This window comes from Bradyrhizobium sp. HKCCYLS2038 (assembly GCF_051167655.1).
GTDB lineage: Bacteria > Pseudomonadota > Alphaproteobacteria > Rhizobiales > Xanthobacteraceae > Bradyrhizobium.
This window is the reverse complement of sequence record NZ_JBNPTM010000007.1, coordinates 1-56,710: the sequence shown is the minus strand read 5'-3', so window position 1 is coordinate 56,710 and position 56,710 is coordinate 1. Positions and strand designations below refer to the sequence as shown.

At 65.8% G+C, this 56,710-nt stretch carries 50 protein-coding genes, 1 tRNA gene and 2 pseudogenes (1 of these 53 cut by a window edge); 31 read left to right on the top strand and 22 right to left on the bottom strand.

The window, feature by feature from the left end; all coding sequences use genetic code 11:
* Positions 1-962, top strand: the 3' portion of a protein-coding gene (locus tag ACQR1I_RS27860; protein WP_434868521.1) for a glycosyltransferase family 39 protein. It extends 547 nt beyond the left edge of the window; 962 of the gene's 1,509 nt are visible here — the last part of the coding sequence; its start codon lies beyond the left edge, outside the window; the stop codon is at positions 960-962.
* 261 nt (positions 963-1,223) lie between these two features.
* Here the strand turns inward: ACQR1I_RS27860 and ACQR1I_RS27855 are convergent, their stop codons facing one another.
* Entirely contained in the window at positions 1,224-2,039 is an 816-nt protein-coding gene (locus tag ACQR1I_RS27855; RefSeq protein WP_434868788.1) for a uracil-DNA glycosylase, read from the bottom strand.
* Between the two features lie 304 nt (positions 2,040-2,343).
* Between ACQR1I_RS27855 and ACQR1I_RS27850 the strand changes: the two genes are divergently transcribed.
* The 3 genes from ACQR1I_RS27850 (at position 2,344) to ACQR1I_RS27840 (ending at position 7,080) form a co-directional block, all read left to right on the top strand.
* A complete protein-coding gene (locus tag ACQR1I_RS27850) occupies positions 2,344-4,002 on the top strand; it encodes an electron transfer flavoprotein-ubiquinone oxidoreductase (protein ID WP_434868520.1) in 1,659 nt (552 codons plus the stop codon).
* Between the two features lie 240 nt (positions 4,003-4,242).
* Positions 4,243-6,036, top strand: coding sequence for a tetratricopeptide repeat protein (locus ACQR1I_RS27845; RefSeq protein ID WP_434868787.1), 1,794 nt, complete (start codon positions 4,243-4,245; stop codon positions 6,034-6,036).
* 141 nt (positions 6,037-6,177) lie between these two features.
* Positions 6,178-7,080, top strand: a complete 903-nt coding sequence (locus ACQR1I_RS27840) for a 4-(cytidine 5'-diphospho)-2-C-methyl-D-erythritol kinase (protein WP_434868519.1) — start codon at positions 6,178-6,180, stop codon at positions 7,078-7,080.
* Between the two features lie 257 nt (positions 7,081-7,337).
* On the opposite strand, the gene ACQR1I_RS27835 is transcribed toward ACQR1I_RS27840, so the two are convergent.
* Complete coding sequence (locus tag ACQR1I_RS27835; RefSeq protein ID WP_434868518.1) at positions 7,338-8,348, bottom strand: polyprenyl synthetase family protein; 1,011 nt, start codon at positions 8,346-8,348, stop codon at positions 7,338-7,340.
* A gap of 136 nt (positions 8,349-8,484) precedes the next feature.
* Here ACQR1I_RS27835 and ACQR1I_RS27830 point away from each other — a divergent pair, with 136 nt between their 5' ends.
* The 8 genes from ACQR1I_RS27830 (at position 8,485) to ACQR1I_RS27795 (ending at position 15,063) form a co-directional block, all read left to right on the top strand.
* Complete coding sequence (locus ACQR1I_RS27830; protein WP_431334024.1) at positions 8,485-8,712, top strand: DUF2007 domain-containing protein; 228 nt, start codon at positions 8,485-8,487, stop codon at positions 8,710-8,712.
* The gene (locus ACQR1I_RS27825; RefSeq protein WP_434868517.1) at positions 8,705-9,469 is read left to right on the top strand and encodes a tRNA1(Val) (adenine(37)-N6)-methyltransferase; all 765 of its coding nucleotides are present in this window, start codon (positions 8,705-8,707) and stop codon (positions 9,467-9,469) included. The genes ACQR1I_RS27830 and ACQR1I_RS27825 overlap by 8 nt, the downstream gene beginning before the upstream one ends.
* Before the next feature lie 242 nt (positions 9,470-9,711).
* Entirely contained in the window at positions 9,712-10,626 is a 915-nt protein-coding gene (locus tag ACQR1I_RS27820) for a S49 family peptidase (protein WP_434868516.1), read from the top strand.
* A gap of 107 nt (positions 10,627-10,733) precedes the next feature.
* Complete coding sequence (locus ACQR1I_RS27815) at positions 10,734-10,925, top strand: hypothetical protein (protein WP_434868515.1); 192 nt, start codon at positions 10,734-10,736, stop codon at positions 10,923-10,925.
* Positions 10,926-11,052: 127 nt separating this feature from the next.
* On the top strand, positions 11,053-11,985 hold the full coding sequence (locus tag ACQR1I_RS27810) for a glycine--tRNA ligase subunit alpha (protein WP_434868514.1): 933 nt from the start codon (positions 11,053-11,055) through the stop codon (positions 11,983-11,985).
* Positions 11,982-12,227, top strand: a complete 246-nt coding sequence (locus ACQR1I_RS27805; RefSeq protein ID WP_434868513.1) for a CDGSH iron-sulfur domain-containing protein — start codon at positions 11,982-11,984, stop codon at positions 12,225-12,227. Before ACQR1I_RS27810 ends, ACQR1I_RS27805 begins: the two co-directional genes overlap by 4 nt.
* A 128-nt stretch (positions 12,228-12,355) precedes the next feature.
* Complete coding sequence (glyS, locus tag ACQR1I_RS27800; RefSeq protein WP_434868512.1) at positions 12,356-14,467, top strand: glycine--tRNA ligase subunit beta; 2,112 nt, start codon at positions 12,356-12,358, stop codon at positions 14,465-14,467.
* A 2-nt stretch (positions 14,468-14,469) separates the two neighbouring features.
* On the top strand, positions 14,470-15,063 hold the full coding sequence (locus ACQR1I_RS27795) for a class I SAM-dependent methyltransferase (RefSeq protein ID WP_434868511.1): 594 nt from the start codon (positions 14,470-14,472) through the stop codon (positions 15,061-15,063).
* A 244-nt stretch (positions 15,064-15,307) separates the two neighbouring features.
* On the opposite strand, the gene ACQR1I_RS27790 is transcribed toward ACQR1I_RS27795, so the two are convergent.
* On the bottom strand, positions 15,308-15,655 hold the full coding sequence (locus ACQR1I_RS27790) for a DUF1236 domain-containing protein (protein WP_434868510.1): 348 nt from the start codon (positions 15,653-15,655) through the stop codon (positions 15,308-15,310).
* 239 nt (positions 15,656-15,894) lie between these two features.
* Here ACQR1I_RS27790 and ACQR1I_RS27785 point away from each other — a divergent pair, with 239 nt between their 5' ends.
* The 3 genes from ACQR1I_RS27785 (at position 15,895) to ACQR1I_RS27775 (ending at position 21,065) form a co-directional block, all read left to right on the top strand.
* Positions 15,895-16,050 (top strand): DUF3096 domain-containing protein, encoded by a 156-nt coding sequence (locus tag ACQR1I_RS27785; protein ID WP_434868509.1) that lies wholly within the window; start codon positions 15,895-15,897, stop codon positions 16,048-16,050.
* A gap of 112 nt (positions 16,051-16,162) precedes the next feature.
* Entirely contained in the window at positions 16,163-19,123 is a 2,961-nt protein-coding gene (gene ppdK, locus ACQR1I_RS27780) for a pyruvate, phosphate dikinase (protein WP_434868508.1), read from the top strand.
* Between the two features lie 460 nt (positions 19,124-19,583).
* Positions 19,584-21,065 (top strand): cell wall hydrolase, encoded by a 1,482-nt coding sequence (locus ACQR1I_RS27775; RefSeq protein WP_434868507.1) that lies wholly within the window; start codon positions 19,584-19,586, stop codon positions 21,063-21,065.
* An 88-nt stretch (positions 21,066-21,153) separates the two neighbouring features.
* Here the strand turns inward: ACQR1I_RS27775 and ACQR1I_RS27770 are convergent, their stop codons facing one another.
* The 3 genes from ACQR1I_RS27770 to ACQR1I_RS27760 form a co-directional block, all read right to left on the bottom strand.
* The gene (locus tag ACQR1I_RS27770; RefSeq protein WP_434868786.1) at positions 21,154-23,487 is read right to left on the bottom strand and encodes an ABC transporter substrate-binding protein; all 2,334 of its coding nucleotides are present in this window, start codon (positions 23,485-23,487) and stop codon (positions 21,154-21,156) included.
* A gap of 81 nt (positions 23,488-23,568) precedes the next feature.
* Positions 23,569-24,363 (bottom strand): hypothetical protein, encoded by a 795-nt coding sequence (locus ACQR1I_RS27765; protein ID WP_434868506.1) that lies wholly within the window; start codon positions 24,361-24,363, stop codon positions 23,569-23,571.
* A gap of 551 nt (positions 24,364-24,914) precedes the next feature.
* A complete protein-coding gene (locus tag ACQR1I_RS27760; protein ID WP_434868505.1) occupies positions 24,915-26,513 on the bottom strand; it encodes an L-aspartate oxidase in 1,599 nt (532 codons plus the stop codon).
* A 359-nt stretch (positions 26,514-26,872) separates the two neighbouring features.
* On the opposite strand from ACQR1I_RS27760, the gene ACQR1I_RS27755 reads away from it, so the two are divergent.
* From ACQR1I_RS27755 to ACQR1I_RS27730, 6 genes and pseudogenes are all read left to right on the top strand, one after another.
* The gene (locus ACQR1I_RS27755) at positions 26,873-28,120 is read left to right on the top strand and encodes an MFS transporter (protein ID WP_434868504.1); all 1,248 of its coding nucleotides are present in this window, start codon (positions 26,873-26,875) and stop codon (positions 28,118-28,120) included.
* A 64-nt stretch (positions 28,121-28,184) separates the two neighbouring features.
* Entirely contained in the window at positions 28,185-29,171 is a 987-nt protein-coding gene (acuI, locus tag ACQR1I_RS27750) for an acrylyl-CoA reductase (NADPH) (protein WP_434868785.1), read from the top strand.
* 113 nt (positions 29,172-29,284) lie between these two features.
* The gene (locus ACQR1I_RS27745) at positions 29,285-29,899 is read left to right on the top strand and encodes a hypothetical protein (RefSeq protein WP_434868503.1); all 615 of its coding nucleotides are present in this window, start codon (positions 29,285-29,287) and stop codon (positions 29,897-29,899) included.
* A 179-nt stretch (positions 29,900-30,078) separates the two neighbouring features.
* Positions 30,079-30,312, top strand: coding sequence for a DUF6894 family protein (locus tag ACQR1I_RS27740; protein WP_434868502.1), 234 nt, complete (start codon positions 30,079-30,081; stop codon positions 30,310-30,312).
* Between the two features lie 403 nt (positions 30,313-30,715).
* A pseudogene (locus ACQR1I_RS27735) lies at positions 30,716-32,404 on the top strand (methyl-accepting chemotaxis protein).
* A gap of 191 nt (positions 32,405-32,595) precedes the next feature.
* A complete protein-coding gene (locus ACQR1I_RS27730; RefSeq protein ID WP_434868500.1) occupies positions 32,596-34,281 on the top strand; it encodes a methyl-accepting chemotaxis protein in 1,686 nt (561 codons plus the stop codon).
* A 3-nt stretch (positions 34,282-34,284) separates the two neighbouring features.
* Here the strand turns inward: ACQR1I_RS27730 and ACQR1I_RS27725 are convergent, their stop codons facing one another.
* From ACQR1I_RS27725 to ACQR1I_RS27695, 7 genes are all read right to left on the bottom strand, one after another.
* The gene (locus tag ACQR1I_RS27725) at positions 34,285-36,966 is read right to left on the bottom strand and encodes a DUF2339 domain-containing protein (protein WP_434868499.1); all 2,682 of its coding nucleotides are present in this window, start codon (positions 36,964-36,966) and stop codon (positions 34,285-34,287) included.
* Between the two features lie 233 nt (positions 36,967-37,199).
* Positions 37,200-37,706: a tyrosine phosphatase family protein gene (locus ACQR1I_RS27720; protein ID WP_434868498.1), complete on the bottom strand. Its 507-nt coding sequence runs from the start codon at positions 37,704-37,706 to the stop codon at positions 37,200-37,202.
* Positions 37,707-37,824: 118 nt separating this feature from the next.
* Positions 37,825-38,049: a hypothetical protein gene (locus ACQR1I_RS27715; protein ID WP_434868497.1), complete on the bottom strand. Its 225-nt coding sequence runs from the start codon at positions 38,047-38,049 to the stop codon at positions 37,825-37,827.
* Positions 38,046-38,285, bottom strand: coding sequence for a hypothetical protein (locus ACQR1I_RS27710; RefSeq protein WP_434868496.1), 240 nt, complete (start codon positions 38,283-38,285; stop codon positions 38,046-38,048). Before ACQR1I_RS27710 ends, ACQR1I_RS27715 begins: the two co-directional genes overlap by 4 nt.
* 1 nt (position 38,286) lies before the next feature.
* Positions 38,287-38,904, bottom strand: coding sequence for a YfbR-like 5'-deoxynucleotidase (locus ACQR1I_RS27705; protein ID WP_434868495.1), 618 nt, complete (start codon positions 38,902-38,904; stop codon positions 38,287-38,289).
* Complete coding sequence (locus ACQR1I_RS27700) at positions 38,901-39,530, bottom strand: DNA-3-methyladenine glycosylase I (protein WP_434868494.1); 630 nt, start codon at positions 39,528-39,530, stop codon at positions 38,901-38,903. The genes ACQR1I_RS27705 and ACQR1I_RS27700 overlap by 4 nt, the downstream gene beginning before the upstream one ends.
* A gap of 9 nt (positions 39,531-39,539) precedes the next feature.
* The gene (locus tag ACQR1I_RS27695; RefSeq protein ID WP_434868493.1) at positions 39,540-40,424 is read right to left on the bottom strand and encodes a YgfZ/GcvT domain-containing protein; all 885 of its coding nucleotides are present in this window, start codon (positions 40,422-40,424) and stop codon (positions 39,540-39,542) included.
* A 198-nt stretch (positions 40,425-40,622) separates the two neighbouring features.
* Between ACQR1I_RS27695 and ACQR1I_RS27690 the strand changes: the two genes are divergently transcribed.
* Positions 40,623-41,957 (top strand): dihydroorotase, encoded by a 1,335-nt coding sequence (locus ACQR1I_RS27690; protein WP_434868784.1) that lies wholly within the window; start codon positions 40,623-40,625, stop codon positions 41,955-41,957.
* Positions 41,958-42,236: 279 nt separating this feature from the next.
* Here ACQR1I_RS27690 and ACQR1I_RS27685 read toward each other — a convergent pair whose 3' ends face one another.
* Positions 42,237-42,755, bottom strand: coding sequence for a protein phosphatase CheZ (locus tag ACQR1I_RS27685; protein WP_434868492.1), 519 nt, complete (start codon positions 42,753-42,755; stop codon positions 42,237-42,239).
* A gap of 595 nt (positions 42,756-43,350) precedes the next feature.
* On the opposite strand from ACQR1I_RS27685, the gene ACQR1I_RS27680 reads away from it, so the two are divergent.
* From ACQR1I_RS27680 to ACQR1I_RS27650, 7 genes and pseudogenes are all read left to right on the top strand, one after another.
* Positions 43,351-43,794 carry a CBS domain-containing protein gene (locus ACQR1I_RS27680; protein WP_434868491.1) on the top strand — a complete coding sequence of 148 codons (444 nt, stop codon included), beginning with the start codon at positions 43,351-43,353 and terminating at the stop codon, positions 43,792-43,794.
* A 201-nt stretch (positions 43,795-43,995) separates the two neighbouring features.
* Positions 43,996-44,463, top strand: coding sequence for an AAA family ATPase (locus ACQR1I_RS27675; RefSeq protein WP_434868490.1), 468 nt, complete (start codon positions 43,996-43,998; stop codon positions 44,461-44,463).
* A 227-nt stretch (positions 44,464-44,690) separates the two neighbouring features.
* On the top strand, positions 44,691-45,437 hold the full coding sequence (locus ACQR1I_RS27670; protein ID WP_434868489.1) for an outer membrane protein: 747 nt from the start codon (positions 44,691-44,693) through the stop codon (positions 45,435-45,437).
* Positions 45,438-45,728: 291 nt separating this feature from the next.
* Positions 45,729-46,631 (top strand): DUF1127 domain-containing protein, encoded by a 903-nt coding sequence (locus ACQR1I_RS27665; RefSeq protein WP_434868488.1) that lies wholly within the window; start codon positions 45,729-45,731, stop codon positions 46,629-46,631.
* A gap of 281 nt (positions 46,632-46,912) precedes the next feature.
* Positions 46,913-47,218 (top strand): annotated as a pseudogene (locus ACQR1I_RS27660) (winged helix-turn-helix domain-containing protein); the annotation flags it as partial.
* A gap of 1,019 nt (positions 47,219-48,237) precedes the next feature.
* On the top strand, positions 48,238-48,468 hold the full coding sequence (locus tag ACQR1I_RS27655; RefSeq protein WP_434868487.1) for a DUF1127 domain-containing protein: 231 nt from the start codon (positions 48,238-48,240) through the stop codon (positions 48,466-48,468).
* A gap of 389 nt (positions 48,469-48,857) precedes the next feature.
* Positions 48,858-49,154, top strand: a complete 297-nt coding sequence (locus ACQR1I_RS27650) for a ClpX C4-type zinc finger protein (protein ID WP_434868486.1) — start codon at positions 48,858-48,860, stop codon at positions 49,152-49,154.
* A gap of 827 nt (positions 49,155-49,981) precedes the next feature.
* Here ACQR1I_RS27650 and ACQR1I_RS27645 read toward each other — a convergent pair.
* The 4 genes from ACQR1I_RS27645 to ACQR1I_RS27630 form a co-directional block, all read right to left on the bottom strand.
* Positions 49,982-50,248, bottom strand: a complete 267-nt coding sequence (locus ACQR1I_RS27645; RefSeq protein WP_434868485.1) for a hypothetical protein — start codon at positions 50,246-50,248, stop codon at positions 49,982-49,984.
* Between the two features lie 151 nt (positions 50,249-50,399).
* Complete coding sequence (locus tag ACQR1I_RS27640; RefSeq protein ID WP_434868484.1) at positions 50,400-50,795, bottom strand: TIGR02301 family protein; 396 nt, start codon at positions 50,793-50,795, stop codon at positions 50,400-50,402.
* A gap of 46 nt (positions 50,796-50,841) precedes the next feature.
* A complete protein-coding gene (locus tag ACQR1I_RS27635) occupies positions 50,842-51,261 on the bottom strand; it encodes an NUDIX hydrolase (protein ID WP_434868483.1) in 420 nt (139 codons plus the stop codon).
* A gap of 68 nt (positions 51,262-51,329) precedes the next feature.
* Positions 51,330-51,881 (bottom strand): hypothetical protein, encoded by a 552-nt coding sequence (locus ACQR1I_RS27630; RefSeq protein ID WP_434868482.1) that lies wholly within the window; start codon positions 51,879-51,881, stop codon positions 51,330-51,332.
* A gap of 62 nt (positions 51,882-51,943) precedes the next feature.
* On the opposite strand from ACQR1I_RS27630, the gene ACQR1I_RS27625 reads away from it, so the two are divergent.
* The gene (locus tag ACQR1I_RS27625; RefSeq protein WP_434868481.1) at positions 51,944-52,714 is read left to right on the top strand and encodes an SOS response-associated peptidase; all 771 of its coding nucleotides are present in this window, start codon (positions 51,944-51,946) and stop codon (positions 52,712-52,714) included.
* A gap of 159 nt (positions 52,715-52,873) precedes the next feature.
* Here ACQR1I_RS27625 and ACQR1I_RS27620 read toward each other — a convergent pair whose 3' ends face one another.
* The 4 genes from ACQR1I_RS27620 to ACQR1I_RS27605 are packed head-to-tail and all read right to left on the bottom strand — an operon-like array spanning position 52,874 to position 56,374.
* On the bottom strand, positions 52,874-53,455 hold the full coding sequence (locus tag ACQR1I_RS27620) for an NUDIX domain-containing protein (RefSeq protein WP_434868480.1): 582 nt from the start codon (positions 53,453-53,455) through the stop codon (positions 52,874-52,876).
* Between the two features lie 9 nt (positions 53,456-53,464).
* The gene (locus tag ACQR1I_RS27615) at positions 53,465-53,920 is read right to left on the bottom strand and encodes a GNAT family acetyltransferase (RefSeq protein ID WP_434868479.1); all 456 of its coding nucleotides are present in this window, start codon (positions 53,918-53,920) and stop codon (positions 53,465-53,467) included.
* 6 nt (positions 53,921-53,926) lie between these two features.
* The gene (locus tag ACQR1I_RS27610) at positions 53,927-55,354 is read right to left on the bottom strand and encodes an FAD-binding oxidoreductase (protein ID WP_434868478.1); all 1,428 of its coding nucleotides are present in this window, start codon (positions 55,352-55,354) and stop codon (positions 53,927-53,929) included.
* 18 nt (positions 55,355-55,372) lie between these two features.
* Positions 55,373-56,374, bottom strand: coding sequence for an L-threonylcarbamoyladenylate synthase (locus tag ACQR1I_RS27605; protein ID WP_434868477.1), 1,002 nt, complete (start codon positions 56,372-56,374; stop codon positions 55,373-55,375).
* Positions 56,375-56,604: 230 nt separating this feature from the next.
* Between ACQR1I_RS27605 and ACQR1I_RS27600 the strand changes: the two genes are divergently transcribed.
* Positions 56,605-56,681, top strand: a tRNA-Pro gene (locus ACQR1I_RS27600).
* Positions 56,682-56,710: the final 29 nt, after the last annotated feature.

Genomic DNA, 56,710 nt, shown 5'->3' with positions numbered 1-56,710 from the left:
TCCTGATCGTCGGATTCACCGTTTCGACCGCACAGGGCCGCCGCGTGCTGCGGTCGTTCGATCCGCTGTTCGCGTTGCTCGTCGTGCTGGCGCTGGCGCTGCCCTATCTGATCTTCGTGATGCGGTCCGACAGCGTCGGGCTGCCGGCGCTGCCGCTGCTGGCCGAGCTGTCGGCGCGCGCCTGGCAATGGCTCGCGCTGGCGGGCGGCTTGTTGCTGGCGGTCGCCGCCGTGCTGCTGCTCGTCGTGCTCGACGCGAGCTGGGCCGGGCGCAGCGACACCGACGCGCCGATCATCTATCGCCGGCCCGTCGCGCCGCTCGCCCGCGACTTCGTCTATTGCTTCGCGATCGCACCAGCGCTGGCCGGCAGCCTGATCGCGGCCCTGTTCGGCCTCCCCACGGTGTATGGCGGCGCCGCAGTCACCTTGAGCATGGTCGGCCTCGCCATGGTGGTCGCCTCCGGCGACCTGATCTATCTGCGGCGCCAGCGCCTGCTGCGGCTGGTCTGGGCTGCCGCGGTGGCTGCTCCGGCCGTTCTGGTGGCCGGCAGCGCGGTGGTGCTGCCCCTGATCGGAGATGGTGAGCTCGCGACGTCGATGCCGGCCCGCGACATCTCCCGCTTCTTCGTCGAGAGCTTTGAGCGCCGCACCAGCCAGCGGCTTCAGGCGGTGGCCGGCGACCCACAGCTCGCCAGCCTGGTCTCGCTCGGCCGCCGCCGCGCGCACCTGTTCCTCGACGCCACGCCGCAGCGGACGCCGTGGGTCACGGCCGCGAAATTCGCCGAGACCGGCGGCGTCGTGGTGTGGCGCGCCTCCGATACGGTCGGCACGCCGCCGCCGGACCTCGCCCAGCGCTTTCCGGGCCTGGTGCCCGAGGTGCCGCGCAGCTTCGACTGGCTGATCAACGGCCGCCAGCCGGTGCTGCGCATCGGCTGGGCGATCGTCCGGCCGAAGGGGCAGTAGGCTTTCCACAAGCGACGTCCGGTGAGACGACCTGGCGCTCATCGCGCTCCTCGTCATGGCGAAGAGCATTGGCGACGACGCAATCCCCAGTCCCGCGTGGCCCCTGGATCGCGTCGCTGCGCTCGCGATGACGGCGTTGGTGAGGGGGCGGTGCCGGCCCCAACCGTCATTGCGAGCGAAGCGAAGCAATCCAGAGTCCCGCCCGCGACTCTGGATTGCTTCGTCGCTCCGCTCCTCGCAATGACGCCGAGAGAGTTTGGCTCAGACCGCCAGCACCGTCGCGATGGCGCGCAGGTCCTGCCAGGACAGCCGCTTGTAGGACGGTGAGCGCAGCAGATAGGCCGGGTGGAAGGTGGCGATGGCGCGGATGGTGCGCTTGCCGGTGTCGTAGTCGCGCCATTTGCCGCGCGTGCGCATGATGCCCTCGGTGGTGCCGAGCAGGGCCTGCGTCGACGGGTTGCCGAGCGTCACCAGCACGTCGGGATCGACCAGCTCGATCTGGCGGCGGATGAACGGCAGGCAGATCTGCGTCTCCTGCGGGGTCGGCGTGCGGTTGCCGGGCGGCCGCCACGGAATCACGTTGGCGATATACACCTTGCTGCGATCGAGCCCGATGGCGCCGATCATGCGATCGAGCAGCTTGCCCGAGCGGCCGACGAACGGCAGTCCCTCGATGTCCTCGTCACGCCCCGGCGCCTCGCCGACCAGCATGATGCGGGCTTCGGGATTGCCATCGGCGAACACCAGCCGCGATGCCGTCTGCTTCAGCGCGCAGCCGTCAAACGCCTCCAGCAACGCGCGCAGCGCCTCCAGCGACGCCGCCGTCCGGGCGGCCTCGCGCGCCGAGGCGATGGCGGCCTCCGGCGGAGGCGGCGCATCGCCGCGCGGCGCGATGATCGCAGGCGCCGCCGGCCGGCTCGGCTGCGGTGGCGCGGCCTGCCGCGCGGCGGGCGCAGCAGGCACAGGCTCGGGCTCGACCAGCCGGTTGATCGGCTCGTCGCCGAGCGCGCAGTCGACCCCGGCCTCCAGATAGAAGGCGAGCAATTGCCGGACGTTGGGGAGGGGTTCGGGATTCATCATGATCGATCGATGGCACAGTCTACGCCGCCCCGATGCATGGCGGAATGCATTTCCGTGGTTGTCCTGCCCGGAAAAATCGGAAACAAGAGCTTGGAATAGCCCAAAAATGGGACGGAACGCCCTAGTGTTCCCTCGGCCGCCTTCGCTCCCCTCCAGGATCAGCCTCCAGCGAAACGCGAACGCCTTGAGGAACCCTAGATAAGTCATTGTTGCCATTGCAGCTTGCGGGTTTGGCCTTTGCTTGCGCCGGGGGGCTGCAAGGGCCACATCCACTGCACCGGCCGGCCTGAGATCGAGAGAGATGAGCACCGAAGAATTACCTCCGCGCGAATCCATGGAGTTCGACGTCGTCATCGTCGGCGCCGGCCCCGCGGGCCTGACCGCCGCGATCCGGCTGAAGCAGCTCAATGCCGACCTCAACATCGTCGTCGTCGAGAAAGGCTCCGAGGTCGGCGCGCACATCCTGTCCGGTGCGGTGATCGATCCCGTTGCGCTCGACAAGCTGCTGCCGGACTGGCGCTCGGACGACGACTGCCCGCTCAAGACCCAGGTCAAGGACGACAAGTTCTTCTGGATGACCGAGAGCGGCGCGATCAAGCTGCCGGGCTTCGCGATGCCGCCCTTCATGGACAACCATCATTGCTTCGTCGGCTCGCTCGGCAACGTCTGCCGCTGGCTGTCGCGCAAGGCGGAGGCGCTCGGCGTCGAGATCTATCCGGGCTTCGCGGCGACCGAAGTGCTGTATGACGAGCAGGGCGCGGTGCGCGGCATCGCCACCGGCGATATGGGCATCGGCAAGGACGGCAAGCCCAAAGCGTCGTTCACCCGCGGCATGGAGCTGCTCGGCAAGTACACGCTGTTCGCGGAGGGCGCGCGCGGCAGTCTGTCCAAGCAGCTGATCGCGAAGTTCGCGCTCGACGCCAAGAGCGAGCCGGCGAAGTTCGGCATCGGCCTCAAGGAGGTCTGGCAGATCGATCCCGCCAAGCACCAGAAGGGCCTGATCCAGCACTCGTTCGGCTGGCCGCTCGACATGAAGACCGGCGGCGGCTCGTTCCTGTATCACTACGACGACAATCTCGTCGCGGTCGGCTTCGTCGTGCATCTGAACTACGACGATCCGTATCTGTCGCCGTTCGAGGAATTCCAGCGCTTCAAGACGCACCCGTCGATCCGCGGCGTGCTCGAAGGCGGCAAGCGCCTGGCCTACGGCGCGCGCGCCATCACCGAAGGCGGCTATCAGTCGGTGCCGCGGCTGTCGTTCGCCGGCGGCGCGCTGATCGGCTGCGCCGCGGGCTTCGTCAACGTGCCGCGCATCAAGGGCGTGCACAATGCGATGGGCAGCGCGATGCTCGTGGCCGAGCATCTCAATGCGGCGCTCGCCGCCGGCCGCGCCAATGACGAACTGGTAGAGTACGAGAACGCCTGGCGGTCGTCGCCGGTGGGCGAGGACCTGTTCAAGGTGCGCAACGTCAAGCCGCTGTGGTCGAAGTTCGGCACCGTGCTCGGCGTCATGCTTGGCGGCTTCGACATGTGGTGCAACACGCTCGGCTTCTCGCTGTTCGGCACCCAGTCGCATAGCAAGCCGGATCGCGCGACGCTCGATGCCGCCAAGGCGCACCAGCCGAAGCCGGCGATGAAGCCCGACGGCAAGCTGACCTTCGACCGGCTGTCGTCGGTATTCCTCTCCAACACCAATCACGAGGAAGACCAGCCGGTGCATCTGAAGGTCGCCGACATGGCCCTGCAGAAGAGCTCCGAGCACGATGTCTACGCCGGACCGTCGAACCGCTATTGCCCGGCGGGTGTCTACGAGTGGGTCGAGGACGGCTCGAGCCCGCGCTTCGTGATCAACGCGCAGAACTGCGTCCACTGCAAGACCTGCGACGTCAAGGACCCCAACGGCAACATCACCTGGGTTCCTCCGGAAGGCGGCGGCGGTCCCAACTACGAGGCCATGTAGCCTCTTAACCTCACGCACGTTTGCGTGAGTCGGCCGCGCCTCCGGGGGCGGCCGGCCACGATACGGCCATACTGGCGCGGTTTGACGCAGGTGACCTTGCCAAAGAGGCTTCCGGCTGACCCGAATATCCTGCAAATCCTTGCGGTTGGCCGCCAAACGCGGCATTGTCGGCGCCTTGAAGAGCCGACCGGGTTCGTGTCCGCGTACGACCGTCCTTTCCAACAATCAGAGCGCACCGTGATGTTTTCAATTCGCTGCAATCGCTGGACTGCCGTTGCCGTTGCTGCCGTGCTGCTCCCGGGTGTCGCCCTGGCACAGACGCCGGATCATCCGGCTGACACGGCGAAGTTTCCGACCAATGTCGATTTGAAATCGCTGACCACGTCCGGCAGCTATCTGGCGGCCCGCCATGCCAGCGTCGAGCGCGACGCCGCCTCGGCCGCCGCGTTCTATCGCTCGGCGCTGCGCAGCGATCCCAAGAACAACGAGCTGCTCGACCGCGCCTTCATCTCCTCGGTCGCCGACGGCGACATCGACGAGGCGGTGAAGCTCGCCGAACGGATCCTGACCGTCGACAAGTCCAACCGCATCGCCCGTCTGGTGATGGGCGTGCAGGACATCAAGCAGAAGAAGTACGCGGCCGCTCAGAACAACATCAACCAGTCGGTGCGCGGCCCGATCACCGATCTCGTCGCCACCCTGCTGTCGGCCTGGGCCACCGCGGGCGCGGGCGACGCCAAGGGCGCGGTCGCCAACATCGACAAGCTGACCGGGCCGGAATGGTATCCGCTGTTCAAGGACCTGCATGCCGGCATGATCCTCGAGCTCGCCGGCAAGGAGAAGGACGCCGGCACGCGCTTCGAGCGCGCCTACAAGCTCGACGATTCGATGCTGCGCATCACCGAGGCCTATGCGCACTGGCTGTCGCGCAACAAGGATGCGGCCGCGGCGACCGCGATCTATGAGGCCTTCGACAAGAAGCTCGCCCGTCACCCGCTGGTGCAGGAAGGCCTGCGCGACTCCAAGGCCGGCAAGAAGATGCCGCCGCTGGTGGACTCGCCGCAGGCCGGCGCCGCCGAGGCGCTGTACGGCATCGGCGCGACCCTGAGCCGCCGCGGCGGCGAGGACCTCGCGCTGGTCTACCTGCAGCTCGCGCTGCACCTGCAGCCGAACCATCCGCTGGCGCTGCTGTCGCTCGCCGATCTCTACGAGACCGTGAAGAAGCCGCAGATGGCGATCAAGGTCTATGAGCGAGTGCCGGCGAGCTCGCCGCTGAAGCGCAACGCGCAGATCCAGCTCGCGACCGATCTCGACTCGGCCGACCGCAGCGACGAGGCGATCAAGATCCTCAAGGACGTCATCGCCCAGGATCCGAAGGATCTCGAGGCCATCATGGCGCTCGGCAACGTCGAGCGCGGCCGCAAGAAGTTCGCCGATTGCGCAAAGACCTATTCGCTCGGCGTCGATTCGCTGCCCGCCAACAACGACAAGGGCAACAGCGTCTATTACTACTATCGCGGCATCTGCCTGGAGCGTTCCAAGCAGTGGCCGAAGGCCGAGGCCGACATGCGCAAGGCGCTCGAGCTGCAGCCCGACCAGCCGCACGTGCTGAACTATCTCGGCTATTCCTGGATCGACCAGGGCACCAATCTCGACGAAGGCATGAAGATGATCAAGCGCGCCGTCGAGCAGCGCCCCGACGACGGCTACATCGTCGACTCGCTCGGCTGGGCCTATTTCCGCATCGGCAATTACGAGGAGGCGGTGAAGAACCTCGAGCGCGCGATCGACCTCAAGCCCGAGGATCCGACCATCAACGACCATCTCGGCGACGCCTATTGGAAGATCGGCCGCAAGCTGGAAGCCAAGTTCCAGTGGGCGCACGCCCGCGACCTCAAGCCCGAGCCCGAAGAGCTGCCGAAGATCGAGGCCAAGATCCAGAACGGCCTGACCGACGAGCCGGGGCCGGCGGCGGCGAGTGCCGACACCAAGGACGCGCCCGCCGCCAAGAAGGACGACGGCAAGGGCGGCTAGTTCGTCCGGATCACTTCGTCCGGATCACGATGTAAGAGCCGTCACGGGCTCCTCGGTTTGCCGGGGAGCCCGGATGATTTTGAGAGGGCGTGGCGCCGAACCTGCCGCGCCTGACATGACGATGTTGGGGGCATTGCGCCGATGATGGCGTCCACGGTCACCGGCGCGCTGCGGGAGCAGGGCCGCGCCAAGGTCAATCTCACTTTGCGGGTCGTCGGCCGCCGCGTCGACGGCTATCATGACCTCGAAAGCGTGGTCGCGTTCGCCGACTGCGCCGATCAGCTCACGCTGGTGCCGGGCGAGGGGCTGACGCTGACCACGACCGGTCCGCTGGCGGAGGCCTGCGGCGAGACCTCGGACAATCTGGTGCTCAAGGCGGCGCGGCTGCTGGCGGACGCCGTCCCCGGCCTCAAGCTCGGCGCCTTCACCCTGGAAAAGGTGCTGCCTGTCGCAGCCGGTATCGGCGGCGGCTCGGCCGATGCCGCAGCGGCGCTGCGGCTGCTGGCCCGACTGAACGGCTTGGCGCTCGACGATCCCAGGCTTGCGGCCGTGGCCCTGAAGACCGGCGCCGACGTTCCGGTCTGCGTGCCCTCGCGCGCTTGCACCATGGCGGGTGTCGGCGAAAATCTGCAGCCGCTCGCGCTTCTCGTCCTGCCCTGCGTGATGATCAATCCGCGCGTGCCGGTGGCGACCAAGGACGTCTTCCACGCGCTCGGTCTCAAGCCGGGCGACCTGTTGGTCGGTGTTGGCGATGTGCTGACGGCGCCGTCCTGGCCCGGCGCCGGCGCCTCCGTCCGCGATTGGGTCGCCGCACTTGGCCAAGTGAACAACGACCTCGAGCCGCCCGCGTTGAAGGTGCAGCCGATCATCGGCACCGTGCTCGACGCACTGCGCGCGAGCGCAGGCGTACTGCTGGCGCGCATGTCCGGCTCGGGCGCAACGTGTTTTGCGATCTACGGCAGCGAGGCGGATGCAAAGGCTGCCGGCGCTGCCATCGCAGCCGCACACCCCGAATGGTGGGTGCATGCGGGGACGCTGAGTTAGTAGTAATTAGTAAATGCGAGCAGTTGCCCGATACAGTGCCTCTCCCCTTTTGGGAGAGGGCATCGCCGGCTTATCCGCGTACTCGCTTGGGTGAGGGGTATCTCTCCGCAGACACCGCGCTTGCGGAGGCATACCCCTCACCCAAGCGAGCTTGCTGATCTGTCCTGCATGCGCTCTCCCACAAGGGGCGAGGGCGCATTAATGCGCATCGCTTGCGCGGGACATGAGTCTCCCGGCGGAGTGCACAGTCCAACCAACTAATGCGACCGTGCCAGGCAGAACGCGACGACCTGCTCCAGCGCGGCCTTCATCGGCGAGGCCGGGAACAGCGCCAGCGCGTCCACGGCCATGGCGCCGTAATGATGTGCGCGGCTGATCGTGTCTTCCAATGCTCGGTGCTTGTTCATCAGGCCGATCGCGTGGTCGAGATCGCTGTCGCTGATCTCGCCGCGCTCCAGCGACTTGATCCAGAACGCGCGCTCGCTGTCGCTGCCGCGGCGGAAGGCGAGCACGACCGGCAGGGTGATCTTGCCCTCGCGGAAATCGTCGCCGACGTTCTTGCCGAGCTTGGCGGCCTTGCCGCCATAGTCGAGCACGTCGTCGACGAGCTGGAATGCGATGCCGAGATTCATGCCGAACGAGCGTGAGGCGGTCTGTTCGGCCTTCGGGCGCTCGGCGAGCACCGGGCCGACCTCGCAGGCGGCCGCGAACAGCTCGGCGGTCTTGCCGCGGATCACGGCGAGATATTCGTCCTCGGTGGTCGCGGTGTTCTTGGCGGCGGCGAGCTGCATCACCTCGCCCTCGGCGATGGTGGCGGCGGCCGCCGAGAGAATGTCGAGCGCGCGCAGCGAGCCGACCTCGACCATCATGCGGAACGCCTGTCCGAGCAGGAAGTCGCCGACCAGCACGCTGGCCTCGTTGCCCCACAGCATGCGCGCCGACAATTTGCCGCGGCGCATTTCGCTCTCGTCGACGACGTCGTCGTGCAGCAAGGTCGCGGTGTGCATGAACTCGACCGCGGCGGCGAGCTTGACGTGGCCGTCGCCGGCATAGTCGGTGAGATGCGCCATCGCCAGCGTCAGCATCGGCCGCAGCCGCTTGCCGCCGGAGGAGATCAGATGATTGGCGACCTCCGGAATCATCGTCACGTCCGAGCCGGTCCGCGACAGGATCGTGGCGTTGACCCGTTCCATGTCGGCGCTAACCAGGCCGACCAGCCCATCGATCGACGCACCCGATGGGCTTTCGAAAGGTACGATAACCGCCACGCTGGTCTCCAATTTTGCTATCCTGGGATCGACAATAGAAACTGCGGCCGCGGGCGGCAAGGGCGGACACGGAACCTTGACCCAGGGGTTCTCTTCCAGAGCCTTGCTCGAACGCGCGCGCACGGAGACATAACGATTGAAGGAATTGGTTCGGACCAACGATATCGTGCTGGTTTCGGCAGTGGGAGCGCTGCTCGACGGCGCTGACATCCACCACCTCGTGCTCGACCAGAACATGAGCATCATCGAGGGCTCGCTCGGCATCCTGCCGCGCCGGATCCTGGTGCATGAGGACGACAATCTGCAGGCGCGCCGGCTGCTCACCGACGCCGGGCTGGCGCACGAGCTGCGTCCCGATGAGTGACACAGCTACGATCTCCGAAGACGCCGTGCTCGGCGGCCGGTTGCGGCTGCGACAGCCGACCTCGGGCCATCGTGCCGGCCATGATGCGATCCTGCTGGCGGCGGCAACGGCCGCACGGCCGGGCGATCGCGTCGTCGATTTAGGGGCCGGCGTCGGAACGGCCGGCCTGGCGCTGGCCCGGCGCGTCGGTGGTCTCGGCCTGACGCTGGTCGAGCGTGCGTCCGATCTGGCGCAGCTCGCACGCGACAATGCGGATGCCAATGGATTGCCCGCCGCGGTCGCGGTGCTCGACGTCGCTGCTGATGCCGCTGCGTTCGCCGCGGCGGGGCTCGGCCCTGACAGCGTCGACGTGGTGCTGATGAATCCGCCGTTCCACGACGCCGCGCGTCACCGCGCCTCGCCGGACGCCGCGCGCGCCAACGCGCATCTGGCGACGGCGACCACGCTGGAGTCCTGGACGCATGCCGCGCGGCGGATGCTGAAATCCGGTGGTGTGCTGACGCTGATCTGGCGGGCGGATGGGTTAGGGGAGGTGCTGACGGCGCTGGGGCGCGGCTTCGGCAGTCTGGCGCTGCAGCCGGTTCACGGCCAGTCGGGCAAGCCGGCGATCCGTATCCTGGTCCGGGCCGTTAAGGGAGGGCGGGCGCCGACCCAGATTCTCGCGGGGGTGGTGCTCAACGACGCGGCAGGTGTGCCCAATGAAGACGTTGCGCGTGTGCTGGCAGGGCAGGGGGCGCTTGCTTTGGGCACCCCCTGAACGGTCAATCGAGGTCGGGCGTTACTGTGTCTGCGTCTCGGAGCGGCGGTCAGTTACCGGCATGAAACGGATCGCCGTCAAGAGAGTACCGATCAGCAGCATCAACAGGTAGACCTTCATGCATTCCTCCGCCGCACTCTGCAACTTCGCTCGCCGTGCAATTGCCCAAGCCATTGCAAGGCTCGTTCCAGCCCTTTGAATGGCAGTGGCGGGATAAAAAGTGGTTAATCCGAGGTAACAGGATGATGGACAATTTGACACAACCGAGCGATGTGGCGGGCCCCTTCGATCGCCTGAAGGCGCTGCTTCCAGCGCGGCTGCGCGGCGCGCCGGTGGTGCCCGTCGTCCGCCTCTCCGGCGTGATCGGAGCGGTGACGCCGCTGCGTCCCGGCTTGACGCTCGCCGGCGTCGCCAAGATGCTCGAGCGGGCGTTTTCGATGCGCAACGCCAAGGCGGTGGCGCTGGTGATCAATTCGCCCGGTGGCTCGCCGGTGCAGTCGCGCCAGATCTATCTGCGCATCCGCCAACTCGCGGCGGAGAAGAAGCTCCCGGTGCTGGTGTTCGTCGAGGACGTCGCGGCGTCCGGCGGCTATATGATCGCCTGCGCGGGAGACGAGATCTTCTGCGATCCGTCCTCGATCGTCGGCTCGATCGGCGTGGTCGGCGGCTCGTTCGGGCTGCAGGACCTGATCAAGAAGATCGGTGTCGAGCGAAGGCTTTACACGGCGGGCGCGCACAAGGCGATGCTCGATCCCTTCCTCCCCGAAAACCCCGATGACGTGGCGCGGCTGAAGAAGATCCAGCGCGAGATCCACACGCTGTTCATCTCGCTGGTGAAGGAGAGCCGCAGCGGCCGGCTGAAGGGCGCGGACGACGTGCTGTTCACCGGCGAGTACTGGGCCGGCGACACCGCCGTGACGCTCGGCCTTGCCGACGCCATCGGCGACATGCGCGCCGTGCTGCGCGCCCGGTTCGGCGACAAGGTCACGATGCCCGTGGTGGCGCCGGCCGCCGGCCTGCTGTCGGGCCTGCTCGGACGCAAGGCCGGGGCCGGGAGCCTCGCTTCCGAAGGTCTGGGTCTCGGTTGGTCGGGGCTGGCCGAGGAATTGATCTCGGCGGCCGAAACCCGGGCGATCTGGGCCCGATTCGGCTTCTAGCGCCGCTTCCCGCGCCAATTTGCCCCCCGCAATCCGGATTGCGGGGGGAACCGGGATGGGAGAGAATACGAATCGGGGTGGCTCTCCTCATGAACAAGGATCGACCAATGCCGCCGTTCGTCGCTTTCGCGGGTATGCTGGGCGGGCTTGCCGCGGTTCGCTGGGTCTACAAGACCGCGCAGAGGATCAATCACGAGCTCGAGGAGGCGCGGCTGTCGCGCGTCGCCGAGGCCGCCCAGACCGCTGAGATCAAGACCCTGCGCCGTGATCCCGTCACGGGCGCCTACCGGCCGGGCTGACCGCGTCCCGCCGTCCAACGGCGGTCATCGCCGCCGTTGGACTTGGTCCCTATTGCCTTGATTCCTGGTGCCCTCGCCGATACGGTCCGCGCGCTTTTCAGACCCGCGTGAAAGACCGAACCCGACGATGGACTCGCTGCCTCAGCACATGCGCCCCGAACGCTCGTTCCAGGGCTTCATCCTGGCCCTGCAACGGTTCTGGGCCGAGCAGGGCTGCGTGATCCTGCAGCCCTACGACATGGAGATGGGCGCCGGCACCTTCCACCCGGCCACGACCCTGCGCGCGCTCGGGCCGAAGCCGTGGAATGCGGCTTACGTGCAGCCGTCGCGGCGGCCGAAGGATGGCCGCTATGGCGAGAACCCGAACCGGATGCAGCACTACTATCAGTTCCAGGTGATCATGAAGCCGTCGCCGCCGAACCTTCAGGAGCTGTACCTGAAGTCGCTGGCCGCGATCGGCATCGACGCCGCCGCGCACGACATCCGCTTCGTCGAGGACGATTGGGAGAGCCCGACGCTCGGGGCCTGGGGCCTTGGCTGGGAGTGCTGGTGCGACGGCATGGAGGTGTCGCAGTTCACCTACTTCCAGCAGGTCGCGGGCTTCGAATGCGCGCCGGTCGCGGGCGAGCTCACCTACGGTCTCGAGCGCCTGGCGATGTACGTCCAGGGCGTCGACCGCGTCTACGACCTCAACTTCAACGGCCGCGACGGTGACGCCAAGGTCACCTATGGCGACGTCTTCCTGCAGGCCGAGCAGGAATATTCGCGGCACAATTTCGAGCATGCCGACACCGACATGCTGTTCGAGCAGTTCAAAATGGCCGAAGGCGCGTGCCGGAAGTATCTCGACGCCGGCTGGCGTGATGGCAATCGCAAAGAGCACCAGATGGCGCTGCCGGCCTACGACCAGTGCATCAAGGCCAGCCACGTCTTCAACCTGCTCGACGCCCGCGGCGTCATCTCCGTCACCGAGCGTCAGAGCTACATTTTGCGTGTGCGTGAACTGGCCAAGGCCTGCGGCGAGGCCTGGCTGCATACCGAAGCCGGAGGGGCATCATGAGCGAACCAGCAATCGGCGGTCGGACGCCGCTTCCTGTCGAGGTCGAGGCGGGCAAGGACTATTGGTGGTGCACCTGCGGCCAATCCGCCAAGCAGCCGTTCTGCGACGGCAGCCATGCGGGCTCGAGCTTCGCGCCGATGCAGTACACGGCCCCCGAAACCAAGAAGGCGTTCTTCTGCACCTGCAAACGCACCGCCAATGCGCCGCTGTGCGACGGAGCGCATTCGAAGCTGCCGGCGTGATGCCGCCGCGGGATCTCATCCGGAGATCCCTGCGCAGCTCACCCACACGGTTCTCATGAGCGACGGCGAGCCGTCTCGCCGTCGCTCCCTTCTGTTTGCGCCTCAACGTCGCGCCAAGAGCGGTTGCAATGCCCGATCTCCTTCTCGAACTGTTCTCCGAAGAAATCCCCGCGCGCATGCAGGCCAAGGCGGCCGAGGATCTGCGCCGCATGGTGACCGACAAGCTGGTCGCCGAGGGACTCGTCTATGAGGGCGCCAAGGCGTTCGCGACGCCGCGGCGGCTGGCGCTGACCGTGCACGGCATCCCGGCGCGGCAGGCCGATCTGAAGGACGAGCGCAAGGGCCCGCGCGTCGGTGGCCCCGATGCGGCGATCCAGGGCTTTCTGAAGGCCACCGGCCTGTCCTCGCTCGATGAGGCGACGATCCAGCGCGACCCCAAGAAGGGCGACTTCTACGTCGCGCTGATCGAGAAGCCCGGCCGCGCCACCATCGACGTGCTCGCCGAGATGCTGCCGGTCATCGTCAGGACCTTCCCGTGGCCGAAGTCGATGCGCTGGGGCAAGCGCTCGGAAAAGCCGGGCGCGCTGAACTGGGTGCGGCCGCTGCACGCGATCACCGCGACCTTCGGCCTGGAGACCGAGGAGCCCGACGTCGTCAGCTTCGCCGTCGACGGCATCGAGGCCGGCCAGACCACCTACGGCCATCGCTTCCTGGCGCCGGCAGCCATTTCGGTGCGCCGCTTCGAGGACTACGAGGCAAAACTGCTCGACGCCAAGGTCGTGCTCGACCCGCAGCGCCGGAAAGACACCATCGTCACCGACGCCAAACAACTCGCCTTCGCGCAGGGCTATGAGTTGGTCGAGGACCAGGTGCTGCTCGACGAGGTCGCAGGGCTCGTCGAATGGCCGGTCGTGCTGATGGGCTCGTTCGATCCGGACTATCTGAAGGTGCCTGGCGAGGTCATCCGCGCCACCATCCGCAACAACCAGAAATGCTTCGTGGTCCGCGACCCCAAGACCGGCGGGCTCGCGCCGAAATTCATCCTGACCGCGAACATCGAGGCGACCGACGGCGGCAAGACCATCATCGCCGGTAACGAGCGCGTCATCCGCGCGCGGCTGTCGGATGCGAAGTTCTTTTATGAGACCGACCTGAAGACGAAGCTCGAAGACCGGCTGCCGAAATTCGAGCAGATCGTGTTCCACGAGAAGCTGGGGACGCAAGCCGCGCGTATCGCGCGGATCGAGAAGCTGGCCGCCGAGATCGCGCCGATGGTCGGCGCTGACGTGGAAAAAACTAAGCGAGCCGCGAAGCTGGCCAAGGCCGACCTGCTCACGGAGGTGGTGGGCGAGTTTCCGGAAGTCCAAGGCTTAATGGGCAAGTACTACGCGCTCGCGCAGGGCGAGGACGCCTCCGTTGCCGGCGCGTGCGAGGAGCACTACAAGCCGCAGGGGCCGACGGATCGTGTGCCGACCGACCCTGTTTCTGTCGCGGTGGCGCTCGCCGACAAGCTCGATACCCTGGTCGGTTTCTGGGCGATCGATGAGAAACCAACCGGCTCAAAGGACCCCTACGCACTGCGTCGCGCAGCGCTCGGTGTCATACGTATCGCACTTGAGAGGGAGTTCGACCTTTATCCGAGGTACTTCTTCGAAAAACATATTCGAGCATTTCGTCCTGATTGGTCAGATATCGAAGTATCAAATGTGGGAGATTACTTTCAGAACTTCTTCGATGACAGGTTAACGGTTCTGTTGAGGGACCAGGGCGCTCGTCATGATTTGGTTGGGGCAGTCCTTGGTCTCGGGTCTCGCGAAGCGGCTCTAGCGTCTGTAGTCCGTCGCGTCGAGGCGCTCGGAACGTTTCTCGAAACAGAGGATGGTCGAAACCTGCTTGCCGGTGTCAAGCGAGCCGAAAATATCCTTCGCATCGAAGAGAAAAAGGATAAAGTCTCTTACCTCGACGATCCTAACCCGGAACTCTACTTGCTGCCGGAAGAGCGCGAGTTGGCGGACGAGGTTGATAGAGCAGAAGCAACAGCTCGGGACCGTGTGTTTAAGAACGACTATGTCGCAGCCTTGGCCGCGATGGCGAAGCTGCGTCCGGCGGTCGACGCGTTCTTCGACAAGGTGAAGGTCAACGACGACGACGCGGCGATCCGCGAGAACCGGCTCAAGCTGTTGAACGAGATCCGCAGCGCAACCCGGGCTGTCGCCGACTTCTCCAAGATCGAGGGCTGATCGTGGATCGGCCGACGCTCGCCGCCTACGACCGTGAGGCGGCGGCGTTTGCGGCCGACTGGCACGCACAGCCGGCGCCGGCCGATCTGCACGACATCGTCGAGCGCTTCTTCATTGCGGGCGGCCGCACCGCCGACATCGGCTGTGGCAGCGGCCGCGAGGTTGGCTGGCTTAACGCCAATGGCTGTCCGGCCGAGGGCTTCGATGCGTCCGAGGGGCTGCTGGACGAGGCGCGGCTGCGCTATCCCGACGCCCGCTTCACACAGGCCGCGTTGCCGGATCTACGGGGTCTCGCGGACGCCAGCTTCGACAATGTGCTGTGCGAGACCGTGCTGATGCACCTCGACCGCAGCGACGTGGTGCCGTCGGTGCGGCGGATGCGCGCGATCACGAAGCCCGGCGGCATCCTCTATCTGAGCTGGCGGGTAACAGAGCAGGCCGATCAGCGCGACGCGCACGGCCGGCTTTATGCGGTGGTCGATCTCGCCGCCATCCGCGCGGCCTTTGCAGGAGATACGACGATGCTCGACGAGCAGGTCGTCAGTCAGTCCTCGGGCAAGGTCATTCACCGCATGGTGGTGAAGAAGGCCGGCTGAGTGCAAGCGTGCTCTGCCCCCGCGTCAGGCTCGTCATTGCGAGGCGCCCTTGCGCCGAAGCAATCCAGGGGCTCTGACGGCAGACTGTCTGTGTGGCCCCTGGATCGCTTCGCTGGCGCTCGCGATGACGGTCAGGAGCAAACGGTATCCCAAAAAAGTAAGCCCCGCCCGGCGGGGGGAACCGGGCAGGGCCTTTACATCTGGCCGCTTGCGGGGGCGTTGGCGACCAAATGCAGCTCGATAACTACTCAACCACCTGAATGATCCGCCGCGATCGCGGTTCGACCAAAACAGTTTCGCCGTTCACCACCGTGTAGCGATAAGGTGTCGCACCGAAGCGCTCGGGAACGTCGTAATACGTAACACCCTGTTCGGGCAGCACGGTCCCCACAACTACGCGATCGCGGATCACATAGTTGGGAACACGCTCACGCACGACATATTCGCGGAATTCCGGACGGCGCTCGACGGCGATGAGCGGAGCATCCTCTTCGACGACGACGCGTCCCGTGCCGATCGTGGACTGCGCTTGCGCAGCCGCGGGGATGATGAGTGCGGCCGCGAGAGCCGCAAGGGTGAGTTTGTTGCGCATGAGCGGAGCTCCTTGCTGTTGATCTCGACAGACGACCGGCATGCGCCGGCACCAGCCTCCCAATCCCGGCTGGCAGCCATCGTTCCGCGGGGAACCCGAGGCATTTTCGCGGCAGTTCCTCCTCCCAGGGAACCGGAACCCGTGCCGTGCGTCTCCTATTCCGCCACGATGAGCCGGGATAAAGTCCGGCCCACTCGAATCGCCCCTCTCTCGTCTTTCAATCCATTCAGAGTTCGCCGATGCACCTGACCGTTGCCCACATCTCGCCGATCATGTCCGTGATCGCCGGCGTCCTCATCCTGATCATGCCTCGCCTGCTGATCTACATCGTCGCGATCTTCCTGATCCTCAACGGCCTGATCGGTATGGGCCTGCTGAAGTGGCTTCATTTCTAGTTTTCCGGGGGGCGGCTAGTCCCAAGGTCGGGAACCTCTGTGCTTGCGCTGCAGCGCCCAAAGTGGTGTAAGGCGCGCGATTTCTCCTCCTATTTGCGGATCGAACCATCTCATGGCCAAAGCGGTAGCGAAGTCTAAGAAAGTTGCAGCGAAATCAAAGCCTTCCAAGTCGGGCAAGGCCAAGGCCGCTCCGCTCGCTCCGCCGCGCAAGGCGCTGAAGACGGCGCTGAAGACGGCGCCGAAGCCCGCCGCCAAGGCGGCGCCGAAGGCGCCAGTGAAAACCGCTCCGAAGAAGCCGGCCAAAGCGGCCGCCAAAAGCGTTGCAAAGCCGGCCGCGAAGGCGGCAAAGCCTGTCGCCAAGAGTGCGGCCAAAGGTTCGGTCACCGCCATCAAGCCGAACAAGTGGGTCTATACGTTCGGTGACGGCAAGGCAGAAGGGAAGGCCGGCCTGCGCGACCTGCTCGGCGGCAAGGGCGCCAACCTCGCCGAGATGGCCAATCTCGGCCTGCCGGTGCCTCCGGGCTTCACCATCCCGACCTCGGTCTGCACCTACTTCTACGCGAACGACAAGACCTACCCGAAGGAGCTGCGTTCGCAGGTCGACAAGGCGCTCGACTACATCGGCAAGCTGACCGGCAAGACATTCGGCGATCCGGAAAACCCGCTGCTGGTCTCGGTGCGCTCCGGCGCCCGCGCCTCGATGCCGGGCATGATGGACACCGTGCTCAATCTCGGCCTCAACGACCAGACGGTGGAGGCGCTGGCCTCGCTGTCCGGCGACCGCCGCTTCGCCTTCGACAGCTACCGCCGCTTCATCACGATGTATTCGGATGTCGTGCTCGGCTTCGAGCACCATCATTTCGAGGACATCCTCGACAGCTTCAAGGACACCCAGGGCTATCAGCTCGACACCGATCTCTCGTCCGAGGATTGGGAGATGCTGGTCGGCAAGTACAAGGAAGCGGTCGCCACCGAGACCGGCAAGGACTTCCCGCAGGATCCGCATGACCAGCTGTGGGGCGCGATCGGCGCCGTGTTCTCATCCTGGATGAACGCGCGCGCGATGACCTATCGCAAGCTGCACGACATTCCGGAATCCTGGGGCACCGCCGTCAACGTCCAGGCCATGGTGTTCGGCAACATGGGCGACACCTCGGCCACCGGCGTTGCCTTCACCCGCAATCCCTCGACCGGCGAGAGCAAGCTGTACGGCGAGTTCCTGATCAACGCACAGGGCGAGGACGTCGTCGCCGGCATCCGCACCCCGCAGGACATCACCGAGGATGCCCGCATCGAATCCGGCTCGGACAAGGCGTCGATGGAAAAGGCGATGCCCGACGCCTTCCACGAGCTGACGCGGATCTACACGCTGCTCGAGAAGCACTACCGCGACATGCAGGACATGGAGTTCACGGTCGAGCGCGGCAAGCTGTGGATGCTGCAGACCCGCAGCGGCAAGCGCACCGCCAAGGCGGCGCTGCGCATCGCCGTAGAGCTCGCCCATGAGGGCCTGATCTCGCAGAACGACGCCGTTCTGCGCGTCGATCCGGCCTCGCTCGATCAGCTCTTGCATCCGACCATTGATCCGTCCGCCAAGCGCGACGTGGTCGCCACCGGCCTGCCGGCGTCGCCGGGTGCTGCCTCCGGTGAGATCGTGTTCTCGTCGGACGAGGCGACCAAGCTGCAGGCCGACGGCCGCAAGGTCATCCTGGTCCGCATCGAGACCTCGCCGGAGGACATCCACGGCATGCACGCCGCGGAAGGCATTCTCACCACCCGCGGCGGCATGACCTCGCATGCGGCGGTGGTCGCGCGCGGCATGGGCAAGCCCTGCGTCTCCGGCTGTGGCACCATCCGCGTCGACTACGGCCGCGGCACGATGAGCATCGGCGGCCGCACCTTCAAGACCGGCGACGTCATCACCATCGACGGCTCGGTCGGCCAGGTGCTGGCGGGGCGCATGCCGATGATCGAGCCGGAGCTGTCCGGCGAGTTCGGCACCCTGATGGGCTGGGCGGACGCGGTGCGCGAGACCGGCGTGCGCGTCAATGCCGACACCCCGGAGGATGCGCGCACCGCGATCAAGTTCGGCGCCGAGGGCATCGGCCTGTGCCGCACCGAGCACATGTTCTTCGAGGAGACCCGCATCCGCACGGTGCGCGAGATGATCCTCTCCGAAGAGGAGCAGGAGCGCCGCGCCGCGCTGTCGAAGCTGCTGCCGATGCAGCGCGCCGACTTCGTCGAGCTGTTCGAGATCATGAAGGGGCTGCCGGTCACGATCCGTCTGCTCGATCCGCCGCTGCACGAGTTCCTGCCGCACACCCAGGCTGAGGTCGAGGAAGTCGCGCGCGCGATGAACACCGATCCGCGCCGGCTGGCCGACCGCGCCCGCGAGCTGTCGGAGTTCAATCCGATGCTCGGCTTCCGCGGCTGCCGTCTCGCCATCGCCTATCCGGAGATCGCCGAGATGCAGGCGCGCGCGATCTTCGAAGCGGCGGTCGAGGCCGAGAAGCGCACCGGCGAGGCCGTCGGCCTCGAGGTCATGGTGCCGCTGATCGCGACCAAAGCCGAGTTCGACCTGGTCAAGGCGCGCATCGACGCGATGGCGCAGGCGGTGATCCGCGAGACCGGCGCCAAGCTGGAATACCAGGTCGGCACCATGATCGAGCTGCCGCGCGCCGTGCTGATGGCCGGGCAGATCGCTGAGGCCGCCGAGTTCTTCTCGTTCGGCACCAACGACCTGACGCAGACGACCTACGGCATCAGCCGCGACGACGCCGGCAGCTTCCTGGGCGCCTACGTCTCGAAGGGCATTCTGGAGATCGATCCGTTCATCTCGCTCGATCGCGAGGGCGTCGGCGAGCTGGTCAAGATCGGCGTCGAGCGCGGCCGCGCCACGCGCCCGAACCTCAAGGTCGGCATCTGCGGCGAGCATGGCGGCGATCCCGCCTCGGTCGCGTTCTGCCACAAGGTCGGCATGAACTACGTCTCGTGCTCGCCCTACCGCGTGCCGATCGCCCGCCTCGCCGCCGCGCAATCCGCGCTCGGCAAGGAGATCGCAAGCCAAGCGTGATTGCTATGGTGATCGACGTGAATTGAATAAAGGCCGGCACATGTTGCCGGCCTTTTTCGTTGTTAGTGTGATCGTTCGTCGACAAGCGAGTGCGTGAGCTCTCATGAGGCGGACGAGTGCCACGCGGGCGGTTAGCTCCCTCTCCCCGTTGCCGCTGAATGCCCCACCTTGGAATGTTCCACTTACGAACATCTCGCACCGGCGCTTTGATCTCTCTCCGCTTCCAAAAAATCATTTCACCGCGTTCGTTGACCGAATGTTCACCACTCTCGTCGGTGCGCTGTTTACCACGCATCTCGATCACGCCGCGCTCTGCAACCTCACCGCTTGCGTGTTTCGACCGTGCAACGCGGGTTAACTCCTCAGCAACCTAAACCCGTTACGAACGTGACAGATCGAATTGCACGGAAGCACTGTCGTTCGGTCGCGTGAGTAGCGTAGCGTTGCGTTGAGCGTATCGATGTTAGTTCTGCGTCCCGGTCCGAAGGGCGCGCGTTTTGCGTCCTTCGGACTCGGTCTCTGCGTCTTCGCTCTGATGCCGACAGAGACCGGGTATCAAGACATCGCATCTCTGCTCGCCCGCCAGCCGGGCGTCGCCGAGCGCTGGCAGAAGCGCGTGTTCTCCGCCGGCGCCTCCATCCAGCTCGCCACCTACAGCTTCGGCCGTCCGATCGGAACGTCGGCGCCGCGGGCCGTGAGCCTTCGTCTGGCAAGCCTCGACGGCGACGTCGACATCACCGGATCGACGCCGCGCAATCCGGCGCTGCAGGCCCCGCCGCGCTACCAGGCATCCGATTTTCCCACCGTCGACCGCACGCTGAAGGGCGATCGCCTCGTCGTGCGTCCGCCGGCCTCGCCGGTGCCTTCGACGACCCCGACCGAATCGGCCGAGCCGGCTCCGGCGCCGGTCGAGCCGGCCCCGGCCGCACCGACACAACCCAATTCGAATTCGTCGGTGTTCGGAACCAAGACCACGGAGGCGCCGGCCGAAGCGCCGCCGCCACGTGCCGCCCTCGATCCCGAATTGCAGGAAGCGCTGAGCGCGCCGCCGCTCGCGCAGTACGACGCGACGAAGCCCGAGATCCAGCCCTCGGGTGAGCTCAAGCCGGGCGCCGATCCGACGGCGACCGATGCGCCCGTCAGCTATGACGGCCTCAACGTCAAGACCGCCAATCTGTATTTCGGCACGGCGTCGCTCGGCGGTGCCGCCGGAACGATGGAAACTTGGCAACCGGGCGAAGCGCCGCTGATCGTGGTGCCGGATCCGGACCTCAAGCCGATGGCCGTGCTGTCATCGCCGGCCGACGATATCGGCAAGGCCGGCGACGGCGGCGAGAGCATCGCGCCAAAGGGTGAGGTGAACACCGACAATCAGCGGACGAGAACGCCGGCGGAGCGCCTGGGCCTTGCGGACGAGAAGGTCCGCTTCAAGTCCGAGAAGTGCCTCGCGGAGGCGGTGTATTTCGAATCACGCGGCGAGGCGGTGCGCGGCCAGATCGCGGTCGCCCAGGTGGTGCTGAACCGCGCCTTCTCCGGCTACTATCCGACGACGGTGTGCGGCGTCGTCTACCAGAACAAGTATCGCCATTTCGCCTGCCAGTTCACCTTCGCCTGCGACAACAATGCTGACGTCATTCGCGAGCCCGAGATGTGGGATCGCGCCAAGAAGATCGCAAAGGCGATGCTCGACGGCGAGATCTGGCTGCCCGAGGTCGGCAAGTCGACGCACTATCACGCCTATTGGGTGCGTCCGTCCTGGGTCGCCGAGATGAAGCGCATGTACAAGTTCGGCGTCCATACGTTCTACCGGCCGAAGCGGTGGGGTGACGGCAGCGACGCGCCGAGCTGGGGCACGCCGCAGCAGACGGCGGCCATCACGGCCGAACTGGCCGAGGCCGCCAAGAGCGAGGCCGAGATCAATCCGAACTGGACCCGGCGCTGAGATCCAGGTCCAGGCTTCCCGGCCGGTCGACCGACGCCCTCGTGCCTTTTGCGGCGACGAGGACGTCGATGCAGGGGCAGGGCGCAGATCAGGGGCGCGCATTCCACTCCATGAAGCGGCGGTACAGCTCGGTCTGCTGACCCGGCGCGGGCGGCGCCGCTGCCGGCCGCTTCGCGGCGGCGGGAGCACGCGGTGACGGCACGGCGTTCGCCGCAACCGGCTTTGCTGCAGTCACAGCGGCGGGCGTGGCGGGCTTCGCCGTCCCAACGGCGGCCGGAGCGGCCTCCGAGGTCCGGGTGGCCCGATCGAGCCATTCCTGCGCGGTGCGGAAGCGCGTCCAGCCGGCGACCGGCGCACGCGGCGCCATCTCGCGCCACTTCGGATGGAAGGGCGGCCGCTGCAGCTGTGCCATGCGCGAGAACAGCGAGTCGACCAGCAGCGACAGCCGGCGATAGCGGTCGCTTCCCGGCTGCCAATTATACGACGCCAGCACGGCCTCCGCGGCGATGGTGTCCACCGGCTCGGACTTGGCGATCAGATTGGGGTAGTCGTCCGCGGTGAGCCGCGACGGCAGATAGTCGTCGCGCAACGGCTTCTCGTAGCCGACGGGGACGAGATGCAGATCGGCATCCGTGATCTGGCTGAGCCAGGGCACCGGCTTGCCGTCCACCGTGATGATCGCGTCGATCTCGCCCTTGCGCAGCATCTCGAGTGCGATGCGCGGCTCGATATAGAGCAGATGCGGCTTGATCTCGAGCCGCTCGAACACGTTGATCGCGGTCACGAAGGTGCTGCCATCCGGCAGGTCGACGGCAACCGTCTTGCCGTCGAGGTCGCGCATGGTGCGGATCGACCGCGGCGCCAGCACGTGCATTTCCTCGTTGAACATCTTGGTGACGTAGACGAGCTGATTGCGGATGTTGCTCGCGAAGTCCTTGCGCTCGAGATAGGACAGCGTGTCCTTGCGCACGATCCCGACGTCGACGCCCTTCAGCATCAGGATGTCGGCCACCGCCTGAACCGAGCCGCTGCCGAGCACCGGCATGATCCGCAGGTTGAGGCCGTCATTGAGGACCGAGGCGACGTCGGCGCCCATCTGCGAATAGGTGCTGCCATAGGAGCCGGTCATCAGGCTCACGGTATTGGCGTTGAGCTGGGTGGCGAGATCGCGCTTGGCCGAAGCGTAGCGGAAGATCGCCTTGAAGGAATCGCTGACCGTACCCGGGTCGATGCCGCTGCGCACCGGTCCGAACCGTTCCCAGCGGCCGCCGACGAAGCGCTTCATCTGCATCTGCTCGATCGGCGCATGGTCGCTGGCGCTGGTGCTGGCGACGATGCCGGGAATCAGCATCGGAAGCTGTATCCCTTTCAGGGAGCTGGCCTGCTTCATGATGTTGTCGCGCGAGAAGTCGTCGCCGCAATTGCGCAGCACCGCAACCATCAGATTGGCGAGCGCATAGCCCACGATGCCGAGGCTGTTGTTCTTGCTGGCCTCAGGCGCGTAGCGGTCCATGAACGTGGACCACTCGGCAAAGCCGGGACCGCCGCTCTGCTCCCCGCCCTCGTACAGGATGGTGGCGGAGAGAATTCCTTCCGCATTCTGCACCCCCGCAGGCTGCAGCACGGCGGCAACCGAATCCGAGATCGTGGGGATGATGTGCTCGGGCTTCCAGCCGATCTCGGCGAGGCGGCGGATCGCGAGCACGGTGAACTTCGGAGTGCTGACGTCGATGAGGATGTCGGCGCCGGCGGCCTTGAGCTTGGCAATCTGCTGATTGACGTTGGTATCGGTGACCGCGTAGCCCGCCTCCGCGACGATGGACAGCTTGCCGCCCAGCCCGTCCTTCAGGCCCTTCAGATAGTCCTTGCCGAACTCATCGTCCTGATAGAGCACGCCGATGCGCGCGCCATCCGGATGCTGCTCGAGCAGATATTGCGCGTGGATGTGAGCTTCGATCTGGTAGCTGGGCTGCGCTCCCATGGTCCAGGGATACTCGCGAGGCTGATCCCAGATCGAGGCGCCGGAACCGACGAACAGTTGCGGGATCTTGTTGGCGTTGAGATAGGGCCGCACCGCCAGGCTGGTCGCCGTTCCCACGCTCGCGAAGACGACGTCGACCTTGTCTTCCTCCACCAGCCGACGCGTCAGCTCGACCGTCTTCTGCGGATTGAAGCCGTCGTCATAGGAGATGTAGGTGATCTTGCGGCCCCTGATGCCGCCTTCCGCATTCACCTTCTGGAAATAGGCTGAAATCACCTTGCCGACGCTGCCATAGGCTGCCAGCGGCCCGCTATAGGGTGTCGTATTGCCGATCCGGATCTCGCCCTCGGCAGCACGCGCCAGGCCCGGCACGGCGGCAAGTGCGACGAGCAGGAGCACCGACGACCGGGTTCGCCGAAACAGATGATCGAACATTCCCATCATGAACCTCATCACGCAACACAACACTTTGCGGGGACATGCGTCACCCCCGCGACATGATCATTTGATCTCGAAACGGGGTCACTCGAGGTGCCGCCGGGCCTCAGCTGATCCGAGTTCGGCAGCTCTCGTGTACCAGGCGCGCGCCGTCGCCAGATCGGGGGCGACGCCGACCGCTTTGACTTTCGACAGCACAGCGGGATCGTAGGTCCCGGCCAGCATCAGCGATGCTTCGGCGTCGCCTTCCGCGACGAGCGCCAGGATCAGACGTGCACTCGCAACGTCGCCTGCGCCGATCAGATCGCGTCCGCGGGCCAGCATTTCGCTGATCTCGTCCTTGCTCAGCGCAGCGGCCACCGGGGCCGGGCTTGCTGTTGCAATCATCCGAGATGCCTTGGGCGGAATGGACTGCGGCGTCTCGCGTCCGTTCGGCGCCGGCTTGACGGCCGGGATCGACGCCACGATCGAGTCCGCCGGTGCGTTCGCGTTCGCCGCGGCCGGGCCGTCCTCGAGCTTCAATTTGTCCGTCAAGCCGATATTTCGATAGGACGATGCAGCGGCGATTCCCGACCTTGCAGCCGTGTCTATTTTTGGAGCCTGCATGACGCGGATGGCAATGAAGGCGATGCACGACAGCACGGCCACTGCGGCCCCGAGCCGGAAGACGGCGCTGAATTCGAGCCGCTCGGGCGGTGGCGAGGGCATGACGACCGGATCGAGCGACGCCAATTGCCGAGATCGGTCCACCTGCACCGGCAGCAATGGCGTCGCTGCAGGTTTGACCGCCGAGGCGTTGCGCCGCCATGCTTCGGGGAGATCGGTGAGATCGGTGTCCGCATCCGGATCCAGCGATGCGTTCGCGAGGATGTCGGACATGGAGGCAGGCTTTGCCGAGCGCCAACGTCCGCCTTGCGTATCATCCGCAGCGATCCGCGATCCGCCACTGCGCAATACAGAACTCATCTCGACTACTCCTGCGGCTCCCCGGGTCGACACGGACAGATATGCACTACCTGGACACCGCAATTTTCGCTGTGTTTTATTCTTGTTTGTTCAGTTCGATCGCTTGTGCCGAATTACTGACGAACCTGTCCAGCCATTTAGCTGATGCTGGTAAATGCCGCCGGCGAGTCCACGACTCGGATGGTGCGGCGGTGCCTGCACAAGCCATTCGTGGCCCTGTCCGAACGGAAAATTGCGAACTAATCGCGTGCAGGAGCGATGAGCTCGGCGTGCTCACAGATCGGCATAGTTAATTGTTCGCCGATCGCACGCAGGTGTCGGGGCGTTGGCGACAGGAGCGGTGCGTACTAATCAGATCGCGCCTGTCCAGATTTGCCGGCCAAGGCGACAACAACGAATTGCGCTGTCTCTGAAAGGGCGAGCGATCATTCGATACTGCATGACCCGCCGAAGGCGAGCCGCTGCTATGCGCTGAGTGACCGCGCGGGGTGGGCCGACGGACGCGTGGCGATCTCGTCGGCAGTCTCACGCGCCGCGGCCAGGGTGGTCATGGTCCGCTGCGCAAAGCTCGGATTTTCCGCCGGGCAATCGGCGCGGCAATGCGCGCCGCGGCTCTCGCGCCGGCTCCAGGCCGCAGTGGCGACCAGAAGCGCTGCGCTCGCCATGTTGCGCAGGGTCGGATCGGCGGCGTCCCGTTCGAGCCTCGCGATGACCGCGACGGCTTCGGCCAGCCGTTCCTCGTCGCGGATCACGCCGACATGGCTGGTCATGATCTCACGCAGACCTGCCTCCGTCACTGTCGAGTCCGCGCCGCATGGCTCAGCGAAGGCGACGTCGCGCAAACCGGGCGAAGCCGTCGCGGTCCGGCCGGAGATGTCATCGGCGATTCGCTGGGCGAACACCAATGCAGCGAGCATCGCATTTCCGGCGATGTGGTTGGCGCCATCGGTCCCGGTGGCGGCGACCTCGCCGGCAGCCCAGAGTCCGTCGATGGAGCTTCGGCCATGGTGATCGACCGCGATGCCGCCCATGTGGAAATGCGCCGCCGGCGCCACCGGGATCGGCTGCCGTGTCGGATCCAGGCCTGCGGCGACGCAGGCCCGGTGCAGCATCGGATAGCGCTCCGCGACATCATCGTCGAGCACCTCGCGCGCGTCGAGGAAGGCGCCGCGGCCGGTTGTTATCTCGGCGATGATGCCGCGGGCGACCGTGTCGCGAGGGGCGAGATCCGCCAGCGGATGCCGCGGCAGCATGAAACGCTGGCCGCGCCGATTGACGAGGATGGCGCCGGCGCCGCGCAGACTTTCGCTGACCACGGGCGCAGGATCGGACCCGGCCATCATCGCGGTCGGGTGAAACTGCACGAACTCGGGATCGGCGATGATGGCGCCGGCGCGCGCGGCGATCGCAAGGCCAACGCCGTTGGCGTGGGATGGATTGGTCGTGAAGGCGAACAGGTGGCCGAGGCCGCCGGTCGCCAGCACCACGCTGTTTGCTGGAATCAGCACGGGCCGCGGAGCGCTGCCGTCGAGGCGGCGCAGCTTCAGCCCGCGCACCATACCGTGCTCGGTGAGCAGGGCATCGGCGACATGGTTCTCGATCACGCGGATGGAGGGCGCCGCACGGACCGCAGCGGCGAGCGCCGCAATGATCGCCTGTCCGGTGAAATCGCCTTTCACGCTGAGGAGTCGCCGGGCAGAATGAGCTGCGGCGCGAGACGTCGCCAGGTCGCTCTTGTGATCGCGATCGAAGGCCACGCCGAGACGCAGCAGATCCTCGATCCGCGCGGCGGCGTCACGGGCGAGGTCGACTGCGGCCTTGGAATCCACGAGGCCCGCTCCCGCGGCGATCATGTCCGCAGCGTGAGCGTCCGGGCTGTCGCCGGCTGCGACCGCGGCCGCGATGTCGGCCTGCATCGTCGTTCCGAACGATGTCTCGCCGAGCGCGGTCGCGGAGATCAGTGTGACCGGTCGAGGTGCGAGCTTGAGCGCGCAGAACAGGCCCGCGATTCCGGCGCCGATGATGATGACATCGCCTGAGGTCTCGATCTGATCGTGGTCCATGTGCTGCCCAATTCCAACGTAAGTGTGGAAGTGGTACCCCGTGACCAGTTAGTTCTTCTTCAGAGACATTCTTCGCCATTTAGCGTTGTTTGGCGACAAATCGCGGCCGTTCTGAATGTCATTCTCGCGTAGGCTGAATCGCAATCTCTCACTCGCGCGAAAGGATGGGCCTGGCGACGGCCAAGGAGCCGTGCGTCAGTTCCTGTGATGGAACCTCACGTGAATGGAATGTCGATCGTCATGCATGCGGGCATCGATAATTTCATGGCTGAGTTCCGCATTTGAAGCTTGGGCGTTCAATGCAAATGCATTAATCCTGTCGCGCTGCCGAACCGGGCGGCGCGCAGGGAGGAGCACACATGTCGATACAATCTGGCGATCTCGGCGCAGCCTCCCGCACTGCGAGCTGGCGGACGCCGCTCGTCATCATCGTCTGCGGCTGCGCCATTGCGCTGCTCAGCTTCGGGCCACGCTCGAGCCTCGGCTTCTTCGTCCAGCCCATGAGCCGTGAATTCGCCTGGGGCCGCGACGTGTTCGCGCTGGCGGTCGCGGTGCAGAACCTGCTCTGGGGTCTCGGCCAGCCGCTTGCGGGCGCCATTGCCGACCGTTTCGGTGTCATGCGCGTGATCTGCGTCGGCGCGCTGCTCTATGCCGGGGGGCTGTTGATGATGCGCTACGCGGCGACCCCGCTGCAGCTCGACATCGGGGCCGGCGTGCTGGTCGGCTTCGGCCTGTCCGGCTGCTCGTTCAACCTCATCCTGTCGGCCTTCAGCAAGCTGCTGCCGCCGGAGCGGCGCGGCCTGGCGCTCGGCGCCGGCACGGCGGCCGGCTCGCTCGGCCAGTTCCTGTTTGCGCCGTTCGGCGTCGCGCTGATCGATCAGTTCGGCTGGCAGAGCGCGTTGATGGTGTTTGCGATGCTGATGCTGTTCATCGTGCCGCTGTCACTTGCGGTCGCAACGCCGCCGGCGAGCGAGGCCAAGCCGACCGAGGCCGAACAGCAGTCGTTCACGACGGCGCTGATGGAGGCGTTCGGCCACCGCTCCTACGTGCTGCTGGTGCTGGGCTTCTTCACCTGCGGCTTCCAGCTCGCCTTCATCACCGTGCATCTGCCCGCGTTCCTGGTCGACCGCGGCCTGTCGGCGCAGACCGGCGGCTGGGTGATCGCGGTGATCGGCCTGTTCAACATCATCGGCTCGCTCAGCGTCGGCTGGCTGCAGAGCCGCCTGCCGAAGCGCTACATCCTGTCCTTCATCTACTTCACCCGCGCGCTGGCGACGCTCGCCTTCATCTCGTTCCCGGTGACGCCGGCGACCGCGATCGCGTTCGGGGCCATCTCCGGGCTGGCCTGGCTCTCGACCGTGCCGCCGACCTCGTCGCTGGTCGCGATCATGTTCGGCACCCGCTGGCTTGCCACGCTGTATGGCTTCGCCTTCGTCAGCCATCAGGTCGGCGGCTTCCTCGGCGTCTGGCTCGGCGGCATCGTGTTCGAGCGCTACGGCTCGTACACGCCGATCTGGTGGCTCTCGATCCTGTTCGGCGTGCTGTCGGCGCTGATCAATCTGCCGATCGTCGAGAAGCCGGTGGCACGCGCCGTGCCCGCCACCTGAGTTGCGTGGCCGACCCGATCGGCTAAACATGGGCTCCATCGAAGAGAGCGCAGGGAGTGCCGCTGTGGGAACGTTCAAGGCGATCCGGATCGACAAGGCCGACAAGGGAACCACCGCCGCGCTGACCCAGTTCGACGAGTCCGAGCTGATGGACGGCGACGTCACGGTGAAGGTCGAATGGTCCGACCTGAACTACAAGGACGGGCTGGCGCTCACCGGCAAGGCGCCGGTGGTCCGGCGCTTTCCGATGATCGCGGGCATCGATTTCGCCGGCACGGTCGAGCAATCGAGCCACCCGCACTGGAAGCCCGGCGACGCCGTGATCTGCACCGGCTGGGGCATGGGCGAGACCCATCTCGGCGCCTATGCCGAGAAGGCCCGGGTCAAGGGCGACTGGCTGGTGGGACTGCCCCAGGGCCTGTCGGCCCGTGACGCGATGGCGATCGGCACGGCCGGCTTCACGGCCATGCTGGCGGTGCTCGCCCTGGAGAAGCACGGTTTGACGCCGGCCAGCGGTCCGGTGGTGGTGACCGGCGCGGCCGGTGGCGTCGGCTCGGTGGCGACCGCCGTGCTCGCCAAACTCGGCTATCACGTGATCGCCTCGACCGGACGCCTCGCCGAGGCAGATTATCTCAAGTCGCTCGGGGCCGCCGAGGTCATCGACCGCAACGAGCTGTCCGCGCCGGCCAAGCCGCTGGCCAAGGAGCGCTGGGCGGGCGGCATCGACAGCGTCGGCTCCAACACGCTCGCCAACCTGCTCGCCATGGCGAAATATGGTGGCGCGATCGCGGCCTGCGGCCTCGCTGCCGGCATGGATTTGCCGTCATCGGTCGCGCCGTTCATCTTGCGCGGCGTGAGCCTGCTCGGCATTGATTCGGTGATGTGCCCGCTGCCCACCCGCAAGGCGGCCTGGGCGCGTCTGGCGACCGACCTGGATCGCTCAAAACTATCTGAAATCACTCACGAAATCGCTTTGGATCAGGTGGCGTCGCTGGGCCCGCAGATCCTCGCCGGCCAGGTCCGCGGCCGCACGGTGGTAAGAATATCCTGAGGATCTTCAGACTTTTCAAACCATGATGCTCCATTGTTGCCATGGTTGGTATGGTAAGCATGGGGTAAAGATACCGCCTTACCCGCTGCGTGGGGTTAAGTGGAGTTTGATACATGCTCGGGCGTTTTTTGTTGGGGACCCTGACGGCGGGCGCGGTTGTCGCTCCCGCGATTGCCGGATCGATGACGGCCGACGAGGCGCGCAAATTCGTCGCCGGCAAGGTGTTCGCGTTCACCTGTGTTGACGGCACCCGCGGCGCGGGCCGGCTTCTCGATGACATGGGCGCGACCGGCGCGGTGCAATTCAACGGCTCCGGCCCGGTTCGTCATATTCGTCTGCCGGGCAATACGCTGCAGATCCGCGGCCAGAATGTCTGCGCGTCGATCAAGGGCATGCCGTTCGAGCCCTGCTTCAATCTCGACAAGAAGGATGACCGCAGCTTCCGTGGCTCGGTCTCGGGCCTCGGCGCGTTTGCCTATTGCGATTTTCAGCACCAGGGCGGCGCAACGATGCTGATGGCCCGTGCGGTGGCCCGGCCGCGTACCGCACGTGCTGCCGTGTCGGCCTTTGATCCGGCGCAGACGGAGGTGGCGGCCCGGGTGGAGACGCCGCGGGTGGAGCGCAGCAAGGTGGAGCCCGTTCGCACGGAATCCGCGAAGAGCGACGGCGGCAAGTCCGAAAGCGCGAAGACGGATGCCGCGCCGGAGCTGCGCCGCTCGACCGATTAGTTGTTAGTTCACCGGATATAAAAAACCGGCTCCCGATTAACATAGATCAATATTTTGCGTGCTCACCGCACGCTACCGGTCATTGCGCCGTAATCGTACGGCATCCCAAATTCATGCCTCGGTAGCGACTCGCGATGCAGTTTGCGACCAGGGGGGTGGCCCAATAGAAAGGGTCGATAATGTCGCTGTACTTCTTCCGCATCAGCCAGGGCCGTTATTCCGGCGCGGCTGATCAGCCGTATGAGTTCGCCAACAAGGAATCTGCCTGGGATGAGCTGACTGCCGTCTGTTCCGATCTCATCGGGGGCATCTCGCGCACTCTTCAACAGGGGACAGAGTGGCAGATGGAACTGCTCGACGAAGCCAAGCAGCCGGTGTTCCGGATCCGCCTGGTGTCGGAAGCCGTCAGCTGAGCGGGCGGATCGAGAGTGCGGCCTGGACGGGTTTCGTTCGGCCGCAGGGTTGCTCGGGCATTCGCTCGAGATCGAAGCGCGATCAGGGTTCTTGTGGCGGGGAACGTCGCGACCGCCGCAAACCGGCGTTGGAAACGAGTTCGCCCGAGCTGCGCCGGGCGACCGGCGGGGAGCACCGATGCGGTCTCCTGCAGGGCCATCGCCGAGACGAGGCGCCTCAGCAGCGTTCGTCTCCGTATTCCTACGGCTCACGAGCTTAACCTATATTTGTTTGCTTTAGCTGCAAATGGTTCCTGTCGGGGAACGTCCGTTCAAGGCCCCGATCAGCTGCCCTCGCCCGGACTGATCGTCCCGAGCGTCGGCAGAAAGCGGCCATAGCCGCACAGCAATCTGGGGTCGACCGGTGTCAAAAATGTCCATTCGCACGAAGATCATTGCGGTCATCGCCTTCATGTTGGTGACCATGTCCGGGCTCGGCGTCCTCGCCGTGACCAGCATGCATTCCATCAACGCAAGCACGGTCGATATCGCGACCAACTGGCTGCCCAGCGTGCGCACCGTCGGTGAGTTGCGGGCCGACATCAACCTGCTGCGCATCGCGTTGCGCGCGCATGTGATGGCCGACACGGCCGAAGCCAAGCAGGCGGGCGGCACGCGGGTCAACGGAGTTCTCGCGGCGATCGACAAGGACCGCAAGGCGTACGAGTCGATGATCACGTCGGCCGAGGAACGCGCGATCTACAACAACTGGGTGCAGGCCTGGGAGAAATACGTCGTCGCCATCAAGCAGGTGATGGACGAATCGAACAAGAGCGTCGGACGCGTTCCGAAGGAGGCGACCGAACTGCTGGAGAAGTCGGCCGCCGCGATCGCACGCGACGCCGACAAGTAATTCATCCAGAGCATCGAGCTCAACAACAAGGGCGCCGAGATCGCGACGAAGCAGGCTGCCGACAGTTTTTCGCGTGCGTTGTGGCTGGTCGTCTCGATCATTGCTGCCGTGATCGTCGCCGGCATCGTGGTCGGCTTCTATCTGGTGCAGAACGTCTCGCATGGCATCGCCTCGATCATCAGGCCGATGCAGGAGCTCGCCAAGGGTGACCTGAGCGCCGAGGTGACGCATCGCGGCGAGCCGACCGAGATCGGCGCGATGGCCGACACGCTCCAGGTGTTCAAGGAAGCGCTGATCGCCAAGAAGGAGGCCGACGAGCTCGCCGCCCGGGATGCCCAGGCCAAGATCGAGCGTGGCCGGCGCGTCGATGACATCACGCGCCAGTTCGAGGCGACGATCGGCGAGATCGTGCAGACGGTGTCGTCGGCTTCGACCGAGCTCGAGCATTCCGCCGGGGCGCTGTCGTCCACCGCGACGCGCTCGCAGGAGATCTCCACCCATGTCGCGGCCGCGTCCGAGGAAGCCTCGACCAACGTGCAGTCCGTCGCCTCTGCGACGGAGGAGCTGTCCTCCTCGATCACCGAGATCAGCCGTCAGGTGCAGGAATCGGCCCGCATGGCCAACGAGGCGGTCGAGCAGGCGCGCATGACCAATGATCGCGTCGGCGAACTGACCAAGGCGGCCGCGCGCATCGGCGACGTCGTCGAGCTGATCAACACCATCGCCGGGCAGACCAACCTGCTCGCCCTGAACGCCACCATCGAGGCGGCGCGCGCCGGCGAGGCCGGCCGCGGCTTCGCGGTCGTCGCATCGGAAGTGAAGGCGCTGGCCGAGCAGACCGCCAAGGCGACCGACGAGATCGGTCAGCAGGTCTCCGGCATCCAGGCCGCGACGCAGGAATCGGTCGGCGCCATCAAGGCGATCTCGTCGACCATCGAGAAACTGTCGGAAATCTCGTCGGCCATCGCTGCGGCGGTGGAGGAGCAAGGCGCGGCGACGCAGGAGATCTCGCGCAACGTCCAGCAGGCCTCGCAGGGCACGCAGGAGGTCTCGTCGAACGTCGTCGACGTGCAGCGCGGCGCGTCGGAGACGGGTCAGGCGTCGGCGCATGTTCTTCAGGCAGCCCAATCGCTGGCCACAGACAGCGACCGGCTGAAGCGGGAGGTCGCCTCGTTCCTGCAGTCGGTTCGGGTGGCCTGAGGCGGGCGCCAGCGTCGACCCGTACTAATACTTAGTTCCGCATTAACCCAAATTTGCCCACGAGGCGGCACCATGCATCGCAGCAGGTGCCGCTTTTTCGTTTCGCAGGGACCCGACGCTGACCGCAATGTCGCGGTCACCGGAAGACACGACTGGTCGTGCGAGACGCTTCTCTCGGGGGATCAACGGACGTGTCCAAGCTTTCCATTCGCCTCAAGATCATCGCCGTCATTGCATTCATGCTGATCATCATGTCCGGCATGGGCGTACTGGCGCTGCGCAGCATGCAGGGCATCAACGCGCGGACCGTCGACATCGCGACGAACTGGTTGCCGAGCGTGCGCGTTCTCGGCGCATTGCGCGCGGACATCAACGTCTATCGGCTCACGCTGCGCGCCCACGTGATGGCGCTGTCGGCGGAGGCGAAGACGAATGCCGACAAGCGCATGAGCGATACGTTCGCCAAGATCAAGAAGGACATCCAGGCCTATCAGCCGCTGATCTCGAGCCCCGAGGAGCGCAGCATCTACGAAACGTGGACGCGCGCCTGGGACAAGTACACGGGCGAGGCCGAGAAGGTGCTGGACGTCTCGCGCAAGAACGTCGGACGCCTGCCTGACGACATCGAGGGCCTGTTCAAGCCGGCGAACCTTGCCGCGACGGCGTCGGAAGATATCCTGACGAAGGCGATCGACTTCAACGACAAGGGAGCTGACTCCGCGACGCGCGATGCAGCCGATGGCTACAGCAGCGCCTTCTGGGTCGTGACCTCGATCATTCTCGCGGCCGTCGCGGCCGGCGTCACCGTCGGCTTCTACCTCGTCCACGACGTCTCTTCCGGCATCGCCTCGATCATCAAGCCGATGCAGGCGCTGGGCGAGGGCGATCTCTCGGCCGAGGTGCCTCACCGCGGCGAGGCGACAGAGATGGGCGCAATGGCCGACACGCTGCAGGTGTTCAAGGAAGCGCTGATCGCCAAGAAGGAGGCTGACGCGCGCGCCGCTGCCGATGCCGAGGCCAAGATCGAGCGTGGCCGCCGCGTCGACAACATCACCCGCCAGTTCGAGAATACGATCGGCGAGATCGTGCAGACGGTGTCGTCGGCCTCGACCGAGCTCGAGCATTCGGCCGACGCACTGTCGTCGACCGCAACGCGCTCGCAGGAGATCTCGACCCAGGTCGCATCCGCGTCCGAAAAGGCGTCGACCAACGTGCAGTCGGTCGCCTCCGCCACCGAGGAGCTGTCGTCGTCGATCACCGAGATCAGCCGCCAGGTGCAGGAATCGGCGCGCATGGCGCACGAGGCCGTGTCGCAGGCGCGCCAGACCAATGATCGTGTCGGCGAGCTGTCGAAGGCCGCGGCGCGCATCGGTGACGTCGTCGAGCTGATCAACTCGATCGCCGGCCAGACCAACCTGCTCGCGCTGAACGCTACCATCGAGGCGGCGCGGGCGGGCGAGGCCGGCCGCGGCTTCGCGGTGGTCGCCTCCGAGGTCAAGGCGCTGGCCGAGCAGACCGCGAAAGCAACCGGCGAGATCGGCCAGCAGATCGGCAGCATCCAGGCCGCGACGCAGGAATCGGTCGGCGCCATCCGCGACATCTCCGGCACCATCGAGAAGCTATCGGAAATCTCGTCGGCCATCGCAGCCGCCGTGGAGGAGCAGGGCGCCGCGACGCAGGAGATCGCCCGCAACGTCCAGCAGGCCTCGCATGGCACCCAGCAGGTGTCGTCCAACGTCGCCGACGTGCAGCGCGGCGCGGCGGAGACCGGCCAGGCCTCCACTCACGTCCTCGATGCCGCGAAGTCGCTGGCCACCGACAGCGACCGGCTCAAGCGCGAGGTCGCCTCGTTCCTGCAGTCGGTCCGCGCGGCGTAACGCTCAACCCACGGGCTGAGCCGGCGGCGCCTGTTGCTGCCGCCGGAACAGCACCTTCTGGTACAGCCATCCGATCGCGACCAGCACCAGGCCGAGGCCGATGAAGGACAGCGCGCGCCACACCCCGGTGAGCGCCGACATGTCGACCAGGAAGGCCTTCAGGATCGTCAGCGCGATCACGATCGCCGAGGCAAGGCGGGCGCGCTGCGACGACACGATGACGCCGATGCCGAGCAGCACCACGCCAAAGGCCAGCCAGGCGAGCGAATAGGTGTATTGCTCGGCCGCACTGGTGACGCCGCTCATCAGGTTGGGGCCGTGATAGATGCGGCGGATCTCCAGGCTCACATAGGACAGCGCCAGCACCAGTGCGCCGGCGGCAAGCGTGTTGCCGTAGGCGGGCGGGCGGCGGCCGGCGACGGCGTAGGACAACAGCAGCATCAGCACAGCGGGGAAGGCGTAGGCGAGGATCAGGATGTTGAGGATGCCGCCCTTGATCGCGACGTCCGAGATCATCGGGTTCTCGAACAGCAGGAGCCCGAGCACGGTCGCGCCGCCAGCGATGCCGGTGAGGAGCACGGCGCCGATGTCGTGCACGATGCTGCCGCTGCGCTCGCGCAGCCGCTCCAGGCCGATCGCCAGCGCCAGCGCGACGCAGACGTCGAGTCCCACTTCGGCGAGCGAGGGCACCGCCAGCATGTCGCCGTCATTGACGGCGTGGCGGATCTCCAGGAACGCCAGCAGGGTCGTAAACAGGATCGCGGCGGCCTCGACCGCGCGCAACGGCGCATCGTCGCCATGGCGGCGCATCAGATAGCTCGCGCCCCAGAACGAGACCGCCGGCACGCCATAGCCCCACAGCAGCCAGTTGACGATCGGCGTGGTGCCGACATCGGCGCCGACGATGCGCGGATCGTAGCCGATCCTGAACACCACGAGCCCGGCGAAGACAGCGGCGAGCGTGCGCAGGAACGGGATCGGCCGGCTCTGGAAGATCCAGGCGGTGCCGAGCGACATCAGCGCCAGCGCGATCGTGAGCCAGCCCTTCTCCAATGCGAAGGTCAGTGCCAGCGCCAGCGCGCCCAGCGTGCCTGTCGCGAACAGCGCGATCGCGGCGCCGAGCCCGGGACGCTCCTCGCGCCGCGTCAGCGCTTCGGTGGCGGCCGCGAATGCGGCGGCAAGCACGACGGCGATGATGGCGAACGGGATCGAGCGGTCGAGATGAGCGATGCGCGCATACAGCGCGACCAGCAGCGCCAATGGCGTGAACACGCCGGTCGCCGACCACACCACCGGCACGACCGCGTTCTCCGAACGTCCCTGCGCCAGGAAGCCGGCGCCGCCGAAGCCGAGTGCGAAGATCGCCGCCGTTACAAGATGCGACGTGACCGATGCGCCGAGCGGGTTCGGGCCCATGCCGGGCAGCGCGCCGCCGGGCAGCACCAGCAGGTCCGGATTGTCGCGCAGCGCCCATTCGGCGAACACGACGAACACGGTGCCCGCCGCAGCCGCGACCGCGCCGGCCGCGCTCGGCGCGCGCCAGGCGACCGCGAGCGTCGCGGCAACCAGCAGGGTGAAGCCGATCAGCGCCAGGCCGTCATGGAAGCTCGCGAGCACGACGAGCATCGCGCCGAGCAGATAGACGGCGAGCCCCACCGACGAGATCGGCTCGACCTCGTCGTTGTCGGCTGCAGGCCCGAACATGAAGCCGCAGACCACGATCAGCGCAGCCAGCGCGAAGCCCGTGACGACGTGGAAGACGTGCGGCGCGACCGCCTCGACGGCCATGTCGAGGCCGGGCAGGGTCCACAGGAACGACAGCCCGATCGTGGTCATCGCCAGCCAGCGCCACAGCCGCACGCGCGCCAGCGCGAACGCGGCCGCCGTGACGATGTCGAGATAGATGTAGAGCGCCCAGTAGTTCGGCTGCCCAGTCGAGACCAGCACGGGTGTCGTGAACGCCGCGACGAGACCGAGCCCGGCCAGCGCCGGGCCATGCAGCAGCGCCGCCGCTAGCGTGCCCAGCGCCACGATTCCGAGCAGCACGAAGGCGATCGCGGGCGGGAGGAACTCATACAGCGCATAGGCAGCGTAGATCGTGGCGAAGGCGACTGCCGTTCCGGCCGCGGTGAGGATCGCCGGGATGTTGGCGATCGGCAGCGCCGCGATCTGCGAGATACTCTCCTTGCGCCGGCTCCATTCGCCCGCCGCCAGCAGCGCGGCGGCGAACAGCGCGCCGAGCGCGACGCGGACCTCGGGGCCGACCAGGCCGGCCTCGATCGAGTAGCGCACCATGAAGAAGCCGCCGAGCGCGAGCGTCAGCCCGCCGATCCACACCACCCAGCGGGTGCCGATCGTCTCCTCGAAGCCGGCCGCGGGCTGCGGCAGCGGCGGCACGAACGGCGGCTGATCGGCGGCCGGCGCGTCGGCCGCGAGATCGGCTTGCTGCAGGGCGGGCTCGGCGACGTCGGGCAAGGGCGGCGGCATCGGCGCGGCCGCGGCGGGCTCCTGGAACGGGCTCAGCGGCGGTGCGGCCGCCACCTGGGGCGCTGCGACAGGGCGGGCGATCTCCAGCCTGGTGAGCCTGGCCTCGATGTCGGTCAGCCGAACGGAGCTCCGCCGGGCCATGACGAGCGCCGCGAGCGCGGCCAGGAGGGCGATCCAGTCCAGGGGCCAGTCGAACATCAAAGGAAGCAGTCCTGACTTCGATGCCGCCGCCGGCGTCATCGGGGAGGGAACAGGGGCCTTGCGGCCCCTGTGACGTGCGCAGCGAATCGGTGGACGGCACGCACGGGCCGTCACGATGGCTGCAGTTCCTTGAGTGTCAAACCGGAGAAGGGAAGTTCAAGCCGCGCAGGTATGGCGCTACTTGCCGGTACCCGGATTGCAGATTGTGGCCTGGAATGACCGTATGGAGCTCAGTCCAGATCGATCCGGAACGGCTGGCTGTCGACCATCATCGCGCCAGGGCCGATCGCATCGAGCGCGCGCACCATGCGCCCCTGGCGGCCCAGCGCGCGGTCGGCGAGGCTGACGATCAGGCGGTTGGGCGAGGCGATCGGCGACGCCTCGCGGATCGCCCAGGCGATGTCGAGCTCGTCGCGGTGCGGATTGAGCGCGCAGGCGGCGGCGAAGGCGCTGGCGGTGGAGCGGCTGATGCCGGCATAGCAATGGATCACCAGCGGCGCCGCGCGGTCCCAGCCGCGCACGAAGTCCAGCACCTGGGTGACATGACCCTCGCCCGGCGCCATGAAACCCGGGAGCTGCTCGGTGATGTCGTCGACCGACACCCGCAGATGGTTCTCGGGCCGGATGGTTTCCGGCCGCTGCACCTGCTCGACATTGGCCATGATGGTCAGCACATGGCTGGCGCCGGTCAGGCGCACGGTCTCGGGCAGGGCGGCGAGTGAGCAGACGTGGATCATGGAGAGCCTTTGGACGCCCCATTATACGAACGGCGGCACACGGGCAAAGCGTGTTTTCGCCGCTGGAGGCCGGGCTGGCGCATACGTGCGCCCACGGCCCAGCGGACGCGGTGCGCCGTCAGCGCGTGTTCTTGAGCTGCCGCAGCTCCTGGCGGACCAGATGCGCCTTGCCTTCGATCTCGGCGTTCAGCCGCTCGAGGTGATCGAGCACACGCTCGCGGCTGGCGGACGAGACCTCGACGGGCTTCTCGGCCCAGGGACGGCGCACGAGCAGGGCCACCATGGCGACGGCCAGGGCGGTCAGGAGCGGAAAGCTCAGGGCAACGAGCTGGTGCGTGGTCATCGAAGACCTCCCAGGATCCACTGACCCAGCAAATGTATGAGCACTCCGGTGACAATGCAAACCACGCCGGAGCCGTAAATCAGCGTGGCAGGGGTCCCCGGCGGCAGCACCCCGTAGACGAACTGGGCCAGCGGCACGAATGTTCCGGCCGTGACGATCGCGGTCGCCAGCGTATTCATCCAATTTGCCGCCAACCTCAGCCGGTCATTGCGGCGCTCGTCCGGCGTCAGCGGCATCTCAGCACGACCCCAGCACCAGGTTGAACCGCGTCAGGAACCGCTTCTCCGCCTTGGCGGCGCTCCACGGCGTCAGATAGTCGGTGACGGTGGCCTCGGGCAGGCCGGGGTCGCGGCCGAACAGCCGCTTCGCCTCGCTTTCGGAGAAGCCGGCGAGCCGGGTCGCCTCGAGATAGGCCGAGCCGCGATCCGCCGCCTTGATCTGGCGCTCGATCTCAGGCGCGAGCTCGGCCGGCAGGCCGAAGCGGATGTGGATCGCGCCGAGCAGCCGCTTCTCGACCGATTTGTAGCTGCCGCCGAGCACCGCCTTGAACGGCGAGATCATGTCGCCGATCACATATTCCGGCGCATCGTGCAGCAGCGCCGCGAGCCGCAGCCGCGCATCGATGTTGGGTTTCTTCGCACGCATCACCGTCTCGACCAGCAGCGTGTGCTGCGCCACCGAGAAGATGTGCGCGCCCGACGTCTGGCCGTTCCAGCGCGCCACGCGTGACAGGCCGTGCGCGATGTCGGCGATCTCGACATCGAGCGGCGAGGGATCGATGAGGTTCAGCCGCCGTCCCGACAGCATGCGCTGCCAGACGCGGTCCTGCCCGCTCGCGGGCTTGTCGCTCGTCATTTGGGTGGCTTGAGGCGCGGGGCGCGGCGCTTGCCGCTGCAGGTCTGGTGGCAGAAGCAGGTGACGAGATGGTCGTTGACCATTCCCGTCGCCTGCATGAAGGCGTAGACGATCGTGGGCCCCACGAACTTGAAGCCGCGCGAGGCCAGCTCCTTGGAGACCTTGATCGACAATGGTGTCGAGGCCGGCACGCTCGCGGTGGTCTTGAACGCATTCACCTTGGGCGCGCCGTCCATGAAGTCCCACAGCAGTTTCGAGAAGCCGGGGCCCTTGTCCTGGATGTCGAGCCAGGATTTCGCACTGAGAATGGTGCCTTCGATCTTGGCGCGGTTGCGGACGATGCCGGCATCGTTCATCAGCGCGTGGATCTTCTTGTCGGAATAGCGCGCGATCTTGTCCGGCTGGAAATCATCGAAGGCGCGGCGGAAATTGTCGCGCTTGCGCAGGATCGTGATCCACGACAGCCCGGCCTGGAAGCCGTCGAGGATCAGCTTCTCATAGAGTGCGCGATCGTCATATTCCGGCACGCCCCATTCGGTGTCGTGATAGGCGACGTAGAGCGGATCGCTGCCCGGCCAGGGGCAGCGCGTCAGACCATCGGGATGGACGACAGCGGCGCGACCCATGCTGACAGCTCAGGCGACCGTCTGCTTCGGTGTGCCCCGCAGCGCATCGGGATCGGCGATGCGCAGGGTCAGCCCGCCCGCGGTGAGCGGCGTGCCGGCCTCGATCGCTTCCGTGGTGCGGTCGATGCGCAGCAGGGCGATGCCCTTCTGCTGCGCGGCCGAGCCCATCGTGCCGACGCTCTTGTCGCCGGCGGTGATCGGCGTGCCCGGCTCCGGGCCCGGGCCGTCGAGCAGCACCTGCGCCGCGCGCGTGCGCGTGGTGCCGCGGTGGTGCATGCGGCTGACGACCTCCTGGCCGACATAGCAGCCCTTGCCGATGTCGACGCCGTGCAGCAGGTCCATGTTGGTCTCGTGCGGAAAGGCGTCGCCATACATGAAGTCGAGCCCGCCGCGCGGCACGCTGCAGCCGATGCGATGCGCCTCATAGGCGTCCGCGCCGACGACCTCGGCGCCGGCCTGCGCGGCGATGCTGCCGAGCTCAGCCTGCGGCGCGATGACGCGCCGGCCGAGCTCGCCGTGGCGCGGATCGACGAACGACGATTCGGGCGCGGCAGCGACAGCACCGCCCCAGATCGCGATCACGCCGAGCTGATCCGACAGGTTGGCGATCCCAACCTTTGCCCTGAGCTTGTAGACGTTGAGCTTGTCGGTGAGCGCCTGCGCCAGCGCGCGTGGACAGTCGAGCAGGAAGCGCTCGCCGCCTTCGCTCGCGGGTACCTGGGTCACCAGGAAATCAATGATGATCTTGCCCTGCGGCGTCAGCAATGCGCCAAACCGGGCCTCGCCCGGATGGAGCTTGCCGACATCCGTGGTGAAGAGACCGTTGAGGAACTTGCGTGCATCGTCGCCGCTGACCTGGACCACGCCCCGGTCGTCGAGAAACGTCGCCTTCATTCGAAAAACCTCTTGCGACAGGCCGCACCGAAACGTATGCCGCGCTGGCATAAACCACAAGGCTGAAACACTGCACTGCGGTGGCTTCATTCTAAAGATCGAGACGCGCACCTGCCAAACGGCCAGCAAATGGGCAGGCGCACAGCATGATCGAACTGCCTTGGGGGGATCGAGAGAATGAAATCCTATGAGGGGTTCATGTATCAGCGTTTCGACGTCATTCTGAAATCCGGCACCGTGGTCAATCAGGACGGCGAGAGTGTCCGCGACATCGGCATCACGGCGGGACGCATCATGGAGATCGGCGATCTCGGCAACGCGTCGGCGGCCGAGATCATCGACTGCAAGGGCCTGCACGTGCTGCCCGGCGTGATCGACACCCAGGTGCATTTCCGCGAGCCCGGCCTGACCCACAAGGAGGATCTCGAAACCGGCTCACGCAGCGCCGTGATGGGCGGCGTCACCGCCGTGTTCGAGATGCCCAACACCAATCCGCTGACGGTCACCGCGGAGGCGTTCACCGCCAAGGTCGAAGCCGGCCGGCATCGCATGCATTGCGACTTCGCCTTCTTCATCGGCGGCACCCGCGAGAATGTCGATCAGCTGCCGGTGCTGGAGCGCGCCGAGGGCTGCGCCGGCGTGAAAGTGTTCGTCGGCTCCTCCACCGGCTCGCTGCTGGTCGAGGACGACGACTCGCTGCGCCGCATCTTCCAGGTGATCCGCCGTCGCGCCGCGTTCCACGCCGAGGACGAGTACCGCCTCAACGAGCGCAAGAATTTGCGCATCGAGAACGACCCGCGCTCGCACCCGGTGTGGCGCGACGAGGAGGCGGCGCTGCGCGCCACGCAACGTCTCGTCAATCTCGCGCACGAGACCGGCAAGCGCATCCACGTGCTGCACATCTCGACCAAGGAAGAGATCGTGTATCTGCGCGACCACAAGGACGTCGCGACCGTCGAGGCCACGCCGCATCATCTCACGCTTGCTGCGCCCGAGTGCTACGAGCGTCTCGGCACCTACGCGCAGATGAATCCGCCGGTGCGCTCGGTCGACCATCGCGACGTGATCTGGTGGGGCGTGCACCAAGGCATTGTCGACATCCTCGGCTCCGACCACGCCCCGCACACCGCGGAAGAGAAGGCCAAGACCTATCCGGCCTCGCCCTCCGGCATGACCGGCGTGCAGACGCTGGTGCCGATCATGCTCGACCACGTCAACGCCGGCCGTCTGTCGCTGCAGCGTTTCGTCGACCTCACCAGCGCCGGCCCGGCCCGCATCTACAACATCTCCCGCAAAGGCCGCATCGCCGTCGGCTACGACGCCGATCTGACGATCGTCGACCTCAAGCGCAGCGAGACCATCACCAACCAATGGGTCGCCTCGAAAGCCGGCTGGACGCCCTATGACGGCGTCCGCGTGACGGGCTGGCCGGTCGGCACCTTCGTGCGTGGCCAGCGCGTGATGTGGCAGGGCGAGTTGCTGACGCCGGCGACGGGCGAGCCGGTGCGGTTCATGGAGACGCTGCGGCCGTAAGGCGCTGCGTGTTAGTTTGCGCCGTTATGAGGCTGCTAGATGCAGCGCCCTCTCCCCTTGTGGGAGAGGGCATGTACGGCTCATCCATATACACGGTTGGGTGAGGGGTATCTCTCCGCGCGCGGCGCTTGTGGAGAGATACCCCTCACCCAACCGAGATTGCCGGTCTGTCCTACATGCCCTCTCCCACAAGGGGAGAGGGCGCATTCACGCGCAGACCTCATCACTCGAGTGAGCATGGCGAGATCCGGTTTCACGCAAGGGCGACGTGGCCATAGCTCACCCGAACAGCTTGTCGATGTCGTCCTGGGAAATCGCCACGCCCGTGCGCTGCGGCCCGTTCAGCAGGCTTGGCGCGGCGGAGGGAGCGGCAAGCTCGGCGGCCATCCGCGCCAGCTCATCCTTGCCCCAGATGCGGACGAGCCGGTTGATGTGCTCCTCCATGAACTTGAGCGACTTGACCACGCGCGTGATGCGCTGCCCGGTGAGGTCCTGGAACGCGCAAGCCTCGAACACCTTGTTGGTGCTGTCGACGATCTCGTCGCAGACCGCCACGGTCGTCGGGTCCTTGACGCCCTGCAACTTCCCGACGCTGGTGCTGATCGCCTCCATGCTTTCGAGGATCGTGTTGCCGGCTACTTCGGTATTTTCCACGATCGCGTCGAGGGTGTCGGTCATCGACGCGAAGCTGCCCTTGTCGCCTTGGAGAGCGGCGAGCTCCCGCCGCATGCTGCTGATGTTTCCGAACATCTCAACCAAGAGCGTCTTCAGCATCCTCTCTTCTTCCGGCGCAATCATCAGAAATCCCCGATCTTTCCTTAACGTTTCCTTAAGTGAAACTTTCGCGCGACAGTTGCAGGCCCGGTCTGCCCTTCTGGGAGGGCATTTCGGATTTCGGTTCGGCAGTGACCCGCTCGCGACGCGGTATCGAAAAGGTACCTTGGTCAGCGAGGTGAAGCTCAGCCACCGATTGTTCCCCGATTTCGTTAAAGGCGCATGTTCATTCCCGTCAGAAGCCTGGACATGGTGAAGGGTTTCGAACGCGAGCTGGCGGGGCTGCCGGCGACTGCCATTCGGCGGTCCGCCGCCGCCGACGCCGCCTTCAACGGATCGAGGCCGGTATCACCGCCGTCATTGCGAGCGCAGCGAAGCAATCCAGAGTCCTTGCTCGGCCCTGGATTTGCTCCCGCCTTCACTCAATAAGCTACGGCGGTCAGGTCGCTGCGCTCGCAATGACGCGGAGTTGGCATCACGGCTCCCGCCGGGCGCCCGATGGTTCCGCTCACGGGCCGGCGCAGGCCGTCGCAGCGGTGCTGACGAGGCCGGTAATTTCGACTATCCTGCCCCGCAGACCATCAAGGCGGGGCAGGACGGGGCCCACGGGGGGACATCGATGACCACAGTAAGAAGCGGGCTGGCCCAGAAGAGCGGCGCCGTGATCCATGTTCGGTCCGGCGACATGGTCGTCGACGCCTTGCGCCAGATGCGCGACAACCGGGTCCGCTCGGTGCTGGTCATCGACGACGGCGTGCTGGTCGGCATCGTCACGCAGGGCGACTGCGCCATCAAGGTGCTGCTGCCCGGGCTCGATGCGAAGCAGACGCCGGTGAGCCAGGTGATGACGGCCAATCCGGTGACAGTGAAGCCGGACCACCGCCTCGACAGCTGCATGGCCCTGATGTCGCAGCGCGGCTTTCGCCATCTGCCGGTGTTGGACGCCGGCAAGGTCGTGGGCGTGATCTCGATCGGCGACGTCGTCAAGAACATCATCATGGACCTGGAGCACAACGTCGACGACCTGATGGGCTACATCATGAAGGACGGTCCCGGCGGCTGACGGACGACGCGGAGCCGTTCCCCGCTCCAAGCATCCCGCCTCAACGAGGGGGGCGCGTGTGCGGTCGTCGCGCGAGGCGGGTCGGCGGTCGACGTCTCTGATTTCAGCAGTACGAATGACAAGGTCGCCCCGGTCCGTCTGCCATCGGCTGACGACCCTTCCGGCCGGTCCGTCCCTCCGAACGCGACAGGGGACAGCAGAATGGCCACCGCACACCTGATCCACGGCTATCTCGGTGCCGGAAAGACGACCTTTGCGCGCCGCCTGGAGCAGGAGCTACCGGCCATCCGCTTCAGCCACGACGAGTGGATGACGCGCTTGTATGGCGATGATCCGCCCGTGGATCAGTTCGCCGAGTTTCATCAGAGGGTATCGAAGCTGCTGGACGCGCAATGGACGAGGTGTGTCGAACTCGGCCTGGATGTCGTGCTCGATTGCGGCTTCTGGACACGACGCGATCGCGACGAGACGAGGGCGACTGCCGCGGCGTCGGGAGCGGCCGTGCGGCTCTATCGTCTTACGTGCCCGGACGACGAAGCGTGGCGCCGCATCGACAAGCGCAACGCGCATCTCGACGGCAGCTTGCTGATCGTCCGGCACACGTTCGAGACACTCAAGAGCCGCTTCGAGTCGCTGCAAGACGATGAGGATCGGATCGAAATCAGCTGAACGACGTGCGCTCCAGGCTGACGATGTCGAGGCTCGGCAGAGGCGCGCGTTGATCTGTCTCGCCTCGATCGCCTCATTCATCTCTTCCACATGGATTGATCTTTCGCCGTCCCGAAGTCGCATTTTGCCGCAATTGCCTGGAACCGCTGTGATCGTGCGGATACGCAAGTTGTATCGGCAACGTGCTAACACCTCTGCGTCGCCTCGCCCGCAGATGGAATGATGTGATGATGCGTATCCTCTCTGCCGCCAGCCTCGTGGCGTTCATAACTGCCGTGGCTCCCGCATTCGCTGCCGATCTGCCGGTGAAAGCGCCAGCCATGAGTTCTGCGCCGCCGATCCAGTTCTCCTGGAGCGGCTGCCACATCGGCGGACATCTCGGCGGCGCCTTCAGCAACGACCGTGTCGGTGACGCGATGGGCAGCTCGCCCAACTACGGTTCGAGCAGCTTCATCGGCGGCGGGCAGGTCGGCTGTGACTATGAGTTCTCGCCGGGCTGGGTCGCTGGCGCCGAAGTGCGCGCGTCTTGGCTCGGCCTCAGGAGCACCCGAACGGGCACGGCGATCAACTTCGCCAATGGTGCAAGGACCCCATTGCAGTTCACCACCCGCAACGACTTCCTGGCATCCGCCACCGCGCGCCTCGGCTACAGCGTCGCGGATCGCTGGCTGGTTTTCGTCAGGGGCGGCCCGGCCTGGACCCGTGAAAGCAACACCGAAACCTTCACGATTCCCGGCTTCGGCGTCCCAGCCAATCTCAGCAGCCCGACCAGGACCCGGGTGGGCTGGACGGTTGGTAGCGGCCTGGAATGGGCGTTCGCACCGAACTGGTCGGCAACGTTCGAATACAACTACTCCGATTTTGGCACCCATAGCGTGACCGTGTTCGACCCGGCCACCAACCTGTTCGTAAACGGGCTCAGGGTCACGGACACGATCCACGCAGTTACCACCGGCGTGAACTATCATTTCTAAACGAGCGTTTCCTTAGAACTCGCGATCGTTCCGAGTGGAACGTTCGCCGTCCCCACCGTTGTCATGCTCCGCGGAGGCGGAGCATCCAGTACTCCGCAGCAGACGATATTGAACCGACGTGTCACGGCGTACTGGATCGTTCGCCGGAGCCTGTCCTCGGGCTCGCCGGAGGCGACCTGTTCATCATGGAACAATAAGCGGTCGGTAAGGAAAATGTAAGCCGGGCGTCAAGCGTCTTCGACCAGCATCTGCCAGTCTGCCCTCGCAGGTGACAACGGCCGGCGAGGACCCATGATCAGCATGACCTACAGCAGCAGGCGGACGCCGAGGCGGGGATTGGCCATTCTCGTCGAGCGGTTGTGGAGTGCACCTGCCAAACGGCGCGAATGTCAAATGGATCGAGAAGATCTTCGCGGTTTCAGCGAGTCGGAGCTCAAGGATATCCGGACGACTCGGGGCGAGATCGACGACGTGGCCTCGCAGCAAAAGAACGGGAGGCCATATCGTTCGACGGGATGCGGCGGTGCGCTTGTCTTTCTTTTATTAACAAGCGCATGCATTCTCGCCTCCTCATACGAGGCCACAGCTGGCTGTAGCGCCCAGGATGTGCTGCGGGCTCATCTGGCCGGGAAGACGGCTCCGCTGGCTACCGGCGCGGAAATCGAAGTCGGCCGCTCCGCTGCTCGCCCAGTATGGAAGACGATCACCTTAGGAACCTTCAGGGACACGACGACCCTTCTCAACGCGATGGACGCCATGGGGTGCGGCATCGGGAACTCGGCTGCAGAGGTCCTCGCTCGGCCAGCCTTTACCGTCAGCAACCGGAAAATGACGATAGAGCTTTTCCGTATGTCGGCGACCGAACTGGGCTTCAAGAGCGAGACGGCATCGCTGCGAGAAATCTATGAGCATGCGCAACGATTTGGCTTTGAACTCGCCCCCGCCGAAGTCGCTCCTCAGCTCAGGCTTCAGTACTTGGACCAGCCAATTGGGGAGTTTCTCATCATTGCGATGGAGCCGATCAGGACCTGGGCGGGTGAACCGATCATCCTAACTGTGGCCAATGGCGGAGCCGGGCTCATCCTCATCGGTCAGGAAGGTCAGGACGAAGCGGACGTATCCGCAACGTCCCGCTTTGTTTTCGCGCGCCGCGACAAGACCGTACCGACCGAGGCCGCACACGTCGCTCATTGACCTTGCGGCGCTGGCCCCAACCTTCGCAAGTGCCCATGGCTGGGTATGACGCGAACGGTCGAAACTCGACTAAAATGACACTCTTCAGCTCGTCTCCCTAGACGACGCCGCTTTGCTCGAGAGTCAACGCGACAGCTGCGCTGTTCCGTCCAGTGGCAGGACACCTCTTCAGGGCAACTGTGTGCACATGCGCCAGTTTACAGCCTCGTCTCTTGAGGCTTATTCTCCCGCTGTGTCTGCCTGCCTCTCATGACGATTTAGGGCAAGCTCAGGGAATGGTCATGCGCTATTTCTTTGAGGACTATGCATTGGACACCGAACTGCGTGAGTTGCAGCGCGGACGTCGTATTGTGCCTACTTCACCGCAGGTCCTCGATCTGCTCGAATTTTTGATTCGCTCAAGAGATAGGGTGGTCAGCAAAGATGATCTCATCAACGCGATCTGGAATGGTCGAATCGTATCTGATGCTGCGCTGACAACTCGGCTAAACGCCGTCCGACGAGCGATCGGCGACTCCGGCGAACAACAACGTTTGATCAAGACGTTTCCACGTCGCGGCTTTCGCTTCGTAGGCGCCTTGCTCGATGCGGATGGACACTCTGCGATCGCGATGGTCTGTTCTACCGAACGGCTGGGGCTTGCAGGCCCGGCCGAAATGGAAGCGGCCTTGCTTGCTGCTTCGTCTGACGACGCGCCAGGCAAGCGCCCGTCCCATTACGCACTGGGCCACCTCACAGGTACACTCAAGCTTGCCGGTGCTGCGCTGGCATCGGTTGCTGCCGTCGGCGCAATCGCTGGCGGCCTTTCCGGCTATTGGAGCGTCTGGGGCTCGCTCCGTAGCGAGCCAGTTCGGGAAGCCAAAGAGATCAAAGAGGCACGGGCCGCCGTGCCGGAAATCAGGCCTCATCTCTCAATCGTGGTGCTGCCCTTCGCCAACCTCGACAGCGATCCAGAGCAGGACGAATTTGCCGACAAGGTCACAAGAGAACTGACGATTGAGATGGCACGAACATCCGGCGCGCTGGTCATTCGACACGAGACCGCCGCGACTTACAAAAATAGGCCGATCGACCTGAAGCAATTCGTAACGGTTCTCGGCATCCGCTGGGCTGTAAGGGGGGCGACGAGACGCAACGGAGATCGGGTACGGATCACCGTATCGCTGACAGATCTTCAAAGCTCTCACGACATTTTGTCCGATCAGTTCGACGGCGACCGAACAAATCTCGTTGCGTTGTACGGCAACATCACGGCCCGGCTTCTCTGCGTTGCCCACCTGCACCTCCGCCAATACGAAGAGGCCATTGAACAGTGCAGCCGTTCATTGAATGTCGGCGCAAATCATCAACCTCACGTCAGTTGATTGCTCGAATGCGGACAGGCCTCGACCCGCAAATGAGCAGCCCGCAACGCCATGTTCGACACCGACCTGTTCGATGACGAGCCCATGTATCAATCCCATGATGGATACGTAAAGAAGCTTGCTGCAGTCTCTTGCCACTCAGGATCATAGAAAGATTAGCCGCTGGTCAGCGTAATGTAATCCCAGTGTCAAGCGAGACCTGATTCGCCTGTGTAAGGTCGCCTGCGGGTTTACCCCGGGAGATGGCGATGGGCACGACTCATACTGCAGTCTCGGCGCAGGCGTCAGTTCGGCGTCCGCCAAACTTTCTGAGGGACTGTTTTGATGCATTTTGTGCCTGGCGCATCCGCCAGGTTTTGCGAACAACGCTGGACAACCTGAGCGACCTGGAACTCGAGGATATCGGAGTCACGCGAGGCGAGATTGAATACCTCGTTCGAGCGGAGCCATCGACCGACCCACGCGCCGTCTGAGGCAGATCGGAGACCCCGTCGATGAGCAGCCGGCTGTCTGCTGCGCTCGCACATAGGCGACAGATAAACCTCGCCTTCCGTGAAGGGTTTCGGATGCGGGCCGTATGAATGACGGCGCGGCATATTCGGGCGGTCGGCATCCGAAAGCCTCCAAGGGAGGAAACTGTGCATGGTGAGCTGGACGGGTGCGGCAGGCTCTATGGGGAGTTGAGCGCCGTCGCACGACTGAAAGGCCGCGTGGTTTCAACTGACATAGAGTAGGCTAACGAAAAACGGCGGCCTAGAATGAGCGACGAGCAAAGGAAGGCCTAATCCGCACTGTCCTTGCAGGCGCTTGGCGGGCCTCTTGGATTCTTCACTTGCCAACTTGTCTTAATTGAGCGGTTAGAATGTTTGTGTGGGCAGCTACGATCCTGATCGCAATCGTGACCTTCTACATCGTCAGCAGAATGGTCAGAAGGTCGCTCAGACCGACTGCAGACTTTTATGAGGAGCGTAGGCGTCCCCGTTGTTCGTTTTGCGGGAAACGCAAAGACGAGGTGGCGGAGATTGTCCTCGGCCCCCAAGGCGGCATTTGTGACGAATGCGTACAGCTATGCGTGGGTATAATAGCTGAACGTCGTCCGGAATGGCGAGAGCGATTGGTTGCATCGCTTCAAGACGATCGTACTTCCGGTCCATTTTGACGAGACGACGGAAGGCGGCGCTTGCCGCCCCGGCTGCCCGTCGGGCAAATCAGTGCGCGATTTTGCTGGTGACAGCGACGCTCCCCGCCATGCCAACTCCGCAAAACGGTTGCGCCGAAACGGAAATATCTCACGTCGACTCAATGCGATCGCGTTCGCGGCGCCCTTCGGGTGCAAAATTCGTATTTCTTTTTTACAGAATCCGTGCCACTCCTCCCCACATCCCGCCTCAACGAGAGGGGCGTACGCGCGGTCGTCACGAGACGCGAGGCGGGGAGGCGGTGGACGTGTCGGGTTGCAGCGTGGCTTTGTCCGCGCGGACGAACGATCTCGATGCGGACGTGAAGTCGTGTGGTCCTGGCCTCCCGATGCCGAGGTCAAGCCAGCGCATGATGCGAGAGCGTCGGCGCGGGTGATGGGGGCAAGACAGCCGGTTCCCAGGGAGAGCGCGAGATAAGCGTTAAACCCATCGCGCAGGGGAGGCTGGGCTCATCCGGCTGCACCTGTGGTTCCTGCCCCGTGCTTCTTGCCTGCACGGGGGCCATGGGCGTCAGCCGACGCCCAGCCTTCCCTGCGCCCTCGACTAATCGAGGGACGAACGTCGGTCATCGCTCGGACGCATCGCGCCGCGAGGACGACGAAACATGTCCCTACGTTGTTTGACAGATGTGCAGATGAAGCGCCGATGCCGGCGACGCGCGTCGTGAGGCATAGGCGGGGCGCGATGGTGGGCACGGCGCGCGCGACAGTTCGGCGTAGCATCGGCAGCGCGGCGCGCCTTTGCCCACCCTACGAGACTTAAGCGCGAAGCGATGAAATCGTGAGTGCTACTGCGTGGCCCGGGACAGCGAGAATTCGCCGTTGCGGATGCGCTCGGGGAAGCCTTCGACGAAGGTTGCCACGGCATCCTCGCCATAGGTCGTCACGAGTTCGGCGAGCGCCGCGAACAGGCTGGCCTGCGCCAGGCAGTCGCCGTCGACGCCGTCGTGGCGCGCTTCCGCCCAGGCTTCGTTGAGGTAGCTGAGCGCAGCCTGCTTCTGCTCGTGATCGGGCAGCACGTCGGGATAGGCGCTGAATGTGACGGGAAAGCTCATTGAATTCAGTCTGGCGGAGCCGCGAGGGGCAAGGAAATCCGAACGCGGGTGCGCCGGACCCGTAAGCATTAGCACGCGAGGCGAGAACGCCTAGGCCAGTTCTTTAGGATAGGTTAACAAGGTTAACACAAACGGGGATAAGTGCGGCCCGTCAATTGGCGTAGCGCGCCGTGAGGTCGCGCGAGATCTTCGAGCCCTCGTCGATGTAGCGGCGGATCGCGACCAGCGCCGCCGGGGTGCAGGTCCGGTAGGTCTGCTGGAAGCCGTTATAGCCGCGGTTGAAGCCGGCGATCATGCGGGCGCGGCGCTCGCCCGAGGGGGTCTCGGCATCGATCAGCGCCTGCATCTGATTGCGCCATTTGGCGCCCTCGTTGCTGCCGCAGATGCCGCGGAGGTAGTGCAGGGTGCCGAGGATCTCCGACAGCCGCTGCAGATCGCCATCGAACGGCGCGGCCGCGTCCTGCGCGCGCACAGGGGCGGCGCACGCCGTGACGAGCATGAGGATGGCCAGGAGGCGCTTTGCGGCGATCGAAAACACGCCCGTCATATGCCCGCGCCGGACGGCGGACGCAAGGCGGCTGGCTGGAAGCCGGTTACAGCAGCGCCCGGGCGGCGGCGATGATCCCGGGCAGGCCGTCGGTCAGCTGGAGGCCGTCGAGCGCATCGGGCGCGCGCCACTGGGCGTCGTCGAGCTCCTCGTTGAGCTGGGGGATGCCGGCCTGCCAGCGCGCGGCAAATGGCAGGATCAGGTAATGGCCGCCGCCGCCGTCCGCCGGCAGCACCTCGCGCCAGCCGGCCAGGCCGATGATGGCGATCGAAAGCCCGGTCTCCTCCATCACCTCGCGCGTGAGCGCTGTGTGCAGGCTCTCGCCGAACTCGACCCGTCCGCCGGGCAGGGTGTAGACGCCCTTGGCGGGCGAGCGGGCGCGGCGCACCAGCAGGATCTGGCCGTCGCGGAAGATCGCGGCGCTGACGGCGAGCTGGGGATGGCGGGGCGGAGGTGGGGCGGTCATGGCTCAGGGCGGCTCCAGAGGTGGTCTGCACTGTAACGTGAAGACCGCGCGCGCAGCGCCCTGCGATGTTAGAAGCTCGCCATGATGGCGTCGACGGCGTCGACCTCGTCGACTTCCGACACCGGTTCCGGATCGAATTCGATGTCGCCGTTGATGATGCCGCCAGCCTGGGAGACCAGCGGCTTGACCCAGCCCGCCGCCTGCTCGGCGAGCTTGGCCTTGGTCCCGTCCTTCGTGGCCTCGCGCATCGCGCTGCCGACCGCGAGCAGGATGTCGGTCATGGTCTTGGTCAGATGGTCGAAGCGGTCGCGGATCGCCGGCTCGGCCTGCTCATAGGCCTCGATCACGAGATCGCGGGCCTTGAAATTGGTGTGGGTGAAATGTTCTGGATAGGTCAGCGGCGACCAGGCGAGGAAATCCTCGGCGCATTCCGGAATGTCGGGAATCATTTCGAGCAGCATCACGGCTTCGTTGAAATGATTCAGATAGTCGGTGGCGAGTCCGGTGCGCGGATTGATGTTCGCGGCGCGCAGGATCGCGGCTCGTGCCGGATCGATGGCGCCCGTCGTGCGCTGGGTCGTGCGATCAGTCTGCACGGGGTGTGGGGCCACTGCGGTCATCCGGCGCAGTGTTCCCAACCCCGGTTAAAAGGTGCTGAACACACCGTCATTTGAGTGAGATTATGTGTGGACGCTTCGTGATCACTTCACCACCCGCGGCGCTCAGGCGGATGTTCGGCTACGAGGAACAGCCCAACTTTCCGCCACGGCACAACATCGCCCCGACGCAGCCGATTCCCGTAGTTTTCCTGGATCGGGAGGTCAGGCACTTCCGCCTGATGCGCTGGGGCTTCATGCCGTCGTGGGTGAAGGATCCCCGTAATTTTACGCTGCTGATCAATGCACGTTCGGAGACCGTACGCGACAAGCCCGCGTTCAAGAATGCGATCCGGCGGCGTCGCGTGCTTGTGCCCGCTGATGGATATTACGAATGGCAGGTGATCGACGGCCGCAAGCGGCCGTTCTTTATCCATCGCGCCGACCGCGCGCCGCTCGGCTTCGCCGCCTTGGCCGAGACCTGGATGGGGCCGAACGGCGAGGAGGTCGACACCGTCGCGATCATCACGGCGGCCGCGAGCGCCGATCTCGCGACGCTGCATCACCGTGTTCCCGTGACGATCAGGCCGGATGATTTTTCGCTCTGGCTCGACTGCAGCGCCGATGACGCCAGCGACGTGATGAGGCTGCTGGTCGCGCCGCGCGAGGGCGAGTTCGCCTGGTACGAGGTCTCCACCCGCGTCAACGCTGTGGCCAACGACGATGAACAACTGCTGCTGCCGATGACCGAGGAGATGCGCGCCGCGGAAGACGCGCAGCGCAAGCCGGCGAAGAAGGTTGCATCGCGCAAAGTTTCGCCCGCGCCAGCGGATGACGGGCAGGGGAGTTTGTTCTGAGACGGGATGGATTGACAGAGGAGATCGTCATCCCCGCGAAAGCGCGGATCCAGTACGCCGCGGCTTCTCGAGTTGAAACGACTGTCGGTGGAATACTGGGTCCCCCGCTTTCGCGGAGGACGACAGCGGAGACCATCAGGACCCGACGGGGACGCGGATTTATTTGAAAATCCTCAGCGCCGCATGCTGCAGCAGCATGATGGTCTTGGCGTCCTGGATGCGGCCGTCGCCGGCCATCGCGAGCGCCTCGTTGATCGACAGCTCCAGCACCTCGATCTCCTCGCCCTCGTGCGCGAGCCCGCCGCCGGCGCTGACGCGCATGTGCGGCTCGTATGCGGCGACGAAGAAGTGGATCTTCTCGGTGAGCGCGCCCGGGCTCATGAACGCCTCGAACACGAACTTGACGTCGTGCAGGCGGAAGCCGGTCTCCTCCTCGGCCTCGAGGCGGATGCGCTCCTCGGGCGAAGCGTCGTCGAGCAGTCCGGCGGCGGCCTCGATCAGCAGCTCGTCGTAGCCGTTGACGAAGGCGGGGTAGCGGAACTGCTTGACCAGGATGACGCTGTGCTGCGCGAGGTTGTAGGGCAGGATCGCCGCTGCATTGCCGCGGTCGAACACGTCGCGGCTCTGCATCTGCCAGGTGCCGTCGTCGCGCCGCCACTCGAATCTGGTCGAGCTCAGCGTGCCGTAATGATCGGACAGCACGCGCCTCTCGTGCACGCGGATGCGATCGGAGATGCTCATGCTGAACCTCTACTTCATGCCCGGCGTGGGCGGACGGCCGTCGAGCCATTTCGAGAACACCACGCTGTCCTGCACGGCATAGTCGAGCGACTGGTAGAACGCCTGGACCTTGGTGTTGTCGCCGCGCACCATCAGCATCAGCTTGGCGATGCCGCGCGCCCGCAGCCAGTCCTCCGCGGCCTCCATGATGGCGCGGCCATGGCTGTGGCCGCGATGATCGGGATCAACGCTGACATAGTAGACCCAGCCACGATGGCCGTCATGGCCGACCATGGCGGACGCCGCGATCGCGCCGCCGGCGCGGCCGACGAGCACGGTCGAACTGTCGCCGCGGCGGGCGAGCGCGATGTCGGCCGCAGGATCGTTCCACGGCCGCGTCAGGCCGCAACGGTGCCACAGCGCGATGATGGCTGGCACGTCGGCGTCGGTGATGTCGGAGATCGCGAGAGAAGCGGCAGTGTCCATGGGCGATCAGAGCACCTTGCCGGGATTCATGATCCCGAGCGGATCGAACTGCGCCTTGATCGCGCGCATCAGCGCGATCGCGGTCGGGTCCTTGACGTCCGGCAGCTCGTCGCGCTTGAGCACGCCGATGCCGTGCTCGGCCGAGATCGAGCCGCCCATGCGCAGCACGATCGCGAACACGACAGCATTGACCTCGTGCCAGCGCGCCAGGAAGTTCGCTGTGTCGGCGCCGATCGGCTGGCTGACATTGTAGTGGATGTTGCCGTCGCCGAGATGGCCGAACGGCACGGGACGCGCGCCGGGCATCAGCTTCACCACGGCCGCGTTGGCCTCCGCGATGAACGCCGGCACCGCCGCGACCGGCACCGAGATGTCATGCTTGATCGAGCCGCCCTCCGGCTTCTGCGCCCACGAGATGTCCTCGCGCAGCTTCCAGAACGCCATGCGCTGGGCGAGATTGTCGGCGATCGCGGCGTCGTCGACGATGCCGCCCTCCAGTCCCTGCTCGAGGATGCTCTCGAGCGTGGCGCGGGCATCGTCGCGCGACGACGACAGCTCCATCAGCACGAACCAGGGATGCTGGCCGGCAAGCGGCGCACGGTTGCCGGCGGCGTTGCGGATCGAGAAGTCGAGCGCGATGTGGGCGATCAGCTCAAAGCTGCTGAGGTTGCCCGCCGCCTCGCGCTGCGCGATGGCGAGCAGCTTCAGCGCATCCTCGGGAGACTTGAGCCCGACGAATGCCGTCTCGATCGCACGCGGCTTCGGGAACAGCTTCAGGCTCGCCGCGGTGATGATCCCGAGCGTGCCCTCGGCGCCGATGAAGAGATTGCGCAGGTCGTAGCCGGTGTTGTCCTTCTTCAATTTCGACAGCGCATTGAGCACCCGCCCGTCGGCCAGCACGACTTCCACGCCCAGCGCCATCTCGCGCGCGACGCCATAGGCGAGGGCGGCGGTGCCGCCGGCATTGGTCGAAAGATTGCCGCCGATGGTGCAGCTGCCCTCGGCGCCGAGCGACAGCGGGAACAGGCGGTCGACCTCGGCCGCCTTCTGCTGCGCCACCTGCAGCACGACGCCGGCCTCCGCGATCATCGTGTTGGAGGCGGTGTCAACGTCGCGAATCCGGTCCATGCGCTTCAGCGAGACGACAACCTCGCCATTGTGCGGCGTCTGTCCGCCGACCAGCCCGGTGTTGCCGCCCTGCGGCACCAGCGCGATGCGGTGCGCGCTGGCGAGCTTGCAGATCGCGGCGACTTCGGCCGTCGAGCCCGGACGAAGCACCAGCGGCGAGCGGCCGTGGAACAGGTTGCGCTCCTCGGTGACGTAGGGCGCGACGTCGGCCTCCGCGGTCAGCGCCTGGCGCTCGCCGACGATGGCGGTGAATTGCGCGATCAACTCGGGCGACAGCGGCGGCAGGGCAGGCTGGCTGATGTTCATCGTGGCTTGCTTCCAATGTTATCTCGGCGCCGCGGCGCGGCGCAGTCGGTCGTTGATGGCCTCGCCCAGCCCGTCGTTGGGGATCGGCATGACCGCGATGCTGCGGGCGCCGCTGGCATCGAGGCTGCGAAGATAGCCGAAAAGATGCGTCGCCGCCTCTGCCGGATCGCCGGATGGCGAGAGGTTGAGGATCGCGGCAGCGTCGCTCACGCCGGGCAAAGTCGAGGGACCAAACGCCAGCACGGCTTCGCCGGGCGCGACCGCGGTTGCATCGAGGCGGACCGTGGCACGCGGGGCGTAGTGCGAGGCGAGCATGCCCGGCGCGACCGGCTGTTCGGACGCGTGCGCTTCGACAGTGGCAGGCCTGGCGAGGGACCGACCAAGCACCGCCTCGATCGCCTCGCTGGGGACGCCGCCGGGGCGCAGCAGCGTCGGCTCGCCGAAACAGCCGACGATGGTCGATTCGACGCCGACCTCGACCGGTCCGCCATCCAGGATCAGGTCGATTCGTCCGCTGAGATCGGCGGCGACATGCGCGGCCGTGGTCGGCGACACGTGGCCGGAGATGTTGGCCGAGGGCGCCACCACGGCGCCGCCGAACGCCGCCAGCAGCGCCCGTGCGACCGGATGCGCGGGCACGCGGATCGCCACGGTGTCGAGGCCGGCAGTGGCGAGGTCGGCGACCGGGCAACCATCGGCCTGCGGCAGCACCAGCGTCAGCGGTCCCGGCCAGAACGCAGTGGCGAGGCGCTCGGCCGTGGCGTCGAAGCGGCCGATTCGCCGCGCGGCCGCGAGGTCGGCGACATGCGCGATCAGCGGATTGAACGCCGGCCGGCCCTTGGCCTGGTAGAGGCGGGCGATCGCCGCAGCGTCCGCCGCATCGGCGCCGAGGCCGTAGACGGTCTCGGTCGGGAACGCGACCAGGCCGCCACGCGCGAACACCGCCGCTGCCGCCGCAAGACTAGGCGCGTCGGCGGGCAGGATCGTGGTGGTCACTGCGATGGTGTCGGTTGCGGGCATCAAGGGTACGGAACGGCGGTTGCTTCCGCGCACGCCTATAGCGGCCGCGAGGCCTCGGATGAAGCGCGCAAATCGACCGGCGGCCTGCGCTGGCGCCATGGCCGCCGGCCAAAAGCCCGTGGCCTCAACCAGTTAACCCATCCCCAGGCGACCCGCGAATTCAATACGATTTCATGCCTGCTGTGCCTTGCGGAGACGGAAACCCGAGGCTATAAGCCGGCTTCCCAAGTCGGAGCGTGGCTCAGCCCGGTAGAGCACTGCGTTCGGGACGCAGGGGTCGCAGGTTCGAATCCTGCCGCTCCGACCAGCACTTAGCGAGATTCCCGACTCGCACCG

Bases quoted from the DNA above. Each gene is read 5' to 3' on its own strand.
- ACQR1I_RS27855 (WP_434868788.1), bottom strand. From the start codon at position 2,039: ATGAATCCCGAACCCCTCCCCAACGTCCGGCAATTGCTCGCCTTCTAT.
- ACQR1I_RS27850 (WP_434868520.1), top strand. From the start codon at position 2,344: ATGAGCACCGAAGAATTACCTCCGCGCGAATCCATGGAGTTCGACGTC.
- ACQR1I_RS27845 (WP_434868787.1), top strand. From the start codon at position 4,243: ATGTTTTCAATTCGCTGCAATCGCTGGACTGCCGTTGCCGTTGCTGCC.
- ACQR1I_RS27840 (WP_434868519.1), top strand. From the start codon at position 6,178: ATGATGGCGTCCACGGTCACCGGCGCGCTGCGGGAGCAGGGCCGCGCC.
- ACQR1I_RS27825 (WP_434868517.1), top strand. From the start codon at position 8,705: ATGAGTGACACAGCTACGATCTCCGAAGACGCCGTGCTCGGCGGCCGG.
- ACQR1I_RS27820 (WP_434868516.1), top strand. From the start codon at position 9,712: ATGATGGACAATTTGACACAACCGAGCGATGTGGCGGGCCCCTTCGAT.
- ACQR1I_RS27815 (WP_434868515.1), top strand. From the start codon at position 10,734: ATGCCGCCGTTCGTCGCTTTCGCGGGTATGCTGGGCGGGCTTGCCGCG.
- ACQR1I_RS27810 (WP_434868514.1), top strand. From the start codon at position 11,053: ATGGACTCGCTGCCTCAGCACATGCGCCCCGAACGCTCGTTCCAGGGC.
- ACQR1I_RS27805 (WP_434868513.1), top strand. From the start codon at position 11,982: ATGAGCGAACCAGCAATCGGCGGTCGGACGCCGCTTCCTGTCGAGGTC.
- glyS (WP_434868512.1), top strand. From the start codon at position 12,356: ATGCCCGATCTCCTTCTCGAACTGTTCTCCGAAGAAATCCCCGCGCGC.
- ACQR1I_RS27790 (WP_434868510.1), bottom strand. From the start codon at position 15,655: ATGCGCAACAAACTCACCCTTGCGGCTCTCGCGGCCGCACTCATCATC.
- ACQR1I_RS27785 (WP_434868509.1), top strand. From the start codon at position 15,895: ATGCACCTGACCGTTGCCCACATCTCGCCGATCATGTCCGTGATCGCC.
- ppdK (WP_434868508.1), top strand. From the start codon at position 16,163: ATGGCCAAAGCGGTAGCGAAGTCTAAGAAAGTTGCAGCGAAATCAAAG.
- ACQR1I_RS27775 (WP_434868507.1), top strand. From the start codon at position 19,584: ATGTTAGTTCTGCGTCCCGGTCCGAAGGGCGCGCGTTTTGCGTCCTTC.
- ACQR1I_RS27770 (WP_434868786.1), bottom strand. From the start codon at position 23,487: ATGGGAATGTTCGATCATCTGTTTCGGCGAACCCGGTCGTCGGTGCTC.
- ACQR1I_RS27765 (WP_434868506.1), bottom strand. From the start codon at position 24,363: ATGTCCGACATCCTCGCGAACGCATCGCTGGATCCGGATGCGGACACC.
- ACQR1I_RS27760 (WP_434868505.1), bottom strand. From the start codon at position 26,513: ATGGACCACGATCAGATCGAGACCTCAGGCGATGTCATCATCATCGGC.
- ACQR1I_RS27755 (WP_434868504.1), top strand. From the start codon at position 26,873: ATGTCGATACAATCTGGCGATCTCGGCGCAGCCTCCCGCACTGCGAGC.
- ACQR1I_RS27745 (WP_434868503.1), top strand. From the start codon at position 29,285: ATGCTCGGGCGTTTTTTGTTGGGGACCCTGACGGCGGGCGCGGTTGTC.
- ACQR1I_RS27740 (WP_434868502.1), top strand. From the start codon at position 30,079: ATGTCGCTGTACTTCTTCCGCATCAGCCAGGGCCGTTATTCCGGCGCG.
- ACQR1I_RS27725 (WP_434868499.1), bottom strand. From the start codon at position 36,966: ATGTTCGACTGGCCCCTGGACTGGATCGCCCTCCTGGCCGCGCTCGCG.
- ACQR1I_RS27720 (WP_434868498.1), bottom strand. From the start codon at position 37,706: ATGATCCACGTCTGCTCACTCGCCGCCCTGCCCGAGACCGTGCGCCTG.
- ACQR1I_RS27715 (WP_434868497.1), bottom strand. From the start codon at position 38,049: ATGACCACGCACCAGCTCGTTGCCCTGAGCTTTCCGCTCCTGACCGCC.
- ACQR1I_RS27710 (WP_434868496.1), bottom strand. From the start codon at position 38,285: ATGCCGCTGACGCCGGACGAGCGCCGCAATGACCGGCTGAGGTTGGCG.
- ACQR1I_RS27705 (WP_434868495.1), bottom strand. From the start codon at position 38,904: ATGACGAGCGACAAGCCCGCGAGCGGGCAGGACCGCGTCTGGCAGCGC.
- ACQR1I_RS27700 (WP_434868494.1), bottom strand. From the start codon at position 39,530: ATGGGTCGCGCCGCTGTCGTCCATCCCGATGGTCTGACGCGCTGCCCC.
- ACQR1I_RS27695 (WP_434868493.1), bottom strand. From the start codon at position 40,424: ATGAAGGCGACGTTTCTCGACGACCGGGGCGTGGTCCAGGTCAGCGGC.
- ACQR1I_RS27690 (WP_434868784.1), top strand. From the start codon at position 40,623: ATGTATCAGCGTTTCGACGTCATTCTGAAATCCGGCACCGTGGTCAAT.
- ACQR1I_RS27685 (WP_434868492.1), bottom strand. From the start codon at position 42,755: ATGATTGCGCCGGAAGAAGAGAGGATGCTGAAGACGCTCTTGGTTGAG.
- ACQR1I_RS27680 (WP_434868491.1), top strand. From the start codon at position 43,351: ATGACCACAGTAAGAAGCGGGCTGGCCCAGAAGAGCGGCGCCGTGATC.
- ACQR1I_RS27675 (WP_434868490.1), top strand. From the start codon at position 43,996: ATGGCCACCGCACACCTGATCCACGGCTATCTCGGTGCCGGAAAGACG.
- ACQR1I_RS27670 (WP_434868489.1), top strand. From the start codon at position 44,691: ATGATGCGTATCCTCTCTGCCGCCAGCCTCGTGGCGTTCATAACTGCC.
- ACQR1I_RS27665 (WP_434868488.1), top strand. From the start codon at position 45,729: ATGATCAGCATGACCTACAGCAGCAGGCGGACGCCGAGGCGGGGATTG.
- ACQR1I_RS27655 (WP_434868487.1), top strand. From the start codon at position 48,238: ATGGCGATGGGCACGACTCATACTGCAGTCTCGGCGCAGGCGTCAGTT.
- ACQR1I_RS27650 (WP_434868486.1), top strand. From the start codon at position 48,858: ATGTTTGTGTGGGCAGCTACGATCCTGATCGCAATCGTGACCTTCTAC.
- ACQR1I_RS27645 (WP_434868485.1), bottom strand. From the start codon at position 50,248: ATGAGCTTTCCCGTCACATTCAGCGCCTATCCCGACGTGCTGCCCGAT.
- ACQR1I_RS27640 (WP_434868484.1), bottom strand. From the start codon at position 50,795: ATGACGGGCGTGTTTTCGATCGCCGCAAAGCGCCTCCTGGCCATCCTC.
- ACQR1I_RS27635 (WP_434868483.1), bottom strand. From the start codon at position 51,261: ATGACCGCCCCACCTCCGCCCCGCCATCCCCAGCTCGCCGTCAGCGCC.
- ACQR1I_RS27630 (WP_434868482.1), bottom strand. From the start codon at position 51,881: ATGACCGCAGTGGCCCCACACCCCGTGCAGACTGATCGCACGACCCAG.
- ACQR1I_RS27625 (WP_434868481.1), top strand. From the start codon at position 51,944: ATGTGTGGACGCTTCGTGATCACTTCACCACCCGCGGCGCTCAGGCGG.
- ACQR1I_RS27620 (WP_434868480.1), bottom strand. From the start codon at position 53,455: ATGAGCATCTCCGATCGCATCCGCGTGCACGAGAGGCGCGTGCTGTCC.
- ACQR1I_RS27615 (WP_434868479.1), bottom strand. From the start codon at position 53,920: ATGGACACTGCCGCTTCTCTCGCGATCTCCGACATCACCGACGCCGAC.
- ACQR1I_RS27610 (WP_434868478.1), bottom strand. From the start codon at position 55,354: ATGAACATCAGCCAGCCTGCCCTGCCGCCGCTGTCGCCCGAGTTGATC.
- ACQR1I_RS27605 (WP_434868477.1), bottom strand. From the start codon at position 56,374: ATGCCCGCAACCGACACCATCGCAGTGACCACCACGATCCTGCCCGCC.